Raw genomic sequence first — 44,361 nt, forward strand, 5'->3', positions numbered from 1 at the left:
TTCCTGGCCTACTACAACGCCCGCAGGCCTCACTCGGCACTGGGCTACAAGCCTCCAGCATCCCGGCTCTCCGGGAACAACCTATTGCAACTCAACAGTTAGCTCACATCATCTTCGCGAGTTCGAACATCACCGCCGTACCCAGGGCCTCGCGAATGTTGCCGCGCCCCACCTTGGCCATGGAAAACTCGCCGAAGCCGGACATGTCGAACGAGCTGTCGTCGGGGGAGATTTCCACGAAGGGCAACTCAAACACCTCGCGCAGCACATCGCGCTGGAACGCATCGAACTCCTCGTCCTTCAATTCGGAATCGACCACGATCAGGTTCGGCATGCGGGCCTTGACCGCGTCGCGCGCCTGCCGGAAATCGACCACGCTGTCCGAAGAAATGCCGATTTCCCGCAACGCATCGCGCACGTCTGCGCGAATCTGGAGGCTGGGCGAAATGGTCAGCACGTAGGTGCCCGCCAGCGACTTGAACATCGACGACTGTTCGTCAGACAGATCCACGGCCGAGATACCGTCCACGGCCTGGACCGTGCGGGCAAACAGGGCGGTAAAGGTCACGCCCTCTTCGTTCATCTCGCGTTCGACTTCGATACCCCCAGCGGCCGCGGCAATCTGCTGGATCAGCATCCAGCTGGAGTTGTCGGGCGACGCGGCACTGGACGGCGGCACACCGTCGTTGGACACGCGCATCAGCAGGCGCGTGTGTTGGGGCCACTGGTTGAGATCCAGCCGCACGTCGACCCGGCTGCCGAAAGGCAGCCCCCAGTCGAGCACGGCGTTCACAAAGGTGTGCGCCACCGTCGGATCGATCAGAACCTCCAGCGGCTTGAGCTTGCGCCGCAGGGCGATACCCAGAATCGACAGCTCCTGCTTGCGCTCCTGCAACACCCCTTCGACCAGTTGCGCCATGTCCACCTTCTCGTGCGACTGGCGAATGCGACCACTGTAGAAACGGACGATCTGCTGGGCGGTGATGCCCGCCTGCTTCACGCGCTCGGCCGGCACCGACAGAACGCGGTGTTCCAGTTTGGAAATGCGCTCCTTCGCCAGCAGCAGATCGGCTTGGTGCTGCAGGGCACTGACACTCTCGGTCAGCTGGTTGGCCAGGCTGGCCAGCAACTGCGGCCAGTGCTCATCCAGGGACCAGGATTCCTTGGCGTTGCCGGCGGCGGCGGAACTGCCGGTGCTGTTCTTGTTGGACGTGGACATGATGAGGGCAACCCTGGAGGAAAAGAAAAATGGTCAGTGGCCGGCCCGGCCGTCGGCACGCGAAGACGCGCACCGAGAACTCCTCCGGTGCGCGCTCACCCAGACATGGCCGGCATTCTGAGAACCCGAGTTCAACACAACTCACTCTGGTTATCAACAAATGGAAACACCCGGTACACCGTCTGACAACGATAGTTTTAAGGCGAAGATTACCCGATCACAGCCCAAAACGGGCGCGACTGCGGCCCATTTGCCACAATCGGGCCATGCAGATCCCCGCCCCCTACCCCCTTTCCCGCCCGCGCCGGCTGCGCCGTGACGCCTTCACCCGCGACCTGGTCCGCGAACACCGCCTCAGCCCTGCGGATTTCATCTACCCCGTCTTCGTGCTGGACGGCCATCAGCGGCGCGAAGCCGTCGCGTCCATGCCTGGCGTGGAACGCCTGAGCCTGGACCTGCTGCTGCCGGTGGCCGAGGAGTGTGTGGCGCTGGGCATTCCCTACATGGCGCTGTTCCCGGTGATCGATCCGTCGCTCAAAACACCCGATGGCGCTGAAGCAGCCAACCCGGAAGGCCTGATCCCGCGGGTCGTGCGCGCCCTCAAGCAGCACGTTCCCGGGCTGGGCATCATGACCGACGTGGCCCTGGACCCGTACACCAGCCACGGCCAGGACGGCGTGCTGGACGAGAACCACTACATCGTCAACGACGCCACCGTGGCCATCCTGGTGAAGCAGGCGCTCACTCAGGCCGGAGCAGGTGTGGACATGGTGGCCCCGAGCGACATGATGGACGGCCGCATCGGCGCGATCCGACAGGCACTGGAAGCCGCCGGCCTGGTGCACACGCGCATCATGGCCTACAGCGCCAAGTACGCCAGTGCGTTCTACGGCCCGTTCCGCGACGCGGTCGGCTCGGCCGCCAACCTGGGCAAGGCCGACAAAAAGGTCTATCAGATGGACCCCGGCAACAGCGACGAAGCGCTGCGCGAGGTCGCGCTGGACATCGCCGAAGGCGCGGACACCGTCATGGTCAAACCCGGCATGCCGTACCTGGACATCGTGCGCCGTGTGAAAGACGACTTCCACATGCCGACCTTCGTCTACCAGGTCAGCGGCGAATACGCCATGCTCAAGGCCGCGGCCCAAAACGGCTGGCTGGACCACGACGCGGTGATGATGGAAAGCCTGCTCGCTTTCAAGCGGGCCGGCGCGGACGGGATCCTGACCTACTTCGCCCGCGACGCCGCCCGGCTGCTGCGCGGCTGAAGTCTCCACCATGCGGGTCTTCAGCATCCAGCCGGGATCCGTCACGGAAACCGGCGCCCTGCCCGAACGGCTGCCGGAGCGCGGCTATGTGTGGATTGCCTGCGGCCGGCGTGAATTCGAGCTGGAGCAGGCGCACGTACAAACCACGCTGCAGGTCTTGGGCGGCGTGACCCTGGTGGATCTGCACGTCTCCGACCTGCTCAACAACCAGTTGCCTTCGCACTTCGACTACACCTCGCAGTACGACATCCTGGTGTTCCGCCGCCTGGCCGCCGGCCACAGCGAAACCGACCTCGCACACCCGGGCCAGCCGCTGACCCAGCCGACCCGGCGCAGCGGCCCGCCTGTGCTGCGGCGCATCGACACCAGCCCCGTGGGCTTCGCGGTCTTCGACCGCGTGCTGCTGACGGTGCACCCGGCCGGCTGCACGGTGCTGGAGCATTACGCCACCCGCCTGCTGGCCGCCGCCAGCGCCGCCTCGCGCGCCGCCGGCGTGCAGATGCCCGTCGGGCCGGCCGACCTGATGCTGCGCATCGTCAACCAGATGGTGGACGGCTATCTGGACCTGCGCCGCGAACTCACGCGCCAGCTCGACCACTGGCAAAGCGAGCTGCTCAGCCCCAGCGCCCGTTTCACCAACTGGGGATCGCTGCTGGACGCACGCATCTCCCTGCACCAGCTGGACGAAATCTGCGAAGACCAGCGAGCGGCCATCCAGGACTGGATCGAGGCCCTGGCCAACTGGGACGTGATCGAAGGCCAGAGCGACCACTTTGGCGGCCAGCGCGGGCTGGAACTGCTCAAGGTGCGCAGCCGTGACGTGCTGGAGCACATCGAGCGGGTGGTGCACCACGTGCGCCGCCTGGAGCAGAACGCCGAGACGGCGGTGCAGATGCACTTTTCGGCCCAGAGCAACCGCACCAACGACATCATGCGGGTGCTGACGGTACTGACCGCCATCTTCCTGCCGCTGAACCTGATCGCCGGCATCTTCGGCATGAACTTCGAATTCATCCCGTGGCTGCACGCCAGGGACGGCTTCTGGTGGGCGATGGGCACCATGGGCCTGATCGCCACGGTGCTCACCGGCCTGTTCTGGCGCAAGCGTTATCTGGTGCGCAACGCCAGCCGCTAGACCCGCCGGGCCTCAGCCCAGGTGACGGGCCAGGAACGCCAGCGTGCGCTCGCGCGCCAGCTTCGCCGCCGGGGCGTCGTAGGAGCCCCGCTGGTCGCAGTTGAAGCCGTGGTTGGCCGCGTAGACGTGTACCTCAACACCCGGCTGCGCGCGCTGGAACGCCTGCACGGTGTCGAGCGGGATCCAGTGGTCCTGGTCACCAAAGTGCGCCATCACGGGCACCTGCGGCACGCGGGCCGCCTCGGCTTCGGTGGTCATGCCCCCGCCATAGAACGGCACCGCCGCCGACAGCCCCGGCAGCAGGCAGGCCGAACGCCAGGTGAGCAGGCCGCCCCAGCAGTAACCCAGCACGCCCACCTTGCCGGCCGAAGCCGCGTGGGCGATGGCGGCCTGGATATCGGCCAGCACGCCCGGCGCGGGCAAGGACTCGACCGCCGTCTTGAGCTCGAAGCCGGCCTTCATGTCGGCCTCGGCGTAACCGAGTTCGACGCCGGCCTGGACGCGGTGGAAGGTGGACGGCGCGACGACGAAATAGCCCTCGGCAGCGTAACCGTCGGCCACCGAACGGATGTGGCTGTTGACCCCGAAGATTTCCTGCAGCACGACCAGACCGCCTTTGGGCGTGCCTGAAGGGGCAGCGGTGTAGGCCGGGAAGGTAAAGCCGTCGGCGGCGGTCAGATCGATGAAAGCACCCATGAGGTCTCCTGGTTCAAACAAAAAAACGGGGGGCCGACCTCGTCCGGTCGGCGACGTACACGCCCGAGCGGCTTCGGTTAAGGTCGGCAGCAACGACGGTGGGCCCGTTGGCCAGCCACCGATTATTTGCAGGAGTGCCTTCATGGACAAGATGCAGGGTCATGTGCTGCTGGTCACCGGCGGCAGCCGGGGCATCGGTGCGGCCACCGCCCGCCTGGCCGCACAACGGGGCTGGGCGGTGGCGGTCAACTACACCGCCAACTCGCTGGCCGCCGACGAGGTGGTGCGTGCCATCCGCGCCGAGGGCGGCAACGCCATCACGGTGCAGGCCGACGTGGCCGACGAGGCGCAGGTGCTGCGCATGTTCGACAAGGTGGACGCCAAGCTCGGGCGCCTGACCGGTCTGGTCAACAACGCCGGCGTGGTCGACGTGAGCGCACGGGTCGACGAGATGAGCGTGGCGCGCTGGCGTCGCATGTTCGACATCAACGTGATCGGCAGCATGCTGTGCGCCCGCGAAGCGGTGCGCCGCATGAGCACGCGCCACGGCGGCGAGGGTGGGGCCATCGTCAACCTCTCCAGCGCGGCCTCGCGCCTGGGCTCGGCCGGCCAGTACGTGGACTACGCCGCGGCCAAAGGTGCCATCGACACCTTCACCCTCGGCCTGGCGCGCGAAGTGGCGGCCGAAGGCATCCGCGTCAATGCGGTGCGCCCCGGCCTGATCGAAACCGGCATCCACGCCTCGGGCGGCCTGCCCCACCGCGTGAACGACCTCAAGCACCAGGTGCCCATGCAGCGCGGCGGCACCGCCGAAGAGGTCGCCGAAGCCATTCTCTGGCTGCTGTCACCAGCCGCCAGTTACACCACCATGAGTCTGCTCGACGTTTCCGGAGGACGCTGATGACCGCTACCACGCCCGAACAAAGCCCCCACATCAAGCTCTGGTGGGAAGACCTCGAAGTGGGCCAGACCCGCGACCTGGGCAGCCTCTCGCCCACGCGCGAAGAGATCATCGCCTTCGCCAGCCAGTTCGACCCCCAGCCCTTCCACCTGAGCGAAGAGGGCGGCAAGGCTTCGGTATTCGGGGCACTCAGCGCCAGCGGCTGGCACACCTGCGCCATGGCCATGCGGCTGATGGTGACGAACTTCCTGCACGAGTCGTCCAGCCTGGGCTCGCCCGGCCTGGAGAGCCTGAAGTGGACCAAGCCGGTCTACCCCGGCGATGTGCTGCGCCTGCAATCGACCATCACCGAAAAGCGGCCCATGAGCAAGCGCCCCGACGTCGGCCTGGTGCGCACGCTCTGGGAGATGTTCAACCAGCATGGCGACAAGGTGCTGCACATGGACGGCTACGGCATGTTCCGCCGGCGGACCGTGGCCCCGCCAGCCGACGTTGCGCCGCGCGCATGAACTTCCGCTGTTCCCGCGCACGCGGGGGCCCTGCGACCGCACAATAGCGGCATGGACTTCAAGCCACTGATCACCCTGCTGGCCATCGTCAACCCGCTGGCGATCGTGCCTTTTTTCATTCATTACACGCAGGGTTTCAGTGCCGCGCAGCGGCGGCGCACGATCCTGATTTCCTCGTTCAGCGCGTTTGCGGTGATCGCCACCTGCGCGCTCGTCGGTCTGCAGGTGCTGGCGTTCTTCGGCATTTCCCTGGCCAGCTTCCAGGTCGGGGGCGGCATGCTGCTGCTGACTTCCGCGCTGTCCATGCTGAACGCGCAGCCGGCCGAGGCCAAGACCACCCAGCGCGAGGTGGAGGACGCGGCGGCACGCGACTCCATCGCCGTGGTGCCGCTGACCATTCCGCTGCTGACCGGGCCCGCCACCATGTCCACGGTGGTGATCCACGCCGACCAGGCCAAGACGCTGCTGCAGCACGCGGCGCTGGTGGGTTATGGCGTGGTGGTCGCCCTGGCCACCGCGCTGTGTTTTGCGCTGGCGCGCCCGATCTCGCGCGCGCTGGGTCAGACGGGCATCAACGTCATGACACGGCTGATGGGGCTGATCCTGGCGGCCCTGGCGGTGGAAGTGATGGCCGACGGCCTGGTCAAGCTGTTCCCGGCGCTGAGCTGAAGCGCCGCACGGCCCCCTCCGTCAACTTTGGGCTTGGCCGGTCAGGGCCGACGGGCCGCTGTTTTCCGCCGCGTGGCGGGTCAGCACGTCGCAGGTCAAGCGGATGTGGGCCTCCAGCGCCAGCGCGGCACGCGCCTCCTGGCGCGCCAGCGCAGCCTTGTAGATCGCCTCGTGCTCGGCATGCACGTCGCGCTCGAAGAAACGGGCTGCGCCCATGCGGATCGCCACCTGGCGGTAGCGCTCGCCGTGCCGGTAAAGCACGCCCAACAGGTGGTGGGTCCACTCGGAATCGTGGGCCGAGATCAGCACCTCGTGAAAGCGCTTGTTGAACCCTTCCCACAGCACCGGGTCCATGTCGCGGCCGGCGCGTTCGGCGTGACTGAGGGCATCGAATGCGGCCGCCAGGCGCTGCTCCCAGGCCGCGTCACCGCGTCGGATGCTCTGGCGCAAGGCCTCGGTTTCGAGCATCACGCGCGTGTCGGTGAGATCGCGCAGATCGTTGAGCGAAATCGGGCTGACGCGGTAGCCGCGCTGTCCTTCGGCCGTCACCAGCGCGTCCGACAGCAGCAGGGCCAGTGCCTCGCGCAAGGTGCCGGCGCCCACCCCGTAGACGTCCTTGAGGTGCTCGACCCGCAGCCGCTCGCCCGGGCGCAGGTGCCCCCGGATGATGTCCTGGCGCAGGGCCCGGTAAGCCCGTTCGACCAGCGTGCGGGGTGCCTCGGCATCGGGGCCCGGGGCGGCATGTTCGGCCAAGGCGACGACAGCGCTCATGCATCCTCCTGCAGGGGGTGGCGCTTGAGCCGGTAGGCCAGTTGGGCGCGGGTGATGCCGAGCAGCCGCGCCGCGCCCGACAGATTGCCCCCGCTGCGCTCGACCGCGAGGTTCAGCACCATCGTTTCCAGTTCACCGATCGGTGTACCGCTCTCCAGAATGCGTGCGCACAGGGCTTGCTCTTCGTCCGTGCTGCGCCGCGCCAGACGACCGCGCGGGTCGAGCCCGTCGTGCGAGGGCGCGGGCTGGTTCGGAAACAGGTGCTCGACTTCGACGAAGCCGCCCTGTGGCGCCAGGATCACGCCGCGCTCGATCAGGTTCTCCAGTTCGCGCACGTTGCCCGGCCAGTCGTGGTGCAGCAGAGCCTGCAGTGCGCGGTCACCGAACCCGGCCACGCGTTTGTGGTGCAGCGCCGTGAAGCGCGACAGCAGGTGGCGCGCCAGGGCCTCGATGTCCCCCGCGCGTTCGCGCAGCGGCGGGATGCAGATCGGGTAGACGTTCAGGCGGTACAGCAGGTCACGCCGGAACAGCCCCCGCTCCACGGCCCCCTGCAGATCGACGTTGGTGGCGGCCACCAGCCGCACATTGACCCGGCGGCCCGTTTCGCCGCCCAGGCGCTCGATCTCACCGTCCTGCAGCACGCGCAGCAGCTTGGCCTGCGCGGGCAGCGGCAGGTCACCCACTTCGTCGAGGAACAGGGTGCCGCCATCGGCCCGCTCGAAGCGCCCGGCACGGGCGTTGTGCGCACCGGTGAAGGCGCCCTTCTCGACACCGAACAGCTCGGCCTCGATCAGCTCGGCGGGCAAAGCGGCACAGTTCACCGCCACGAACGGCCCGGACGCGCGCTCCGAATGCGCGTGCAGCGCGCGCGCAAAACGCTCCTTGCCCACCCCGGTCTCGCCGGTCAGCAGCACCGTGACCTGGGTGCCTGCCGCGCGCTGCATCAGGTCGTGCGCGCCGCGAAACGCCGCCGACTGCCCGATCAGCATGCCGCCCGACTCGCTGGGTACCAGCGAGGTCTTCAGCGCCTCCACCTGCTGGCTCAGCGCGTCGATGGTGTCGAGCAGCGAGTCGTCCTCGAAGTAATGGCGGTGCGCCTCGCCATCGGGCCAGGCGTCGATGGGCTTGCCCTCGATCAGGCAGTGGTCGTCGCCACAGGCTGCGCAGCGGATTTCCTTGAACAGGATCAGCCGGCCCATGAACGCACTGGTGTAGCCGCTGGCGTAACCGAGCAGGGTCCAGCAGGCCGGCTCGTCGACGACGCCGTAGGTCATACGGTGGGCGTGGGCCTCCCAGGAGTCGTCCCAGCGGAACTGGCCCTCGAATTCGCCCGCTTCGATGTCGGCCTTGAGGTTCACCGGCGTCACGCGCGCCGCGCCTTCGAGCATGTGCAATTGCGGCCCGACCATGAACATGTCTTCCAGTCCCTGGCTGCCGCGAATCTGGCGCGCAAAGCCCGCGTCGTGCAGTCCGCAGGCATAGCCCATGCGCGTCAGCAGCCGCCGCGCATGCTCTTTGCCGACCGAGCGGATCAGGTCCTGGCGCAGCGCCGACAAGGCCGCCGTGTGCAGCAGCAGCATGCGCCGCTCACCCAGCCAGATGGCGCCGCTGTCGGCTTCGAAATGCAACAGGCGGCGCAGGTCGCTGTCGCTGGGATAGGTCAGGGCATCGTTCAAGCGTGTTGTCTCCGGAAGCCCCCGGGGCATGCCGGGGTGGCAGGGGGCTGACGCCCCTCTAATCTCGATATTTTCAGGACAAGCCCCTCGCCACGCAAGCATGGCCCGCGGGCACACCGCAGCCCACTTCATCAAATGATCAAAGCCGGCCCGGGAGCGTTTGATCATTTGAAGACGCTGCATTGCAGCAATGTGGATATCTCTGCGCCGGGCGCCCGCGAAACCGCCCGAATGGGCCGCAAACCTTCAGGGTATTCCCTCGAATATCGAGATTTTTGGGGTGTCTGTGGCCCCACTGGCACACCGCGTGCAAACACCCCGGCCCAACCGGATCTGCCGCCATGCCCACAGACACCCTCACCCCCACCCTGCCCGCCGTCGACACCTCGCTGCGCTTCGTGCGTGTGCTCGAACGCCTGCCCGGTGGCCTGGTGAGTTTCGAGTTCGCCATCGGCTGGCCCGAGCTGGCGGTGGAACTGCTGCTGCCCACCGCGGCCTTCGACACCTTCTGCCAGGCCCACCAGGTCCAGCGGCTCGACGAGGCCTGAGCGCCCTTTTCCCCCACACAACCACACGGAGACACACAACGATGAACATCGACCTGCAGGCGCGCGAGATCACTCCCCTGCGCAACACCTATGCGCACGTGGCGCAGTACATCGGCGGCGACAAGGTGGCCTCGCGCTACCAGGAAGCCACGCTGGGCGCACAGACCATGGCCAACTTCCACTACCGGCCCACCTGGGATCCGCAGCACGAGCTGTTCGACGCCTCGCGCAGCGCCATCCGGCTGGCCGACTGGTACGTGCTCAAGGACCCGCGCCAGTTCTACTACGCCACCTGGACCATGACCCGCGCGCGCCAGCAGGACGCCATGGAATCCAACTTCGCCTTTGTGGAAAGCAAAGGCATGGCCTCGCTGATGAGCGATGCGCTGCGCGAAAAGGTGCTGCGCGTGCTGCTGCCGCTGCGCCACGCGGCCTGGGGCGCGAACATGAACAACGCATCCATCTGCGCCTACGGCTACGGCACCGCCTTCACCGCACCGGCCATGTTCCACGCCATGGACAACCTGGGCGTGGCCCAGTACCTCACCCGCCTGGGCCTCACCCTGGCCGAACCCGACGCGCTGGATGAAGCCAAGCAGGCCTGGCTCGACGCCCCCACCTGGCAGGTGCTGCGCCGCTGCGTGGAAGACAGCTTCATCGTGCAGGACCCGTTCGAGCTGTTCGTGGCGCAAAACCTGGCGCTCGACGGCCAGCTCTACCCGCTGATCTACGGCAGCTTCGTGGACGACGAGGTGGCCCTGCAAGGCGGCACCGCCGTGGCGATGCTCACCGCCTTCATGCCCGAGTGGCACGACGAGACCGCGCGCTGGATCGACGCCGTGATCAAGACCGCCGCCGCCGAGTCGGACGACAACCGCCGCCACCTCTCGCAGTGGGTGCGGGCCTGGGGCGAACGTGCGCAGGCCGCGCTGGAACCCGTGGCGCAGCTGGCCCTGGGCGAGCGCGGCCAGGCCGCGCTGGAAGAAGCCCGCCAGGCCATGAACGCCCGCGCCACCAAGGCCGGGCTGGACCTCAACGCCTGACCCGAAACGACGACCACCCCGAGGAACCCCCGCCATGTCCAACGTATTCATCGCCTTCCAGGCCAACGAGGAAGCGCGACCCGTGGTCGAAGCCATCGTGGCCGACAACCCCGACGCGCAGATCGTGCACTCGCCCGGCCTGATCAAGATCGACGCCCCCGGCCAGCTCACCATCCGCCGCGAAACCATCGAAGCGCAAACCGGCCGCCCCTACGACCTGCAGCAGCTGCACGTCAACCTCGTGACCCTCTCGGGCCACATCGACGAAGACGACGACCAGCTCACGCTCAGCTGGAGGCATTGAGAGATCACCCCCCTGCGCCGCTGCGCGGCTTCCCCCTCTCTGGCGCCTTCGGCTGGGAGGGGGGACGCTCCCTGTGGCCCGGCGAAGCCGGTTCCACGGGAGCCCTGGCCCGAAGCCGTGCACACCGTGTTGGCACTTTGAAACGATTAGGAGACACCGATATGGACACCCGCGTCACCAAGAAAAAACTCGGCCTGAAAGAGCGCTACGCCGCCATGACCCGCGGCCTGGGCTGGGAGACCACCTACCAGCCGATGGACAAGGTCTTCCCGTACGACAAGTACGAAGGCATCAAGATCCACGACTGGGACCAGTGGCAGGACCCCTTCCGCCTGACCATGGACGCCTACTGGAAGTACCAGGGCGAGAAGGAGAAGAAGCTCTACGCGGTGATCGAGGCGTTCGCGCAGAACAACGGCCAGCTCGGCGTGAGCGACGCGCGCTACATCAACGCGCTCAAGCTCTTCATCCAGGGTGTGACGCCGCTGGAGTACTACGCGCACCGCGGCTTCGCGCACGTGGGCCGTCAGTTCACCGGTGAAGGCGCGCGGGTCGCCGCGCAGATGCAGAGCATCGACGAGCTGCGCCACTACCAGACCGAAACGCACGCCATCAGCCACTACAACAAGTACTTCAACGGCATGCACCACGCGAACCACTGGTTCGACCGCGTGTGGTACCTCTCGGTGCCGAAGTCGTTCTTTGAAGACGCCATCACCGGCGGTCCGTTCGAGTTCCTGGTGGCGGTGAGCTTCTCGTTCGAATACGTACTGACCAACCTGCTGTTCGTGCCCTTCATGTCGGGCGCGGCGCACAACGGCGACATGTCCACCGTCACCTTCGGCTTCTCGGCGCAGAGCGACGAGTCGCGCCACATGACGCTGGGCATCGAGTGCATCAAGTTCCTGCTGGAACAGGACCCGGGCAACGTGGCGATCGTGCAGAAGTGGATCGACAAGTGGTTCTGGCGCGGCTACCGCCTGCTCACCCTCGTGGCCATGATGCAGGACTACATGCTGCCCAAGCGCGTGATGAGCTGGAAGGAAGCCTGGGAGATGTACGCCGAGCAGAACGGTGGCGCGCTGTTCAAGGACCTGGCGCGCTACGGCATCCGCGAGCCCGCCGGCTGGAAGCAGGCCTGCGAAGGCAAGGACCACATCAGCCACCAGGCCTGGAACACCTTCTACAACTACAACGCCGCCGCACCCTTCCACACCTGGGTACCCAGCGCCGAAGAGATGGACTGGCTCTCCGAGAAATACCCCGAGAGCTTCGACAAGTACTACCGCCCGCGCCTGGAATTCCTGCGCGAGCAGCAGCAGGCCGGCAACCGCTTCTACAACAAGACGCTGCCGATGCTGTGCACCACCTGCCAGATCCCGATGCTGTTCACCGAAGAAGGTGACCCTTCCAAGATCTGCTACCGCGAGAGCGACTACTTCGGCAACAAGTACCACTTCTGCTCCGACCACTGCAAGCACATCTTCGACGACGAACCCGAGAAGTACGTGCAGAGCTGGCTGCCGGTGCACCAGATCTACCAAGGCCATTGCTTCAAGCCCGGCACCGACCCCACGAAGGAAGGGTTCGACCCCCTGCTGGCGGTGCTCGATTACTACGAGATGGACGTGGGCCGGGACAACTTCGATTTCGAAGGATCGGAAGACCAGAAGAACTTTGCCGCCTGGAAAGGAGCCGCGAAATGAGCGTTGTTGCCCTCACCGACTACGACTTCCCGATGAAGGACGTGCGCGAGAACTTCCCCGCGCCCCTGCTCTACATCGGCTGGGAAGACCACCTGCTGTTTTGCGCGCCCTTTTGCCTGCCGCTGCCGCCCGACACGCCCTTTGGCGCGCTGGCCACGGCCGTGCTGCCGGGCATCTACGGCTACCACCCCGACTTCGCCCAGATCGACTGGAGCAAGGCCGAGTGGAGCAAATCCGGCCAGCCGTGGCAGCCCGATCCGGCCAAGTCGCTGGCCGAGAACGGTCTGCAGCACAAGGACGTGATCCGCTTTCGCACGCCGGGCCTGACCGGCATCCAAGGCAGTTTCAGCTGATCGTTCCATGAGCTACCAACTGACCATCGAGCCGCTGGGCGCGACCATCGAGGTCGAAGAAGGCCAGACGGTGCTGGACGCGGCGCTGCGCCAGGGCATCTACCTGCCGCACGCCTGCGGCCACGGCCTGTGCGGCTCGTGCAAGGTGCAGGTGTGCGAGGGCGAGGTGGACCACGGCGCGGCCAACCCGTTTGCGCTGATGGAGGTGGAGCGCGAAGAAGGCAAGACGCTGGCCTGCTGCTGCACACTGAGCTGCGACACCACCATCGAAGCCGACATCGAAGACGAGCCCGATGCCGAGGTGATCCCGGTGCGCGACTTCGCCGCCACCATCGAACGCATCGAGGACCTCACGCCCACCATCAAGGCCTTTCATCTGAAGCTGGACAAGGTGATCCACTTCCAGGCGGGCCAGTACGTGCAGCTGGAGATCCCGGGCCTGGGCGAAAGCCGCGCCTTTTCCATCGCCAACACACCGGTCGACGTGGCCGCCACGCAGTGCATCGAACTCAACGTGCGCCGCGTGCCCGGCGGCCAGGGCACCACCTGGCTGCACGAGCAGGCACAGGTGGGCGATCGCGTGCGCCTGGCCGGGCCTTATGGGCGCTTCTTCGTGCGCAAATCGTCGAGCCTGCCCATGGTCTTCATGGCCGGCGGCTCGGGATTGTCGAGCCCGCGCTCGATGATCGGCGAGCTGCTGGCCGCTGGCTGCACCACGCCCATCACGCTGATCTACGGCCAGCGCACGCAGGCCGAGCTGTACTACGACGCGGAATTTCGCGCGCTCGCCGAGCAGCACCCGAACTTCCACTACGTGCCGGCGCTGTCGGAGCCCGCGGGCGATGCCGACTGGTCCGGTGCGCGCGGCTTCGTGCACGAAGCGGCCAAGGCGCATTTCAACGGCAACTTCGCCGGCCAGAAAGCCTACCTGTGCGGGCCGCCGGCCATGATCGAAGCCTGCATCGCCACCCTGATGCAGGGGCGCCTGTTCGAGCGCGACATCTACACCGAGAAATTCCTCTCGGCCGCCGATGCGCAGAACGCGCGCAGCCCGCTGTTCAAACGGGTCTGACCCCCTGTCTGGCCAAACGGGCATGCTCGTGCACCACCTCCAGAAACATGCGCAGCACCGGCGACGGGTCCGCCCGCCGGTAGAGGCAGCTGAGCTCCAGGTCCCGGAGGCTGCGGCTTCTGAACGGCACGAACACCACGCCCGGCAGGCGCAGGCTGCTGGCCGATCGCGTGGTGATGGTCAGACCGAAACCGCTGGCCACCAGGGCCACCGCCGTCACCACGTCTTCCACCTCCTGTTCCACCGCCAGCGCGGCCCCTTCCTGCCGGAAGGCCTCGGCCACTTCCTGCGCCAGGCCGTGCAGCGGCACGTTGGGGTAGAGGATCATGGGCTCGCCATCGAGGTCGGCCACACCGATGACCTTGCGGCCGGCCAGCCGGTGCGACGCCAGCATGGCCACCACCAGGGGCTCGCGCAGCACGGTCTCGACCGCCAGGTCGGGCTCCGGGGGCACCAGCCGGTTGAAGCCGACACTGATGCGGCGCTCGCGCAGCGCCTGCAACTGCTCGGCCTTGGTCAGGTTGTGCAGCACGATGCGCACCTGCGGCCGCTGCTGGTGAAAGTGCGCCAGCAGGCGCGGGATCACATCGAGCACGCCGGACCCGAACAGCCCCACATCGAGCTGGCCGGTGAGCCCCTGTGCGGCGCGGCGCGTGCGTTCGGTGGCGCGCTGGGCCATGCGCAACAGGTTGGGCACCTCGTCCAGCAGGGTCTGGCCGGCCTCGGTCAGCTCCACCCCTGCGGGCGTGCGCAGAAACAGCGGCGCCCCCATTTCTTCTTCCAGCGCCTTGATCTGGCGCGACAGCGGCGGCTGCGCCATGTGCAGCCGCTCGGCCGCCCGCGTGAAGTTGCGCTCTTCCGCCACCGCCAGAAACTGGCGCATGTCTTTCAGGTCCATGGGGTCTCGCTCTCCGGCTTGCAATACCCAATCAGTATAGACATGGCGATATTTGGTATTGGACGGTATGAAACAACTTCCCTATCTTCGACAGCGGTGACTGCTGCGAATACCCAGAACTGAACGAGACATGTCCCTTTTCGACTCCCGCCCCAAGTTCGCCGTGCACGTCGCCCAGACGGACGAGACCTATCCCTGTGCCGGCAACGAAAGCCTGCTGACGGGCATGGTCCGGCTCGGCCGCAAGGGCATTCCGGTGGGCTGCGTCAACGGCGGCTGCGGGGTCTGCAAGGTGCGCATCCTCGGCGGCGAGATCAAAGCCCTGGGCCCGATCAGCCGGGCCCACGTGACGATGGACGAAGAAGACCGGGGCTACACCCTGGCCTGCCGGGTGGCCCCCCAGACCCCCGTGCAACTCGAAGTGGCGGGCAAATTGAACAAGCCGTTTTCAAAAGGGCGGGCGGAATCTGCGACCGCCGCCCCTTCCTCTCAACAGCAGTAACCAACCCCAAGGAGACACAACATGGGTGTAATGCGCATCGGGCACGCCAGCCTGAAAGTGATGGACATCGACGCGGCCGTCCGGCACTACGAGAACGTGCTGGGCATGAAGACCACCATGAAGGACAAGGCGGGCAACGTCTACCTCAAGTGCTGGGACGAATGGGACAAGTACTCGGTCATCCTGACCCCGTCGGACCAGGCCGGCATGAACCACCTGGCCTACAAGGTCGAAAAGGAAGCCGACCTTGAAGCGCTGCAGCAGAAGATCGAGGCCTGGGGCGTGAAGACCACCATGCTCGACGAAGGCACCCTGCCCTCGACCGGCCGCATGCTGCAGTTCAAGCTGCCCAGCGGGCACGAAATGCGCCTGTATGCCAGCAAGGAGTTTGTCGGCACCGACGTGGGCAGCACCAATCCCGACCCCTGGCCCGACGGCCTCAAGGGCGCGGGCGCCCACTGGCTGGACCACTGCCTGCTGATGTGCGAGATGAATCCCGAGGCCGGCATCAACACCGTGGCCGACAACACCCGCTTCATGACCGAGGCGCTGGACTTCTTCCTGACCGAGCAGGTGCTGGTCGGACCCGAAGGCAACATGCAGGCGGCGACCTGGATGGCCCGCACCACCACGCCGCACGACATCGCCTTCGTCGGTGGGCCGCGCAGCGGCCTGCACCACATCGCCTTCTTCCTGGACTCGTGGCACGACGTTCTCAAGGCCGCCGACGTGATGGCCAAGACCAAGACGCGCATCGACGTGGCCCCCACCCGCCACGGCATCACGCGCGGCGAAACCATCTACTTCTTCGATCCCAGCGGCAACCGCAACGAGACCTTCGCCGGCCTGGGCTATCTGGCCCAGCGCGACCGGCCGGTGACGACCTGGACCGAAGACCAGCTGGGCAGCGGGATCTTCTATCACACGGGCGATCTGGTGCCGTCTTTCACCGAGGTGTACACGTGATCACCCCCCTGCGCCGCTGACGCGGCGCCCCCCTCTCTGGCGCGCCCTCAGGGCGCTGGGAGGTGGGACGGCACCTGTGGCCTGGCGGAGCCAGTTCCACGGTGCCCCCGGTTGAAAACCCTTCGCGCCCACAACGCGCTTGTTCTTCATTCATGAAACCTGCTCTTTCTGTTCCTTCTTCCGTGATCACCACCTCGGCCGCTTCGCTGGCCTGTCAGGCGGCGGTGGCGCACGCGGGGGCATTGGGCATTCGCATCAATGTGGCCGTGACCGATGCCTCGGGCACGCTGGCCGCTTTTCTGCGCATGCCCAATGCCTTCCTGCATTCGATCGACATCGCGATCGACAAGGCCTACACCGCCGCGAGCTTCGGCTTTCCCACCTCGCAATGGGGCGGCGTCATCGGTGACGACGAGCTGCTGCGCATCGGCCTGAACCAGCGCCAGCGCCTGGTGCTGTTCGGCGGCGGCCTGCCGGTCGTGACCGACGGCCAGCGCATTGGCGGTATCGGTGTTTCCGGCGGCTCGGCAGAGCAGGACGAAGCCTGCGCCCGCGCCGGCCTGCAGGCCCTGGGGCTCGATTGATTTTTCATTTCATCCACACACCATGAAACAGTTCCTGAACTTCATCAACGGCGATTTCGTCGCCACCGCCAAGACCTTCGAAAACCGCAACCCGGCCACCAACGAGGTCGTGGGTCTGGTGCACGAAGCCGGTCAGGCCGAGGTCGACGCCGCCGTGGCCGCCGGCCGGGCCGCGCTCAAGGGCGAGTGGGGCACGATGAGCGTGGTCAGGCGCGCCGAACTGCTGCACGCCGTGGCCGACGAGATCAACCGCCGCTTCGACGACTTCCTCGCCGCCGAGCTGGCCGACACCGGCAAGCCGCGTTCACTGGCCTCGCACATCGACATCCCGCGCGGCGCGGCCAACTTCAAGGTCTTTGCCGACATCGTCAAGAACGTACCGACCGAGAGCTTCCAGATGACCACGCCCGACGGTGGCACGGCCATCAGCTACGGCGTGCGCACGCCCCTGGGTGTGGTCGGCGTGATCTGCCCCTGGAACCTGCCGCTGCTGCTGATGACCTGGAAGGTCGGCCCGGCCCTGGCCTGCGGCAACACCGTGATCGTCAAGCCCTCGGAAGAAACCCCCGCCACCGCGACCCTGCTGGGCGAGGTGATGAACGCGGTCGGCGTGCCCAAGGGCGTGTACCAGGTGCTGCACGGCTTCGGCCCCGGCTCGGCCGGCGAGTTCATCACCAAGCACCCCGGCGTCAACGGCATCACCTTCACCGGCGAAACCCGCACGGGTGAAGCCATCATGGCCGCCGCCGCCAAGGGTGTACGCCCGGTGTCGTTCGAACTCGGCGGCAAGAACGCCGGCATCGTGTTCGCCGACGCCGACTTCGACAAGGCCATCGCCGGCATCACCCGCAGCGCCTTCGAGAACTGCGGCCAGGTCTGCCTGGGCACCGAGCGCGTGTACGTGCAGCGCCCGATCTTCGACAAGTTCGTCGCGGCCCTGAAAGCCAAGGCCGAAGGCCTGAAGATCGGCGGCCCCGACATGCCCGGCGTGGGCATCGGCCCGCTGATCTCGGCGGAGCACAAGCAGAAGGTCATGGGCTACTACGCCAAGGCCAAGGCCGAGGGTGCGACCGTGATCACCGGCGGCGGCGAACCGGCCATGACGGGTGAGTACGCCAACGGCCACTTCGTGCAACCGACCATCTGGACCGGCCTGCCCGAAAGCGCCAGCGTGATCCGCGAAGAAATCTTCGGCCCCTGCTGCCACATCGCGCCCTTCGACACCGAAGAGGAAGCAATTGCCCTGGCCAACGCCACCGACTACGGCCTGGCCACCACCGTCTGGACGCAGGACCTGGGCAAGGCCCACCGCATGGCCGCGGCCATCGAGGTCGGCCTGTGCTGGATCAACAGCTGGTTCCTGCGCGACCTGCGCACCGCCTTCGGCGGCAGCAAGGCCTCGGGCATCGGCCGCGAAGGCGGCGTGCACTCGCTGGAGTTCTACACGGAACTCCGCAACGTGATGGTGAAACTGTGATCTCCCCCCTGCGCCGCTGCGCGGCTTTCCCCCTCTGTGGCGCGTCTTCGACGCTTCGAGGGGGGACGCAGCCTGTGGCCCGGCAAAGCCGGTTCCACGGCTACCCTGGACACAGGCACGCACTCCGGAGACCGGGCCTCTCCGCCTTGCGCCTCGCGTGCCCACAGCGCGGGAATCGGGGTGGCCGGCGCAGTGAAGTAAAGGCGGAGGTTGGCGCAACGCGCCAACCGGGGGACATGAACGGAGCCGGTCACCCCGGTTCCCGCGCCGCCCCGCCAACGAAGACACGCCACAACGGCCCGCAAAAGAGTCCGAAAGAAAGCAGCCATCCATGAACGCCCCTCACAACCCCGAAGTCGCCCGCAGCGTCCGCACGGGCGCGTTCAACACCAACGTGCACGACCTCGGCAGCTCCAAGCCAGGACAGCCTCCGGTGCTGTTCATCCACGGCTCCGGTCCGGGTGTGAGCGCCTGGGCCAACTGGCGTCTCGCGATGCCCGTCATCGCCCAGGAACGCCGCGTGATCGCGCCCGACATGGTGGGATTCGGCTACACCGACCGACCGGCCGGCATCGCCTACAACATGGACACCTGGGTTCAGCAGGCGCTGGACCTGATGGACGCGCTGGGCGTGGCGCAAGCCGACGTGGTCGGCAACAGCTTCGGTGGCGCGCTCTCGCTGGCGCTGGCCATCCGCGCGCCGCAGCGCGTGCGGCGCCTGGTGCTCATGGGTTCGGTCGGTGTGCCGTTCCCGATCACACCGGGGCTTGATGCGGTCTGGGGCTACGAGCCCTCGCTGGCCACCATGAAGCAGTTGCTGGACATCTTCGCGCACAGCCGCGCGCTGGTGACCGACGAGCTGGCCGAGTTGCGCTACCAGGCCAGCATCCGCCCCGGGTTCCAGGAGTCGTTTTCGGCCATGTTCCCGGCCCCGCGCCAGCGCTGGGTCGACGCCATGGCCAGCCCCGAAGCCGCCATCCGCGCGCTGCCGCACGAGACCCTGATCGTGCACGGTCGCGAGGACCAGGTGATCCCGCTGCAGAACTCGCTGACCCTGAGCCAGTGGATCCCCCACAGCCAGTTGCACGTGTTCGGCCACTGCGGCCACTGGACGCAGATCGAACACGCCGCGCGCTTCGCGCAACTGGTCGCCAACTTCCTGCAAGAAGCCGACAACACCCCTACCCAAGCCTGACACCATGATCTCCATCGAAACCCTGGGCGACGAGCTCTACACCGCATTGCGCGACCGGCAGGTCGTCGAACCGCTGTCCAACCGCTTCCCCGACATCAGCATCGAGCAGGCCTACCGCATCCAGGAACGCATGCTGCAGCGCCGCCTGCAGGACGGCGAGCGCATCGTCGGCAAGAAGATCGGCGTGACCTCGGCCGCCGTGATGAACATGCTCGGCGTGCACCAGCCCGACTTCGGCTACCTGACCGACGCGATGATCGTCAACCAGGGCGAGGCGATCGACATCTCGACCCTGATCCAGCCCAAGGCCGAGGGCGAGATCGCCTTCCTGCTCAAGCGCGACCTCATGGGCCCCGGCGTGGGCGTGGCCGACGTGCTGGCCGCCACCGAATGCGTGATGCCCTGCTTCGAGATCGTCGACTCGCGCATCCGCGACTGGAAGATCAAGATCACCGACACCGTGGCCGACAACGCCTCCTGCGGCGTGTTCGTGCTCGGCGACCGCGCGGTCAGCCCGCTGGCGCTGGACCTGCAGACCTGCGGCATGGTGCTGGAGAAAAACGGCGAGGTGATCGCCACCGGCGCGGGCGCTGCCGCACTGGGCTCGCCATTGAACGCCGTGGCCTGGCTGGCCAACACCATGGGCAGCCTGGGCATTCCGCTCAAGGCCGGCGAGGTCGTGCTCTCGGGCGCGCTGGCCGCCATGTTCCCGGCCGCCAAGGGCGACTGCTTCCGCGTGACCATCGGCGGGCTGGGCGAGTGCTCGGTGCGCTTCCACTGAACCCATTCCGCACGCACCATGAAACTCGACAAAGCCACCATCGACGCCCTGGCCGAGCACCTGGAGAACTGCCAGCTTCAGGCCCGCGACACCGCCAAGATCACCGACGACCACCCGGCGATGGATTGGGAAGACGCCTACGCGATCCAGGCCGCCCTCCTCGCGCGCAAACAATCGCGCGGCCTCAGGCTCGCGGGCCTCAAGGCCGGCCTGACCTCGTTCGCCAAGATGAAGCAGATGGGTGTGAGCTCGCCCGTGTTCGGCTGGATGACCGAAGACTACGCGGTGCCGCACGGCGGTGAGGTGAAAACCAGCGAACTCATCCACCCCAAGGTGGAGCCCGAGATCGCCTTCGTGCTCAAGAAGCCGCTCAGCGGCCCGGGCTGCCACATCGGCACCGTGCTGGCCGCGACCGACTTCGTGCTGCCCGGCATCGAGGTGATTGACAGCCGCTACCGCGACTTCAAGTTCGATCTCAAGAGCGTGATCGCCGACAACACCTCGGCTTCGCGCTTCGTGGTCGGCGGCCAGCCCATGAAGGTGGATGGCCAGGACCTGCGCACCGTCGGCATCGTGATGGAGAAGAACGGCCAGCCCGTGGCCTTCGGCGCCGGCGCCGCCGTGCTCGGCCATCCGGCCACCGCGATCGCCATGCTGGCCAACCACCTGGGCGCGCGCGGCGAAGAAATTCCCGCCGGCACGCTGATCCTGTCCGGCGGCATCACCGAGGCGGTGTCTGTCGCTGCGGGCGACTCTGTGACCCTGAAGGTGCAGGGCATGGGCAGCACCGGACTGCGCTTCATCTGAACCCCGAGGAGAACCGCCATGCCATTTGCCCAGATTTACATGATCGAAGGCCGCACCGAAGACATGAAGCGCGCCGTGATCGAGAAGGTCAGCGCCGCGCTGGTCGAAGCCACCAACGCGCCCAAGGAAACGGTGCGCGTCTGGATCACCGAAGTGCCCAACACCAACTGGGGCATCGCCGGCGTCACCGCCAAAGACCTGGGGCGATAAAGAAACACCCCGCGCGCCGCTTCGCGTCACCCCCCTTGAAAGGGGTGCGGCACCAGAGGCCCGGCAAAGCCGGTTCCTCGGTGCCCCTGGACAACGTCCCTCTCCATACAGGTAGCCATCAAATGACTCAGCGAAAGATCAAATGCGCCCTCATCGGGCCCGGCAACATCGGCACCGACCTGCTGGCCAAGCTGCAACGCAGCCCGGTGCTCGAACCGGTGTGGATGGTCGGTATCGACCCGAATTCCGACGGCCTCAAGCGCGCCCGCGAGATGGGCATCAAGACCACTGCCGAGGGCGTGGACGGCCTGATCCCGCACATGAAGGCCGACGGTGTGCAGATCGTTTTCGACGCCACCAGCGCCTACGTGCACGCCGAGAACTCGCGCAAGGTCAATGAACAGGGCGCGATGATGATCGACCTCACGCCCGCAGCCATCGGCCCCTACTGCGTGCCGCCCGTGAACCTCAAGCAGCACGTCGGCCAGCGCGAGATGAACGTGAACATGGTCACCTGCGGCGGCCAGGCCACGATTCCGATGGTGTATGCCGTGTCGCGGGTTCAGCCCGTGGCCTATGGCGAAATCGTCGCCACGGTGTCGTCCAAATCGGTCGGCCCCGGCACGCGCAAGAACATCGACGAATTCACCCGCACCACGGCCGGTGCGGTCGAGAAGGTGGGCGGCGCGAAGCAGGGCAAGGCCATCATCGTGATCAACCCGGCCGAGCCGCCGCTGATCATGCGCGACACGGTGCACTGCCTGGTCGAAGGCACGCCCGACGAGGCCGCGATCACGAAATCGGTGCACGACATGATCAAGGAAGTGCAGAAGTACGTGCCGGGCTACCAGCTGGTCAACGGCCCCGTCTTCGACGGCCAGCGCGTCTCGATCTTCCTGGAGGTCGAAGGCCTGGGCGACTACCTGCCCAAGTACGCCGGCAACCTGGACATCATGACCGCCGCCGCCGCGCGCACCGCCGAGATGTTTGCCGAAGAAATCCTGGCCGGCAAGCTCACGCTCGAAGCCGTGGCCGCCTGAAGGAGAAACCCACCATGAGCCCCAAAAAGATCACCCTGCACGACATGACCTTGCGCGACGGGATGCACCCCAAGCGCCACCTGATGACGCTCGACCAGATGAAGAGCATCGCCTGCGGCCTGGACGCCGCCGGTGTGCCGCTGATCGAGGTCACGCACGGCGACGGTCTGGGCGGCTCCAGCGTCAACTACGGCTTCCCGGCCCACAGCGACGAGGAATACCTCGGCACCGTGATCCCGCTGATGAAGCAGGCCAAGGTCTCGGCCCTGCTGCTGCCCGGCATCGGCACCGTCGACCACCTGAAAATGGCGCACGGCCTGGGCGTGCACACCATCCGCGTGGCCACGCACTGCACCGAGGCCGACGTCAGCGAGCAGCACATCACCTACGCGCGCAAGCTCGACATGGACACCGTCGGCTTCCTGATGATGGCCCACATGAACAGCCCCGAGGGCCTGGTCACACAGGCCAAGCTGATGGAGAGCTACGGCGCCAACTGCATCTACATCACCGACTCGGCCGGCTACATGCTGCCCGGTGACGTGAAGGCCCGCCTGACGGCGGTGCGCGACGCGCTCAAGCCCGAAACCGAGCTGGGCTTCCACGGCCACCACAACCTGGCGATGGGCGTGGCCAACTCGGTCGCTGCCATCGAGTGCGGCGCCAACCGCATCGACGCCGCCGCCGCCGGCCTGGGCGCGGGCGCGGGCAACACGCCGATGGAAGTGCTGGTCGCGGTGCTCGACCGCATGGGCGTGCAGACCGGTGTGGACGTCTGGCAGATCCAGGACGTGGCCGAAGACCTGGTCACGCCGATCATGGACTTCCCGATCCGCATCGACCGCGACGCGCTCACGCTGGGCTACGCCGGCGTGTACGGCAGTTTCCTGCTGTTCGCCAAGCGCGCGGCGGTCAAGTACGGCCTGTCGGCGCGCGACATCCTGGTCGAACTCGGCCGCAAGAAGATGGTCGGTGGCCAGGAAGACATGATCGAAGACACCGCGATCACCATGGCCCGCGCACGCGACGCCCAGACCCAGAAAAAAGCCGCCTGAAAACACCCCAAGAAGAGACAAAACCCATGATCGATCGCCGACAGTTCATCGCCGCCACCGCCGCCACGGGCTTCACCCTCGCGCCCGCCACCGGCTGGTCGCAGGACGCCTACCCCAACCGCCCGGTCAAGCTGGTCGTGCCCTTCCCGCCCGGCGGGCCGACCGACATCATGGGGCGCACCGCGGCCAAGGCCATGGGCGACGTGCTGGTCCAGTCCTTCGTGGTCGAGAACAAGGCCGGCGCGGGCGGCAACATCGGCACCGACGCGGTGGCCAAGGCCGCGCCAGACGGCCACACCATCGGCCTGTCGGCCATCAGCAGCCTGGCCATCGCGCCCCATCTGTACGACAAGCTGCCGTTCCAGGTCGAGAAGGACTTCGCGCCCATTTCGCTCGTCGGCACCACACCCTGCGTGGTCGTCGTGCACCCCAGCGCGCCCTTCACCGACCTCAAGGGCCTGGTCGCCTATGCCAAGGCCAACCCGGGCAAGCTCGGCTACGCGACCTCGGGCATCGGCACCAGCAACCACCTGGCCGCCGAGCTGCTGCAGTCGGTCGCCGGCATCGAGCTCCTGAACGTGCCCTACAAGGGCTCCAGCCAGATCGTGCCTGACCTGCTCTCGGGCACCGTGATCATGAGCATGGAAAGCTCGCTGGCCACCACGTTGCAGCACATCCGCAGCGGCAAGCTCAAGGCCCTGGCCGTCACCTCGCCGGCGCGCGCCAAGGCCCTGCCGGACGTGCCCACGGTGGCCGAGTCCGGCTACCCCGGCTTCGCCGTGGAGACCTGGTTCGGCCTGATCGCCCCCGCCGCCACCCCACCCGCCGTGGTGCAGAAACTGCACGACGCCTGGGCCAAGGGCGCCAAGACTGCCGAGGCCCAGGCCGCGTTCGACAACATCTCGGGCAACCTGCGCGTCACCACGCCGCAGGAGTTCGCCGCCTTCATCAAGGCCGAGAACCAGCGCTGGGGCGAACTGATCCGCAAGCTGAACATCAAGGCGGGTTGATGGCACCCGGAGCCGGCGACCCGCTCCAGAACGCCCCGCACCCAGATCGCCGGGGCGTTGACACATCTGCCGTGGCGCAGGCGGCCGAGCGCATATGGGCCGCTCGCCGGGCCGGGCGCACGCTGGACGCCGAAGCCACCATCGGCTCGCCCGACCTCGCCACCGCCTACGCCATCCAGCGCGCACTGGTCGCCCTGCGTCTGGCCGCCGGCGAACGGGTCATCGGCTGGAAGCTCGGCTACACCTCGGCGGTGATGCGCCGGCAGATGGGCATCGACCGGCCCAACATCGGGCCGCTGACCGACCGCATGCGCCTCGCACCAGGCGACGCGGTGGCCGAGCACCTGGTGCAACCGCGCGTCGAGCCCGAGATCGGCCTGCGTCTGGGCACCGCGCTCGACGCCCGGCAAGGCCCGGTCGACCGCCACACCGTGGCCGCCGCCGTGGAAGGCGCCTACGCCTGCCTCGAAGTCGTGCACTCGACCTGGGCCGGTTACCGCTTCAACCTCGAACAGAACACCGCCGACAACTCATCGGCCGGCCAGGTCTTGATCGGCCCGCGGCTCCCGCTCGCCGACCTGATGGCGCTCGACACGGTGGCGGTTCGGCTGTCCGACGGGTCCACGGCGCTGGGCCAGGGCAAGGGCGCCGACGCCGACGGCCACCCGCTGGACGCGGTGGCACGCCTGGCGCGCGAGCTGGCGGCTTTCGACCAGCGGCTGGAGGCCGGCGATCTCGTGATCACCGGCGGGCTCACGGCCGCATGCCCGCTGGCAACAGGCGGGCGGCTGTCCGCCACGTTTTCGTTTGCGGACGCGTGGTCGGTGCAGGTGTCTGTTGCCCGCCGCTGAGATGGCTGCGCGCGCACAGCGCGTCACCGGGCGGTACGGCTTTCATCAAACAGTTCCGCGATGACCCGGCGCAGCCAGATCACGCTCGGGTCGCGGTGCACGCGCGCATGCCACTGCAGCGTGATGGGCATCTCCGGGCTGGCCACGGGCAGCGGCCGCGCCACCAGTTGCTTGCGCCCGACCTGGATGGCGCTCACCAGGCGGCTCGGCAAGGTCAGCAGCAGGTCGGACTCGCTCAGCACCGAGGTCAGCCCCAGCGCATGTGCCGCCGTGAAGGTGACATCGCGCTGGCGGTTCTGCGTTTTCAGCACCTTGTCCAGCACCTGTTTGAGCGACTGGTAGGTCACGCCGCCGGGCCGGTAGTCCACGTGTTTGGCGTTCAGGTAGGCACTGCGCGTCAGCCGCCGTTGCGACAGCGGGTGGTCCTCCCGCATCAGCACCAGGAACACCTCCTTGAACAGCACCTGCCGGTGAAAGTCGAGGCCGAAGGCGGGCCAGTTGCCGAACACCAGGTCGATGGCGCCACCTTCCATGCCACGGCGTCCGTCCTCGGGGCTGGCGTCCACGGTTTCGAAGCGCACGTTCGGCGCCAACGGCGCCACCCGGGCCAGCAGTTCTGGCATCAACACCATCTGGGCCAGATCACTGGCCATGATACGGAACAGGCGCGTGGACTGCGCCGGATCGAACGCGGTCTCGGTCGCCAATGCGGACTGAATGTCTGCCATGCCCGGCCCGATCAGGTCGATCAGGTCCTGCGCCCGCGCGGTGGCCTGCATGCCGTCAGCACACCGCACAAACAAGGGATCTGCAAAGACCGTGCGCAGCCGGCGCAAGGCGTTGCTGACGCCCGACTGTGTCATGCCCAGCTCGTCCGCCGCACGCGACACATTGCGCGTGGCGTGCACCGCGCACAGCACGCGCAAGAGGTTCAGGTCCACGTCGGTTTTCATCCTCGGTATTTTCAGGGCAAATACCCAGGATCACCCCAGGTGTTAGGTCATCAACCCCTTGCGTCGGTAGATTCACCGGGCCAACAACAGGAGACAAGATGATCAACCTCAGAGACATTCTCTACGTGCGCCTGGGCACGCGCGATCTGGAGGGTGCGCAAAAATTCTGCACCGAGATCGTGGGCCTGCAGGCCGTGGAACGGACCGCCGACCGGCTCTACCTCAAGAGCAGCGCCAGCCACCACGCGGTCTGCTACTTCCAGGGCGAACCGGGCGACCACACCGTGGCCTTCGACATCAAGGACTGGAGCCAGCTCGGTGCCGCGCTCGCGCAACTGCAGTCGGCCGGCGTGCCCTGCGGGCAAGGCACCGCCGAAGAAGCGGCCGACCGGCATGTGGAGGCCTTCATCTGGTTCAACGACCCCACGGGCAACCGCATCGAAATCGTCGCCCGGCCGCACGACGCGGGCAAGCGCTACTTCCCCTCGCGCGATGCCGGGATCACCGGCCTCGGCCATGTGGGCCTGTGCACCACCGACCCGGCGCGCGACCAGGCGTTCTGGCTGCAGCACTTCAACGCCATGGTCAGCGACTGGATCGGGCCCTGCCCACTGCTGCGCGTCAACCCGCGGCACCACCAGATGGCGCTGTTCGCGTCGCAGCGCAAAGGCATCCAGCACATCAACTTCCAGGTCGCCGAGATCGACGACATCATGAAGTCGTGGTACTTCCTCCAGAGTCAGGACATCCGCATCGTCTTCGGCCCCGGCCGCCACCCCACATCGGGCGGCAACTTCGTCTACTTCGAAGGCCACGACGAGGTGATCTTCGAGTACTCCAACAGCGACCGGCACATCGTCGGCGACCTGGAGAACTACCGCCCCCGCCAGTTTCCGCTGCATCCCACGTCGTTCTGCATGTGGGGCTCCAAGCCCGACATTGCGGAGTTCCGCGACTGATGGCCGCGCCGCAAACCACCGAGCTGACCGTGCGCCGCATGGCGCGCGCGCTGGGCAACAACGGTCTGTCCGGGCCGTTCGGCCACTGCAGCGTGCGGCTCGACACCGACCACTTGCTGGTGTGCGCCGCCCGCCCCATGGCCATGGTCGGCGTGGGTGAAGCCGGCACGGTGGTGCCGGTGAAAGGCGCGCTGCCGGCCGGTGTGTTGGGCGAGGTGCGGTTGCACCAGCAGATCTACCGGCGCCGGCCCGACGTGCAGGCCATCTGCCGCTTCATACCGCCGCAGATCACCGCGCTGGCCGCGCTGGGCCGCGTGCCGCGTGCGCGCCACGGTTTTGGCAGCTACTTCCAGGCCAACGTTCCCCTGTGGCCAGACGCCGCGCTGGTGCGCAACGACACCGCGGCCGAACAGGTGGCCGCTTTGCTCGGGCCGCACCCGGCCCTGGTCCTGAACGTGAACGGCGCCGTCACCGTGGCCGAAACGCCCGAACGCGCCGTGGCCCTGGCCTGGTTTCTGGAAGACGCCGCGCGCGTGGAGCTGGCCGCCCTGTCGAGCGGCCTGGCCGACACCGCGCCCGTGCTGGGCACCGAGGTGGCCGCCCAACGCGCGACCTGGGACGGCCGCATTGCCGAGCGGGTGTGGGAATACCTGCTGCGCAACGACCCCGAGCCCCTTCCCCCCTGATTCCCCTGGTCTCGATTCCCTTTCACAACAAGTTCTGACAACACCGGAGACAACCATGAACCCACGCATCCCCCCAACCTTGCGCCTGCTGGGCGCGCTGGCCACCGCCGCCCTGCTGGGCACGGCCGCACAGGCCGAAGAGATCACCCTCAAGGTCCACCACTTCCTGCCGGCGGGCGCGCCCATCCAGGCCAAGGTGCTGGAGCCCTGGTGCGCCAAGATCGCCAAGGAATCGGGCGACCAGATCAAGTGCAAGATCTTCCCGTCCATGCAACTGGGCGGGACGGCGCCACAGCTGTACGACCAGGTCAAGGACGGCATGGTCGACGTGATCTGGACCATTCCCGGCTACACGCCCGGGCGCTTCCTGGTGACCGAAATCTTTGAACTGCCGTTCATGATGACCACGCCCGAGGCCACCAGCCGCGCGCTGTGGGAGTTCCAGACCCGCTACAACGCGGCCGAATACCGCGAAGTGAAGCCGCTGGCCTTTCACATGAACGGCCCGGGCAACTTCTACACGCGCAGCAAACCCATCCAGAGCCTGGCCGACTTCAAAGGCTTGAAGATGCGCGGTGCCACGCGCCAGACCACCAAGATGCTGGCGGCCCTGGGCGCCACCCCGGTGGGCATGCCCCTGCCCGCCGTGACCGAAGCGCTGTCCAAAGGCGTGATCGACGGTGCGCTGACGCCCTACGAAGTGGTGCAGGCCACCAAGATGCACGAGCTGACCAAGTTCACCACCGAAAGCGACCCCAAGTCCAACGCGGTGTATGCGCAGGTGTTTGTGCTGGCCATGAACAAGGCCCGCTACGAAAGCCTGCCTGCCGACCTGAAGAAGGTGATCGACGCCAACAGCGGCGCGGCGTTTTCCGCCTGGGTCGGCAAGATGATTCACGAAGCCGACGTGCCCGGCCGCAAGCTGGTGCAACAGGCCGGCAACCCGATCTACACGCTCTCGGCCAGCGAACTGCAGACCTGGAAAAAGGCCACCGACCGGCTGGACGACGAACTGGTGACCGAGATCGGCAAGCGCGGGCTGGACGGTGCGGCGCTGCTCAAGTCGGCGAAGGAGCTGATTGAGAAAGCCCAGAACCCGTGAAGATCGGCGGCGGCCGGAAGCAGGCGGTCAGGCTCCGGCTGCTCCGCTACCGCGCTGTCGCAGCGCTTCATACAACCCGGCCGGCCCCAACAGGATGGACTTCAAGCCGGAGCGCACTCGCTCGGAGTCAAGCGCCTGTTTGCTCATCGCGTTGTGGGCGGTGAGCGCGTCCATGATGGCGTTGAGCAGTTCGCTGTCCAGGTCGGGAGAATTGGCGAACTGGCCCTTGGAGTTGTTCATGGCCTGCTGCACCAGCTGGTCCGATTCCAGCAGCTTGCCCTTGAGCACGTTGTTCACGTAGACCAGTTTGTCGTCGTCGGTCAGTTCGCCGTCGAACAGGTCGTTGACCTTCTGAACGATCTCGGACAGCAGCGCCTTCTGCTTGTCCTGCACCTGTCCGCCGCCCGGCTCGGTCAGGGGCTGCAGCTTGTATTCGGCGTCACCCTCCCCCAGCGCCAGCGTGCGCCGGCCCTGGTCCTTGAGCTTGTGGTGCGTCAGCACCACCTTGCTCAGGTCCACCCCCTCGCGCTCGCGGCCGAATTCCAGCAGCGGCAGCAGGTGCTTGAAGAAGATGGCCCGCTTTTCGATGGCCGTGTTGCCGTAGTCGAACAACTGGCTCAGGAAGGCGTAGACCCGCACGAAGGTCCCCAGGTCGCGCTTGAACAGCAGCAGCGCGTCCAGCTCGTCCTTGGCCGCCTTCGCCTCGGGGCCGTCTGCCGCTTTGGCTTCGGCAGCGGCCAGCGCCTGCTGGGCCGCCTTGTAGCGCTTGAGCAGCCGGTCCGCCACCGGTTCGATAGCGGCCAGCAGCATGGCCTGGCTGGCCTTGGGGTTGAGCACCACCAGCGCCACCCGCTCCACCTCGAAGTCGTCGTAGTGGCCGCTGCCGTCCAGCTTGGCGCGCAGTTCGTACACCAGGTGCGGGTCGGTCACACCGGCCAGTGCGGCCGTCTCGTAATAGGTCTGGAACGCTGCCAGCACCTCGTCCGGGTCGTTGACGAAGTCGAGGATGTAGGTGGTGTCCTTCAAGCCGTGCGGGCCGTTGTAGGCCCGGTTCAGGCGGCTGAGCGTCTGCACCGCCTGGATGCCGGCCAGCCGCTTGTCCACGTACATGCCGCACAGCAGCGGCTGGTCAAACCCGGTCTGGAATTTGTTGGCCACCAGCAGGATCTGGTATTCGTCGGTGGCAAACGCGTCGCGGATGTCCCGCCCCTTGAGGTTGGGGTTGAGCGTCTTGGACGTTTCGGCCACCGGCTCGGGCAGCGAAGCGGGATCGTTCACCTCACCCGAATACGCCACCAGCGAACCCAGGGTGTAGCCGTTCTCCTGGATGTAGGCGTCCAGCGCCAGCTTCCAGCGCACCGCCTCCAGGCGGCTGCCCACCACCACCATGGCCTTGGCTTTGGCGTTCAGCAGCGGCTGCACGTTCTCGCGGAAGTGCTCCACCACGATGGCCACCTTCTGGCTGATGTTGTAGGGGTGCAGGCGCACCCAGCGCATCAGGCCTTTCATGGCTTCGCTGCGCTCCACCTCGGTCTCGTCCCACTCGCGCCCTTCGTTCGCCAGCTTGAATGCCAGCTTGTAGGGCGTGTAGTTCTTGAGCACGTCGAGGATGAAGCCCTCCTCGATCGCCTGGCGCATGGAATAGACGTGGAACGCGCCCGGCAGGTTTTCTGGGCCAGCGGGCAGCTCGGGCTTGGACCGGCGGCCAAAGAGTTCCAGCGTCTTGGCCTTGGGCGTGGCGGTGAAGGCCACGTAGGTGATGCCGCTGACGTTGGCGGTCGCCGCCATCTGTGCGGCCAGCAGGTCTTCGGTGTCGATCTCGCCACCATCGGCCAGCGCCTGCTGCGCTTCGGCGCTGAGCACCTGCTTGAGCTTGGACGCCGCGTTGCCCGCCTGCGAGCTGTGCGCCTCGTCGGCGATGACCGCAAAGCGTTTGCCCTGTGTTGCCGCCAGGTCCTGCACCGCTTGCAGCGCAAACGGGAAGGTCTGGATCGTGCAGACCACGATCTTCTTGCTGCCCGACAGCGCCTCGGCCAGCTCGGCGCTCTTGCTGCCGCCTTCGCCCTTGATGGTGGTCACGACGCCGGCCGTGCGCTCGAAGTCGAAGATGGCCTCTTGCAACTGCGTGTCCAGCACCGTGCGGTCGCTGACCACCAACACGGTGTCGAACACCTTCTGGTTGTTGGCGTCGTGCAGGTCGGCCAGAAAGTGCGCCGTCCAGGCAATCGAATTGGTCTTGCCGCTGCCCGCGCTGTGGTGGATCAGGTACTTCTGCCCCGCCCCTTCGGCCAGCACCGCTTGCACCAGCTTGCGGGCGGCGTCGAGCTGGTGGTAGCGCGGGAACAGCACGCTGGTGATGCGCTTCTTGGCGTCCCGCTTGGTGATCAGGTAACGGCCGATGATCTCCAGCCAACTGTCGCGCTGCCACACCCGCTCCCACAGGTAGCCAGTGCGGTGGCCCTGGCCGTTGGGCGGGTTGCCGGCGCCGCCCCGGTCGCCCAGGTTGAAGGGCAGGAAGTTCGTCTTCGGCCCCTCCAGGCGGGTGGCCATCATCACCGTGCGGTTGCTCACCGCAAAGTGCACCAGTGCACCGCGAGGGAAGTCCAGCAGCGGTTCGGCAAACGGCTTGCCCTTGGGCCTGGGCAGGCGGTCAAAGCGGTATTGGTCCACCGCCGCGTTGATGTCCTGCGTGAAGTCGGTCTTGAGTTCGGCCGTGGCCACCGGAATGCCGTTGAGGAACAGCACCAGGTCGATGATGTCGTCGTGGTTGGTGCGGCACTGGCGCACCACGCGCAGGCGGTTGGCCGCGTAGCGCGCCTGCAGCTCGGGGTTCATGGCCAGCGCTGGCTTGAACTGCGCGAGCTTCAAAGGCGCCTTCAGCCCCAGCAGCTCCAGCCCCACGCGCAGCACCTCCAGCGTGCCACGCTCGTCCAGCGCCTTGCGCAGCCGGTCCAGCAGCATGGCTTCGGCCGCGGGACCGTGGTTCTTCTGCAGCGTCTCCCAGGCCTGGGGCTGGGTGGCCTGCACCCAGGCCAGCACGTCGGCCGGGAACAGCGCTCGGACGGTGTCGTAGCCCTTGGCGTCACCCTCGCTGCCGGGCGGGCCGTACAACCAACCATGGGCGGCCAGGTGTTCGCAAATGTCGTTCTCGAACTCGATTTCGTTGTGCAGTGCCATGCCCAACCCAGTGTTCAGCGCTTGCGTGTGGCGCGTGCCGGGGTGGCCTTGGCGTCCTGCTGGTCCAGGTGGTCCAAGATCGCCAGCGCCTGCGCGGCGTCGCCGCTGGCGGCCAGGGTGCGAAAACGCGTTTCCATGTCGAACGCCGCAATGGTTTGTGTACTCATTTGATCTTTCGCCGATGCTCCCGCATCAGGAACAACAAGGCCTTCTTCTTCACAAGCTGTCGGCTTGGGCGTTGCCATGGCGGGCTCCATCACGCCAGCGCCAGCATCAACTGCCCGACCGGTGCAGCAGAAGGCTTGACCTTGATTTCAATGTCATAGCCCAGGCGATTGAGGCAGTCCATCAGCTTGCGCTCCGACAGATTGCTGAAGTCGCCGCGCATCATGGCCGACACCTTGGGCTGCGGAACACCCATGCGCTCGGCCGCCGCCTTTTGCGTCAACCCCTGGCGCCGCATGGCTTTGGTGATTTCAATCACCAGGCCCGACTTGATCTTGAGCTTGTCGGCCTCGGGCAGGCCCAGGTCGGCAAAGACGTTGCCCGACCCCATCTCCACCTCGATCCCGTCCACCGTGCGAACGGCGCTTTTCTTGCCCATGTCACAACTCCTTGGCGAGTGCCTCGGCCACTTTCAGCCGGGCACGAATGATGTCCATGTCTTCCTTCGGCGTCTCGATGCCGCGCTTGCTCTTTTTGCTGAAGCAATGCAACACAAACACCGCCTGAGCGAACTTGACGGTGTAGACGGCCCGGTAGGTGCCGTCCTGGTCGTCCTCCACCAGCTCCAACACACCCGCACCGCCAAAACCTTTGAGCACCTTGGCCGCATCGTGTTTGTCGCCGCGCTGGGCAAAGTCCAGCGCATGGCCGAAAAACTTGCGCACCTCCAGCGGCAGGGCCAACAAGTCCTTTTTGCTGCTGCCGATCCAGGCCAGCGGTTTGTGTGTGCCGGGCATGTTTGATGTTACCTGAAAAGGTATATTTTGGATCAGTCCGTTGCGGCAGCGGCGCGTACGTCGATCTGACCGGTGACGGCGGCGGAGATCAGGGCAGTGCGGCGTTCGCGCAATAGTTCAATGGATAGAACGGCCTCGCCAACCAATTGGTCCAGTTGTGCAACTGACATGACAGCAGCTTGAAGCAGTTCTTGCTGCTCGGCCATGGGCGGTAGCGCCAAGCACAACTCTAGGATGGTCGATTGCGAAATGTTGAGCATGGAGCTGCTGGCACCGGTTGCCGCCAGCTCGATCTGCCCTCGCACTTGTTCCGTGCCAAGGAACAGTGACAAGAAGGTGGGAAGGCAGCGACCAGCATCGACGCGAAGCCGATACAGCTTGTCGCAGAGCATCAGATTGTGATGGTCAGCAGATGCCACTGCGGCGCTGCCGACCAGCTCACGCGTGTTCGCTCTAGAGATGAGCAAATCACCAGCGCTGATGCCCAGTTCAGGCAATGGTGTCAGGTCCGGTGGCAGTGCTTTGTTCTCTTCGGGGGTGAAGATGCCGCCATTGACGCAGCCAACCTTCAAAACGCCCCATTCGGATTCAGACCCAACAGGGAAGCTCTCGCACTGCGGACTCCACCCTTGCTCAAATGTCTGCACAAGGTGCTTGACGCGAGCCACTTCCCAATGCGCCGGCACCTTGCCCAGCCACTCCACGCCCGAGTCCTTCATCGGCACCGACGGGTCAAGCCCCTTGGTCACGGCGTGGGAGATGACGGCCTGGCGCTTTTCCTTGAGCAGTTCGATGAGCCGTTCCTGCTCGGCCACCAGCGCGTCGATCTTGGTGACCTCTTTGCTCAAAAACTCCGTTATCACCGCCTGCTCCACCACTGGCGGCAACAAAACAGGCAACTCCATGACGTTGGTTGATGAGATCGAAGCCAAGTTCGTGCTCTGCTTCGAGCGGACCATGAAGAAGAACTGCGCATAGGTCGAACCGGTCAAAAGGTTCAGCCATCCAGGGCTCACGCCGTGAGGCCGAACGGCGAACACATGGTTCTGATGAATGCATGGTTCAATGCTGCCGTCCCACACGTGGCCACGCCCCAGCTTGTCGAAGTCACCGCCCTCATTCATCAAGACGTCACCCGCTTGTAGCCGGTACCGGGGCAAGTCTTCCAAGGGGATCTCGATGGTGGCCACGTCATCGAGCGCCAAATAGCCGTCCTGCACGTTGGCCACTCGCAGGTAAGGAACCTCCAGAGTTTCCTTGCCCACGTTGTCTTTGCCTTTGGCCACGCCTGTTTGCACATTGGCCACGAACTTCAGGCGGGTCAGCGCCCAGTGCTCGGGCAATTCTCCAAGCCCATCCACCCCACTGTCCTTGTACGCCGGATACCGCGGAAAGCTCATGCCGACAGCCCCTGGATCATGGCGAGGATGCGGTCGGTGGTCTGCTTGAGGTCGGCGTCAATCTCCGCCAGCGGGCGCGGCGGTTTGAAGACGTAGAAGTGGCGGTTGAACGGGATTTCGTAACCCACCTTGGTCTTCTCGGGGTCGATCCAGGCGTCGGGCGCGTGGGGCAGCACTTCGCGCTTGAAGTAGGTTTCCACGTCGTCGCTCAGCGGCACGTTTTCGGTGTCGCGCAGGGCGCTGTCGGGCTGGGGCTTGCCCTTCTGCTTGCCTTTGGCGCCCAGCACGGGCTGGCCGTGTTCATCCTTCAGAGGGCGTTCCACCGTGATGGTGGTGTAGCCGAAGGCTTCGTTGGGGAAGATGCGGCTGACGGGTTTGCCGTCTTCTTCGGCCTCCACGAACTGGCCGAAGAGCTGGGTGATGCGCTCGATGTGGGCGTCGCCCAGTTCCTTGCGTTTGCTGCCCAGGCTCTTGCGCATCTTCTGCCACCAGGCGCTGGCGTCGATGAGCTGCACCTTGCCTTTGCGGGCCGCGGGTTTGCGGTTGCTGACGATCCAGATGTAGGTGCTGATGCCGGTGTTGTAGAACATGTCGGTGGGCAGGCCGACGATGGCTTCCAGCAGGTCGTTCTCCAGCACGTAGCGGCGGATCTCGCTCTCGCCACTGCCGGCGCCGCCGGTGAACAGCGGTGAGCCGTTGAGCACGATGCCGAAGCGGCTGCCGCCCTCGGCGGCCGGTCGCATCTTGCTCAGCAGGTGCAGCAGGAAGAGCATGGAGCCGTCGGACACGCGCGGCAGGCCGGGGCCGAAGCGGCCGTTGTAGCCCTGCTGCTCGTGTTCCTTGCGCACTTCCTTTTCGACCTTCTTCCACTCCACACCAAAGGGCGGGTTGGCCAGCATGTAGTCGAACTTTTTGTGGGCGTGGCCGTCGTCGCTGAGGGTGTTGCCGAAAGCGATGTTGGCGACGTCCTGCCCTTTGATGAGCATGTCGGCCTTGCAGATGGCGTAGGACTCGGGGTTGAGTTCCTGGCCGAAGACGGTGAGACGCGCCTGCGGGTTGTGCTCGGCCAGGTATTCGCCCGCCACGCTGAGCATGCCGCCCGTGCCCGCAGTGGGGTCGTAAATGGTGCGCACCACGCCGGGCTTGCTCAGCACGTCGTCGTCTTCAATGAAGATGAGGTTGACCATGAGGCGGATGACCTCGCGCGGGGTGAAGTGCTCACCGGCGGTCTCGTTGCTGATTTCGGCGAACTTGCGGATCAGTTCCTCGAACACCAGGCCCATCTGCATGTTGCTGACGGCTTCGGGGTGCAGGTCGATCTGGGCGAACTTTTCGGCGACCTGGTAGAGCAGACCGGCCCGGGTCAGGCGCTCGATCTGGGTCTGGAATTCGAAGCGCTCGAAGATGTCGCGCACTTCGGGGCTGAAGCCCTGGATGTAGGTGGTGAGGTTCAGGCCCACATAGTCGGGGTCGCCGAGCAGCTTCTTCAGGTCCATGGGGCTCTGGTTGAAGAAGTGCGCCCCGGCCTTGTGGCGCAGAAAGGGTTCTGGGTTGACGCCTTGTTGGGTCTTGGCGGCCAGTTCGGCCAGGACTGCGGCCTTGGTGGGCTCCAGCACGCAGTCCAGGCGACGCAGGACGGTGAAGGGGAGGATGACTTTGCCGTAATCGTGTTGGCGATAGTCGCCACGCAAGAGATCGGCGACGGACCAGATGAAGGCGGAGAGGGCTTGTTGGTTCATGAGCGTTGGGGCAATGGCCCGGATGCGCACGAATCTACCAAACAGACCTTTTTGCCCAAGGCGAGAAGTGGCCCAAAGCACCTGCCGGAAGGCATGGGTGATCCGCTGACACGTGCACAAGATCGTGCCCCAAATACTGTTTATATATACAGTTTTGCAGTACCATCCCGCACACCCCCATCACCCAAGGACGCCCCACCATGCTCGACCACATGACGTTTCGCGTGACCAACATCGCCCAGGCCAAGGCCTTCTACAGCGCAGCCCTGGCACCGCTGGGTTACAGCATTTGTTTTGAAGGCCATTACGGCGCCAACATGTTTGGCATGGCCTACCCGGACGCCACCCAGCCCGACGGTAAGAAGGCCGACGTCTGGTTCATCGACGGGCCTTCGCCGTACGGTGGCCCCGCTGCCACCTCGGGCTGCCACCTGGCCTGGCACGCCGCCAACCGCGCGCAGGTGGATGCCTTCTACCAGGCGGCCCTGGCAGCCGGCGGCAAGGACAACGGTGCGCCCGGCCTGCGCCCCGACTACCACCCCCACTACTACGGCGCCTTTGTGATCGACCCCGAGGGCAACAACATCGAAGCGGTCTGCCACCTGCCCGAGTGACCGCGCCCTTGAAGATCGGCCTCAGCCCCCGGCTTCACGCCGCTTGATGCGGTACTCCACCTGGCCGCGCCGCAGTTGCAGCAGCCGCGCCACCGCCGACACGTTGCCGCCGCAGCGATCGATGGCGCGGTCGATCAGCATGGCCTCGATGTCGGTGAACGCGGCCTGCTGGTCCAGCAGCCGATCCACCAGGCTGGGCAGGTCGCCCGCCGAATCGCCGCCAGGCTCCGGGAAGCCGGGCGCGGCGTGGCCATGCCCGGCGGCGCGCACCAGATCGCCCGCCGGCCCCAGGCCCCAGGTGGTGCCGCGCAAGGTCTCGCCGCCGGCAAAGAGGTGCTGCACGTCGATGCTGCCGCCCGCTTCCGCGAGGATGACGCCGCGTTCGATCATGTTTTCCAGCTCGCGCACATTGCCCGGCCAGTCGTAGTCCCACAGCGCGGCATAGGCCTGCGGGCTCAGGCCCTTCACGTCCTTGCCGCAGCGGCGCACGCTGCGCTCCAGAAACAGTGCCACCAGCAGCGGGATGTCTTCCAGCCGCTCGCGCAGCGGCGGGATCTCGATCGGAAACACATTGAGGCGGAAGAACAGGTCGGTGCGAAAGCGCCCTTCGCTGACTTCCTTGCGCAGGTCGACGTTGGCGGCGGCGACGATGCGCACGTCGGCCCGCCGCACTTCGGTACCACCCACCCGTTCGAACTCCCGCTCCTGGATCGCGCGCAGCACCTTGCCCTGTGCGGGCAGGCTCAGGCTGGCGATTTCGTCGAGAAACAGCGTGCCGCCATCGGCGCGCTCGAAGCGCCCGGGCCGCGCGCGGTCGGCGCCGGTATACGCCCCGCGCTCGACCCCGAACAGTTCGGCCTCGACCAGGTTGGCGGGAATGGCGGCGCAGTTGATGGTGATCATCGGCCCCGCGGCGCGCGGGCTGATGGAGTGCAGCGCCCGCGCAAAACATTCCTTGCCCACGCCGCTCTCTCCTCGGAAGAGCACCGTCGAGTGGGTGGGCGCCACGCGGCGCACCAGATGGGCCACGGCGCGAAACCCCGCCGAGGTGCCGACGAAGCCACCCAGGTTGTCGCCAGGGTCGGCCGGCACGCCCACTGGCACGGCTGACGGCTGTCCCGCCGTCGCGGCGGTGGAGGGTGCGGTGGCGCCGGGCACCGACCACGAACGGCGGCGCCCCACGCGGTCCACAAAGGTGTCGACCTGCAGGTAGTCGGTGTCGTCTTCGCCGTCCTGCAGCGCTTCGGATTGCCATTCCACCAAGGGCCGGCCAATGACGCGGCAGCGCGCATGCCCCATGGCCACGCACTCCACTTCGCGCCAGTGGATGGGCATGCCGGTCACGGCGGTGCAATAGCCATCGGCGTAGCCCACCATGGTCCAGCAGGCCGGTGAACCGCTCACGCCGCAATGCGCCAGGTGGGCCTGCGCCTCCCAGCTCGCGCTCCAGTAGTAGTCGCCCCAGAACTGGCCCTGCGCGATGTCGACCTGCATCGCATCGACCGGCTGGTTGCGCACAAAGCCTTCCATCTCGCGCAAGCGCGGCCCCAGCGCCAACGCGTCGGCGGGGTCGGCACGGCCCAGTTGTTCGCGCACCCGCTGCCCGTCGTCGAAGCCCTGCTGGTAGCCCAGCCGCATCATGAGCGCGCGCGTTTTCGCGGTGCCGAGGCTGACGATGAGTTCGCGCCGCAGCTCGGCGAACGACTCGGCCTGCATGAGCAGCATGCGCTGGTCGAACAGCTGGATGTGCCCCGCGTCGGGCGAGAAATGCAGGTGACCCGCCAGCAGTTTGGCGGGGTCGATGGCAGCGGTCTGGAGCATGGTGGCGTGGGGTGTCGAAAAGGTCGGCAACCGTTCTTGAGCGCCGCATCGGTTTCAGCAATTCCCGAAATCGGCGTCAGCCGGTGTTTCCGCAAATCCTGAAGACCGGCCCTCTCCCACGCCATCATGGTTTACCCCCGCTTCGCCGAAAACCGTTGCGCGACAAGGGCTTGCCGATGGCCTCCACGCCGTTCGCGCGATGGCACAAGGTTTGCACAGCAAGGCCACAAAGGCCGCGCCCAACGGGTGGTGCAGCGGCCATCACAACGACGGAGACAACATGACCAACCCGACAGCCGACGCAGCGAGCGGCCTGCTGCGCGTGCGCGTGTCGCACCGCGAGGTGCAGGCCGAGGACGTGGTGGCGCTCACCCTGGTGCCCACCGACGAAGCCCCCGATGCGTTGCCCGCCTTCGACGCCGGCGCCCACATCGACCTGCACCTGCCCAACGGCCTGGTGCGCCAGTATTCGCTGTGCAACGCGCCGCACGAGCGCGGCCGCTACCTCGTCGCCGTGCTGCGCGAGCCCGCCGGGCGCGGCGGCTCGGCCTGCGTGCACGAGGCCCTGCACGTCGGCACCGAGTTGCCCATCAGTCGGCCCCGCAACGCTTTTGCACTGGCCCCCTGCCCGCACACCTTGCTGCTGGCCGGTGGCATCGGCCTCACGCCGCTGCTGGCCATGGCCGAACAGCTCTGGGCAGAGCAGCGGTCTTTTGAACTGCGCGTCTGCACCCGCTCCGCCGCGCGGCTGCCGTTCCGCCAGCGTTTGCAGACAGCCCCGTGGTCCGCACACGTGCACCTGCACCACGACGACGGGCCGCCCGCGCAAAAGCTCGATGCGCACTCGCTGCTCAGTCACTCACCGCCCGGCACCCAGGTCTGGGTGTGCGGCCCGGCGGGCTTCATCGGCCATGTGCGTGAGCGTGCGCAGGCACTGGGCTGGCCGGCCAACCGCGTGCACGCCGAACACTTTGCCGCGGCGCCCGGTTATGCGGCGGGCGCGCAGGCGGCAGACGGGGCGTTCACCGTCGAGTGGCAGCCCACGGGCCAGCGGGTGCCGGTGCCGCCGGGCACCAGCGTGGCGCAGGCGCTGGAGGCCGCCGGCATTGCGCTGACGCTGTCGTGCGAACAGGGCATCTGCGGCAGTTGCAGCGTGCGGCTGGTGGCCGGCGAGCCCGACCACCGCGACCAGTTCTACACCGCTGCGGAACACGTCGACCCCGGCCACTTCACGCCCTGCTGTTCGCGCTCGCACAGCCCGCTGCTGGTGCTGGCGCACCACTGAAACCGCATCCCCCTTTCCCCCACCCGGCCGGCAACGGCCTTCATTCCCGCAAGCACAAACAGGAGACAACATGGACGCCCCCACCCGAACCACCACCCCGATCCCCATCTACACCCATCCCAGCGGCAACCCCGTGGGCAAGCCGGACACGCCGTACCTGCTGAACTGCTGGTACGTCGCCGCCATGTCGCGCGAGCTGGGCGCCGAAGCCATGCTCACGCGCCAGTTGCTCGACACCTCGATGCTGATGTACCGCAAGGCCGACGGCGCGCCCGTGGCCATGCACGACCGCTGCCCGCACCGCTTCGTGCCCCTCTCGATGGGCGAGCGCCACGGCGACGACGTGGTGTGCAAGTACCACGCACTGCGCTTCGACTGCAGCGGCCAATGCACGCACAACCCGCACGGCACCGGGCGCATTCCCGCTGCCGCCAAGGTCCGCACCTTCCCACTGCTGGAGAAGCACGGCTTCGTCTGGATCTGGATGGGCGACGAGCCGGCCGACGCGGCAAAGCTGCCCGACTTTTCCGAACTCGACAACGGCCCGGCCACCGGCGTGGCGCACACCTACATGCCGATGAAGGCGAACTACGAGCTGATCATCGACAACGTGATGGACCTGAGCCACATCGACCACGTGCACGGCGAAATCATCACCACGCGCGGCCAGCTCTCGCCGCTGATCCCACCAGTGAAGGAAGACAACGACACCGTCAACGTGCGCTGGGAGTGGCGCCAGACCCCGGCCATGATGATCTTCGCCAACTTCCTGCCCGACCCGGCGGCCGAGGCGCGCGGTTTCTTCGACATCACCTGGAGCGCGCCGGCCAACATCCAACTGAGCGTGGGGGCGATCCAGGGCGAGGGCGCGCTCGACCTGAACGACACCGTGGGGCAGTACGACCTGCACACCTGCACCCCCGCCAGCGCCACCGAAACCCACTACTTCTTTGCCACACGGCGCAACCACATCGTGGACGACGGCGAGTACAACCAGATGAAGATCGAGGCCATGCACAACGCCTTCGTCACCGAAGACGGCCCCATCATCGAAGCCGTGCAGAAAGAGATGAACACCAACGATTTCTTCTCGCTCAACCCGGTGCTGATGAGCAACGACGCGGCGCCCGTGCGGGTGCGGCGCCTGCTGGCACGGCTGATTGCGCAGCAGAGTCGGGGCTGATGGCCCGGGGGGGCCAGCGGTGGCGAAGCCTTGGGGTGCGGCATCCTGGCTGCATCGTTCTGCGCGTCCTGAATAGGTGTTTTCGTTGTTTTGGCAATGTTATTGCCGACGATTCCATTGTCATTACAACGATTTCACCCATGACCTTCCCATGCCCAGCGCGCCCCCTGCCCCCGCAGCACCTCGCCTGCCCGCGCCCCCCCGTGGTGGTGGGCAGCGCGCTGCAAGACCTCGGCGTGCTGCTCACCCTGGCCCGCAAGCAGCGTGGGCTGACGCAGGAACAGCTGGGTCATCTGGCCGATGTCTCCACGTCCACCGTGCGCGCGCTGGAAGCCGGTGCCGAGGGCGTGGCCATGGCCAACTTCTTCAAAGTGCGGCAGGCCCTGGGCCTCTTGGGTCAGGTAGATCAATTGCTCGATCCGCGCCAAGACCCCGAAACCCTGGCCTACGCCGAACGCCAGCTGAGGGCGCCCCGATGACGGCGACGGTGGTCACGCCGGTCAGGGTCTGCGGCTGGACGCCACGCGCGGCGACCCGGAGCGCTCGTACCTGGCCCTGGCCAACCGCCTGCGCATCTGGACCCGCCACACGGCGACCGACCGCACAGCCGACCACGCCGAACGCCTGCACGCGCAACTGGCCGAGCTGTGGAAGCGCATGGCCTTCAACGCCCTGGTCGGCAACACCGACGACCACGCCCGCAATACCGGGCTGCTCTACGACAACATGGTCTGGGGCCTCTCACCCGCCTTCGACATCACCCCCCACCTGATCAGCCCGCTCCACCCGATCGAAGAAGGCCCCCTGCTGCTGCTCGCCACCGGCACCGACGGCCGCTCCGGCACCGGCCTCGCGCGGCTTGCCAACGCCGCGCACCGCATGGGCCTGGACCGCGACGAAGCCATGCAATGGCTGACCGACACCGCCGCGCTGATTGCGCAGCGGTGGGAGGCCCTGCTGCGCGAAGCGGCTGCGCCCATCACCGCCGACCCGGCGCGCATGGACCGGCTGGTGGACGGTGTGCGGGCTTCGTTTGTTTATGCGGAGTGGGTGTCGACGGCAACGACGGGGCGTTGAGTACCGCCTCTGTCAAGCTGGTTTGGTTGATAGGCGGGTTTGCAGCGATTTCGGTCATCCAAGCCACACCTTCGTACGGCCGGTTTTGCTTAAGCTACTGACATCCAGACAACACCAGTGGATAACCTATGGCAAAAACCTGCATCATCTGCGGTGACCCAGCCGGCTCGGGCGAGCACACCTTTCCTGCCGCATTTGGCGGGCGGCGAACTAACAAAGGCATTTACTGTACTAAGCACAACAACGAGTTTAGTCGGCATGTCGCGGCTCTGTTGGAGAGCATGGACATCATCAACGCGAAGCTAGGAGTCATCCCAGATCGCCATGATGAGGTTCGTCCTGCCCCGGCTCTCGCCCAAGACGGCGAACGATTTTTCATCTCGCAGGGTTCGGCAACCATCGCGCCCCCGCTCAGTCTTGATCAGACTCCCGAGCTTGTCGGGCGGGAGGCGACACTGCGTTTTGCCAACATGGAGCAAGCCCGGCAATGGGTGGTGCAGCAGGAAAAGGATGGCTACAAGGTCATGCTGGGGAAACCCGGCGAAGTGAAAACAGAGTTCGTAGCCCGCCCATTGAACGCGGCACGCATGTTCGGCGGCGAACCTTATATGCGTGGTGTCGTGTACCTTGCTGTGACCTTTCTTGCTCACGCATTTCCTGACCTGGCCCGCTCGCAGTCGTTTGCTGCCGCGCGTGACGTGATCGAGAACGATGGGCCCGTGGATGACCGCGTCTGGTGGCAGCCGCCCGAGGTTGCGGCACAGCGCTCGTCAAACCCATTCAGCATGGGGCACTCCGTGGTGATCGCGCCGGACCGGGATGGTCGGAGAGTGGTCGCACTGATCTCGTTTTATGACGCGATCCACCTTGGCGTCGACCTGGGCGAACTTACTGGCGCGGATGGCCTGGTCGAGCGCTTCACGACGCATATCGATCCTATGGCCCGACGCCCACCCAATGACATTGTGGAATCGAGGGAGCATGGACAGTTCCTGGTGCTCAGTACAAGGGAAGTGGCCAAGGAATACCTCCGTCTTCTCGCCACCGGAAAAGTGCCCAATCCTTTGGGGCCAGTCCTGAAAGCGGCCGATGAGGCGGAGCGTAAGGATGCCGCGAAGGACTTGCTGCCGCAACTGCTGACTGTGGCCAATTTGACGGGGTATGAGCGCGAAGGCCTTCTCAATGAGGTCTTAGCGACTCAGCAGCAGCGCATTCTCAATTTGATGGTCGAATTCGTAACGGGATTGCTGCGGGAAGTGAATTTTCCCGCGCCAGTGCCCGAGATCTTCGGTGCATTCATTGCGCTGGACGAGAATGCTCCACGAGGTATCAGTTTTCTCAGCGAGGCCGCGCTGAGCTACGCGACCCATGCACTTGGCGCGAGGATTGAGGAGCACTTGGCGAGCGGGACTCTGGACGTTCCTTCTCTGGCTGAACTGCTTGGAGGGAGCGAAGGCTTCGGGATCGTTGCGGGCGCCTTGAACGAACTCTTCCTGCAGACATTGCCTAGGGGTTGATGTAGGGACGCCTGTAAAAGGAGGCCCCAGCCTCCACCTGCAGCGTCAGTCATCGAACTCCTGCTCACTCTGGACATCGGTTAGAACGCATCTTGCAGTCACCTCAAACACCCGAAAGTGAAGCGGCCCCATTCAGGGCGGGCGTCGTTCAACGGCTGGTGTTGGCCGTTGCTGCCGCTCAAGCACTGGACCGTGAAGGATTCAGATCAGCCTTGAGGCGTCCTTCGGATATTCAAGTTCGGCCTTGCAGAGAGAGCCGTCTTTCGATCCCCGGCAGCCAAAGGCGGCTTTCTGCAACGGACCGGCCCACACGCCCGAATGGTCGGGAAGCAGCTTTGCTGCTCATGTCGTGCATACGCTCTAAACATGCTGGTGGGCAAGTACACGCTCTTGTTCGGCGAAAATCTTTTTCGCAACGAGTAGATCTGGGCGGAGGAGAAGCCCAAGGTCAGCAAACTATCAATTTGGGAGTGGGCTTCGTGAGAATCAGAAAAATATCGATCAGGAACTTTCGCGGGGTAAAAGTCCTTGACTGGAGCCTTCTGAACCGCCCCGGATTTTGAGGAGGCTCCAATCTTTGAGAGGATGGAGCCATGAGGAAGTCAGTGAAGTTTTCGCCCGAGGTGCGCGAGCGCGCGGT

Annotated in this window: 46 protein-coding genes; 33 read left to right on the plus strand and 13 right to left on the minus strand. The window is 66.2% G+C overall.

Annotated features, from left to right (window positions below; translation table 11 throughout):
- A partial coding sequence (locus QQK43_RS15455) for an integrase core domain-containing protein (RefSeq protein WP_284308486.1) occupies nucleotides 1–102 on the plus strand: 102 nt, incomplete at its 5' end.
- A gap of 1 nt (nucleotide 103) precedes the next feature.
- On the opposite strand, the gene QQK43_RS15460 is transcribed toward QQK43_RS15455, so the two are convergent.
- Complete coding sequence (locus QQK43_RS15460) at nucleotides 104–1,219, minus strand: hypothetical protein (RefSeq protein WP_234264701.1); 1,116 nt, start codon at nucleotides 1,217–1,219, stop codon at nucleotides 104–106.
- Nucleotides 1,220–1,485: 266 nt separating this feature from the next.
- Here QQK43_RS15460 and hemB point away from each other — a divergent pair, with 266 nt between their 5' ends.
- Both hemB and QQK43_RS15470 read left to right on the plus strand, forming a co-directional pair.
- Nucleotides 1,486–2,487 carry a porphobilinogen synthase gene (gene hemB / locus QQK43_RS15465; RefSeq protein ID WP_284308451.1) on the plus strand — a complete coding sequence of 334 codons (1,002 nt, stop codon included), beginning with the start codon at nucleotides 1,486–1,488 and terminating at the stop codon, nucleotides 2,485–2,487.
- A 10-nt stretch (nucleotides 2,488–2,497) separates the two neighbouring features.
- Nucleotides 2,498–3,622 (plus strand): magnesium transporter CorA family protein, encoded by a 1,125-nt coding sequence (locus QQK43_RS15470; RefSeq protein ID WP_284308452.1) that lies wholly within the window; start codon nucleotides 2,498–2,500, stop codon nucleotides 3,620–3,622.
- Between the two features lie 12 nt (nucleotides 3,623–3,634).
- On the opposite strand, the gene QQK43_RS15475 is transcribed toward QQK43_RS15470, so the two are convergent.
- Nucleotides 3,635–4,318, minus strand: a complete 684-nt coding sequence (locus QQK43_RS15475) for a dienelactone hydrolase family protein (RefSeq protein WP_284308453.1) — start codon at nucleotides 4,316–4,318, stop codon at nucleotides 3,635–3,637.
- A gap of 142 nt (nucleotides 4,319–4,460) precedes the next feature.
- On the opposite strand from QQK43_RS15475, the gene QQK43_RS15480 reads away from it, so the two are divergent.
- From QQK43_RS15480 to QQK43_RS15490, 3 genes are read left to right on the plus strand one after another with little or no spacing between them, the layout of a single operon-like run.
- On the plus strand, nucleotides 4,461–5,219 hold the full coding sequence (locus tag QQK43_RS15480) for an SDR family oxidoreductase (protein WP_284308454.1): 759 nt from the start codon (nucleotides 4,461–4,463) through the stop codon (nucleotides 5,217–5,219).
- Complete coding sequence (locus QQK43_RS15485; RefSeq protein ID WP_234264696.1) at nucleotides 5,219–5,728, plus strand: MaoC family dehydratase; 510 nt, start codon at nucleotides 5,219–5,221, stop codon at nucleotides 5,726–5,728. The genes QQK43_RS15480 and QQK43_RS15485 overlap by 1 nt, the downstream gene beginning before the upstream one ends.
- 51 nt (nucleotides 5,729–5,779) lie before the next feature.
- On the plus strand, nucleotides 5,780–6,397 hold the full coding sequence (locus QQK43_RS15490; RefSeq protein ID WP_234264695.1) for a MarC family protein: 618 nt from the start codon (nucleotides 5,780–5,782) through the stop codon (nucleotides 6,395–6,397).
- 21 nt (nucleotides 6,398–6,418) lie between these two features.
- Here QQK43_RS15490 and QQK43_RS15495 read toward each other — a convergent pair whose 3' ends face one another.
- Nucleotides 6,419–7,168, minus strand: a complete 750-nt coding sequence (locus tag QQK43_RS15495; protein WP_284308455.1) for a GntR family transcriptional regulator — start codon at nucleotides 7,166–7,168, stop codon at nucleotides 6,419–6,421.
- Complete coding sequence (locus QQK43_RS15500) at nucleotides 7,165–8,844, minus strand: sigma-54-dependent Fis family transcriptional regulator (protein ID WP_284308456.1); 1,680 nt, start codon at nucleotides 8,842–8,844, stop codon at nucleotides 7,165–7,167. Before QQK43_RS15500 ends, QQK43_RS15495 begins: the two co-directional genes overlap by 4 nt.
- A 341-nt stretch (nucleotides 8,845–9,185) precedes the next feature.
- Here QQK43_RS15500 and QQK43_RS15505 point away from each other — a divergent pair, with 341 nt between their 5' ends.
- From QQK43_RS15505 to QQK43_RS15530, 6 genes are all read left to right on the plus strand, one after another.
- Nucleotides 9,186–9,392, plus strand: coding sequence for a phenol hydroxylase subunit (locus tag QQK43_RS15505; RefSeq protein WP_234264692.1), 207 nt, complete (start codon nucleotides 9,186–9,188; stop codon nucleotides 9,390–9,392).
- A gap of 41 nt (nucleotides 9,393–9,433) precedes the next feature.
- Entirely contained in the window at nucleotides 9,434–10,435 is a 1,002-nt protein-coding gene (locus QQK43_RS15510) for an aromatic/alkene monooxygenase hydroxylase subunit beta (RefSeq protein WP_284308457.1), read from the plus strand.
- Between the two features lie 34 nt (nucleotides 10,436–10,469).
- Nucleotides 10,470–10,739, plus strand: a complete 270-nt coding sequence (locus QQK43_RS15515) for an MmoB/DmpM family protein (RefSeq protein WP_234264690.1) — start codon at nucleotides 10,470–10,472, stop codon at nucleotides 10,737–10,739.
- Nucleotides 10,740–10,900: 161 nt separating this feature from the next.
- Nucleotides 10,901–12,445 carry an aromatic/alkene/methane monooxygenase hydroxylase/oxygenase subunit alpha gene (locus QQK43_RS15520; RefSeq protein ID WP_284308458.1) on the plus strand — a complete coding sequence of 515 codons (1,545 nt, stop codon included), beginning with the start codon at nucleotides 10,901–10,903 and terminating at the stop codon, nucleotides 12,443–12,445.
- Nucleotides 12,442–12,798 (plus strand): phenol hydroxylase subunit P4, encoded by a 357-nt coding sequence (locus QQK43_RS15525; protein ID WP_234264688.1) that lies wholly within the window; start codon nucleotides 12,442–12,444, stop codon nucleotides 12,796–12,798. Before QQK43_RS15520 ends, QQK43_RS15525 begins: the two co-directional genes overlap by 4 nt.
- Nucleotides 12,799–12,805: 7 nt before the next feature.
- Nucleotides 12,806–13,870 carry an NADH:ubiquinone reductase (Na(+)-transporting) subunit F gene (locus QQK43_RS15530; RefSeq protein ID WP_284308459.1) on the plus strand — a complete coding sequence of 355 codons (1,065 nt, stop codon included), beginning with the start codon at nucleotides 12,806–12,808 and terminating at the stop codon, nucleotides 13,868–13,870.
- Here the strand turns inward: QQK43_RS15530 and QQK43_RS15535 are convergent.
- Nucleotides 13,857–14,768, minus strand: coding sequence for a LysR family transcriptional regulator (locus QQK43_RS15535; RefSeq protein WP_234264686.1), 912 nt, complete (start codon nucleotides 14,766–14,768; stop codon nucleotides 13,857–13,859). The genes QQK43_RS15530 and QQK43_RS15535 overlap by 14 nt on opposite strands.
- Before the next feature lie 130 nt (nucleotides 14,769–14,898).
- Here QQK43_RS15535 and QQK43_RS15540 point away from each other — a divergent pair, with 130 nt between their 5' ends.
- The 12 genes from QQK43_RS15540 (at nucleotide 14,899) to QQK43_RS15595 (ending at nucleotide 25,246) form a co-directional block, all read left to right on the plus strand.
- Complete coding sequence (locus QQK43_RS15540; RefSeq protein WP_284308460.1) at nucleotides 14,899–15,270, plus strand: 2Fe-2S iron-sulfur cluster binding domain-containing protein; 372 nt, start codon at nucleotides 14,899–14,901, stop codon at nucleotides 15,268–15,270.
- Between the two features lie 21 nt (nucleotides 15,271–15,291).
- Entirely contained in the window at nucleotides 15,292–16,236 is a 945-nt protein-coding gene (locus QQK43_RS15545) for a catechol 2,3-dioxygenase (RefSeq protein WP_234264684.1), read from the plus strand.
- A 152-nt stretch (nucleotides 16,237–16,388) separates the two neighbouring features.
- Nucleotides 16,389–16,820 carry a GlcG/HbpS family heme-binding protein gene (locus QQK43_RS15550; RefSeq protein WP_284308461.1) on the plus strand — a complete coding sequence of 144 codons (432 nt, stop codon included), beginning with the start codon at nucleotides 16,389–16,391 and terminating at the stop codon, nucleotides 16,818–16,820.
- Between the two features lie 22 nt (nucleotides 16,821–16,842).
- Nucleotides 16,843–18,297 carry a 2-hydroxymuconic semialdehyde dehydrogenase gene (locus QQK43_RS15555; RefSeq protein WP_284308462.1) on the plus strand — a complete coding sequence of 485 codons (1,455 nt, stop codon included), beginning with the start codon at nucleotides 16,843–16,845 and terminating at the stop codon, nucleotides 18,295–18,297.
- Nucleotides 18,298–18,628: 331 nt separating this feature from the next.
- Nucleotides 18,629–19,492 carry an alpha/beta fold hydrolase gene (locus QQK43_RS15560; protein WP_284308463.1) on the plus strand — a complete coding sequence of 288 codons (864 nt, stop codon included), beginning with the start codon at nucleotides 18,629–18,631 and terminating at the stop codon, nucleotides 19,490–19,492.
- Between the two features lie 4 nt (nucleotides 19,493–19,496).
- Nucleotides 19,497–20,273, plus strand: a complete 777-nt coding sequence (gene dmpE / locus QQK43_RS15565; RefSeq protein ID WP_234264680.1) for a 2-oxopent-4-enoate hydratase — start codon at nucleotides 19,497–19,499, stop codon at nucleotides 20,271–20,273.
- A gap of 18 nt (nucleotides 20,274–20,291) precedes the next feature.
- Complete coding sequence (gene dmpH, locus QQK43_RS15570) at nucleotides 20,292–21,080, plus strand: 2-oxo-3-hexenedioate decarboxylase (RefSeq protein WP_284308464.1); 789 nt, start codon at nucleotides 20,292–20,294, stop codon at nucleotides 21,078–21,080.
- Nucleotides 21,081–21,098: 18 nt separating this feature from the next.
- Complete coding sequence (gene thmT / locus QQK43_RS15575) at nucleotides 21,099–21,290, plus strand: 2-hydroxymuconate tautomerase (protein WP_234264678.1); 192 nt, start codon at nucleotides 21,099–21,101, stop codon at nucleotides 21,288–21,290.
- Nucleotides 21,291–21,412: 122 nt separating this feature from the next.
- Nucleotides 21,413–22,330 (plus strand): acetaldehyde dehydrogenase (acetylating), encoded by a 918-nt coding sequence (locus tag QQK43_RS15580; protein ID WP_284308466.1) that lies wholly within the window; start codon nucleotides 21,413–21,415, stop codon nucleotides 22,328–22,330.
- Between the two features lie 14 nt (nucleotides 22,331–22,344).
- Nucleotides 22,345–23,385, plus strand: coding sequence for a 4-hydroxy-2-oxovalerate aldolase (gene dmpG, locus QQK43_RS15585; protein WP_284308467.1), 1,041 nt, complete (start codon nucleotides 22,345–22,347; stop codon nucleotides 23,383–23,385).
- A gap of 29 nt (nucleotides 23,386–23,414) precedes the next feature.
- On the plus strand, nucleotides 23,415–24,395 hold the full coding sequence (locus QQK43_RS15590; RefSeq protein WP_348533541.1) for a Bug family tripartite tricarboxylate transporter substrate binding protein: 981 nt from the start codon (nucleotides 23,415–23,417) through the stop codon (nucleotides 24,393–24,395).
- A gap of 71 nt (nucleotides 24,396–24,466) precedes the next feature.
- Complete coding sequence (locus QQK43_RS15595) at nucleotides 24,467–25,246, plus strand: 2-keto-4-pentenoate hydratase (protein ID WP_284308469.1); 780 nt, start codon at nucleotides 24,467–24,469, stop codon at nucleotides 25,244–25,246.
- A 23-nt stretch (nucleotides 25,247–25,269) separates the two neighbouring features.
- On the opposite strand, the gene QQK43_RS15600 is transcribed toward QQK43_RS15595, so the two are convergent.
- Complete coding sequence (locus tag QQK43_RS15600) at nucleotides 25,270–26,199, minus strand: LysR family transcriptional regulator (protein WP_234264673.1); 930 nt, start codon at nucleotides 26,197–26,199, stop codon at nucleotides 25,270–25,272.
- A gap of 98 nt (nucleotides 26,200–26,297) precedes the next feature.
- On the opposite strand from QQK43_RS15600, the gene QQK43_RS15605 reads away from it, so the two are divergent.
- From QQK43_RS15605 to QQK43_RS15615, 3 genes are read left to right on the plus strand one after another with little or no spacing between them, the layout of a single operon-like run.
- Nucleotides 26,298–27,158: a VOC family protein gene (locus QQK43_RS15605; protein ID WP_284308470.1), complete on the plus strand. Its 861-nt coding sequence runs from the start codon at nucleotides 26,298–26,300 to the stop codon at nucleotides 27,156–27,158.
- Entirely contained in the window at nucleotides 27,158–27,844 is a 687-nt protein-coding gene (locus tag QQK43_RS15610) for a class II aldolase/adducin family protein (protein ID WP_284308471.1), read from the plus strand. Before QQK43_RS15605 ends, QQK43_RS15610 begins: the two co-directional genes overlap by 1 nt.
- 55 nt (nucleotides 27,845–27,899) lie before the next feature.
- The gene (locus QQK43_RS15615; RefSeq protein WP_284308472.1) at nucleotides 27,900–28,946 is read left to right on the plus strand and encodes a TRAP transporter substrate-binding protein; all 1,047 of its coding nucleotides are present in this window, start codon (nucleotides 27,900–27,902) and stop codon (nucleotides 28,944–28,946) included.
- 27 nt (nucleotides 28,947–28,973) lie between these two features.
- Here QQK43_RS15615 and QQK43_RS15620 read toward each other — a convergent pair whose 3' ends face one another.
- From QQK43_RS15620 to QQK43_RS15645, 6 genes are read right to left on the minus strand one after another with little or no spacing between them, the layout of a single operon-like run.
- On the minus strand, nucleotides 28,974–32,123 hold the full coding sequence (locus QQK43_RS15620; RefSeq protein WP_284308473.1) for a type I restriction endonuclease subunit R: 3,150 nt from the start codon (nucleotides 32,121–32,123) through the stop codon (nucleotides 28,974–28,976).
- A gap of 14 nt (nucleotides 32,124–32,137) precedes the next feature.
- On the minus strand, nucleotides 32,138–32,368 hold the full coding sequence (locus tag QQK43_RS15625) for a hypothetical protein (protein WP_284308474.1): 231 nt from the start codon (nucleotides 32,366–32,368) through the stop codon (nucleotides 32,138–32,140).
- Between the two features lie 11 nt (nucleotides 32,369–32,379).
- On the minus strand, nucleotides 32,380–32,727 hold the full coding sequence (locus QQK43_RS15630; RefSeq protein WP_284308475.1) for a helix-turn-helix domain-containing protein: 348 nt from the start codon (nucleotides 32,725–32,727) through the stop codon (nucleotides 32,380–32,382).
- 1 nt (nucleotide 32,728) lies between these two features.
- Complete coding sequence (locus tag QQK43_RS15635; protein ID WP_284308476.1) at nucleotides 32,729–33,085, minus strand: type II toxin-antitoxin system RelE/ParE family toxin; 357 nt, start codon at nucleotides 33,083–33,085, stop codon at nucleotides 32,729–32,731.
- Nucleotides 33,086–33,117: 32 nt separating this feature from the next.
- Complete coding sequence (locus QQK43_RS15640) at nucleotides 33,118–34,485, minus strand: restriction endonuclease subunit S domain-containing protein (RefSeq protein ID WP_284308477.1); 1,368 nt, start codon at nucleotides 34,483–34,485, stop codon at nucleotides 33,118–33,120.
- Nucleotides 34,482–36,224, minus strand: coding sequence for a type I restriction-modification system subunit M (locus tag QQK43_RS15645; RefSeq protein ID WP_284308478.1), 1,743 nt, complete (start codon nucleotides 36,222–36,224; stop codon nucleotides 34,482–34,484). Before QQK43_RS15645 ends, QQK43_RS15640 begins: the two co-directional genes overlap by 4 nt.
- 200 nt (nucleotides 36,225–36,424) lie before the next feature.
- Here QQK43_RS15645 and QQK43_RS15650 point away from each other — a divergent pair, with 200 nt between their 5' ends.
- Nucleotides 36,425–36,838 (plus strand): VOC family protein, encoded by a 414-nt coding sequence (locus QQK43_RS15650; protein WP_284308479.1) that lies wholly within the window; start codon nucleotides 36,425–36,427, stop codon nucleotides 36,836–36,838.
- Nucleotides 36,839–36,859: 21 nt separating this feature from the next.
- On the opposite strand, the gene QQK43_RS15655 is transcribed toward QQK43_RS15650, so the two are convergent.
- Nucleotides 36,860–38,659 (minus strand): sigma-54-dependent Fis family transcriptional regulator, encoded by a 1,800-nt coding sequence (locus tag QQK43_RS15655; RefSeq protein ID WP_284308480.1) that lies wholly within the window; start codon nucleotides 38,657–38,659, stop codon nucleotides 36,860–36,862.
- A gap of 280 nt (nucleotides 38,660–38,939) precedes the next feature.
- On the opposite strand from QQK43_RS15655, the gene QQK43_RS15660 reads away from it, so the two are divergent.
- The 5 genes from QQK43_RS15660 to QQK43_RS15680 all read left to right on the plus strand — a co-directional run bounded on the left by QQK43_RS15660 (nucleotide 38,940) and on the right by QQK43_RS15680 (nucleotide 43,721).
- Complete coding sequence (locus QQK43_RS15660) at nucleotides 38,940–39,944, plus strand: PDR/VanB family oxidoreductase (protein WP_284308481.1); 1,005 nt, start codon at nucleotides 38,940–38,942, stop codon at nucleotides 39,942–39,944.
- Between the two features lie 70 nt (nucleotides 39,945–40,014).
- Entirely contained in the window at nucleotides 40,015–41,127 is a 1,113-nt protein-coding gene (locus tag QQK43_RS15665) for a Rieske 2Fe-2S domain-containing protein (RefSeq protein ID WP_284308482.1), read from the plus strand.
- Between the two features lie 140 nt (nucleotides 41,128–41,267).
- Nucleotides 41,268–41,606 (plus strand): helix-turn-helix domain-containing protein, encoded by a 339-nt coding sequence (locus QQK43_RS15670; RefSeq protein ID WP_284308483.1) that lies wholly within the window; start codon nucleotides 41,268–41,270, stop codon nucleotides 41,604–41,606.
- Between the two features lie 145 nt (nucleotides 41,607–41,751).
- Nucleotides 41,752–42,204: a HipA domain-containing protein gene (locus tag QQK43_RS15675; protein ID WP_370465290.1), complete on the plus strand. Its 453-nt coding sequence runs from the start codon at nucleotides 41,752–41,754 to the stop codon at nucleotides 42,202–42,204.
- A 281-nt stretch (nucleotides 42,205–42,485) separates the two neighbouring features.
- Complete coding sequence (locus QQK43_RS15680; RefSeq protein ID WP_284308485.1) at nucleotides 42,486–43,721, plus strand: hypothetical protein; 1,236 nt, start codon at nucleotides 42,486–42,488, stop codon at nucleotides 43,719–43,721.
- Nucleotides 43,722–44,361 lie beyond the last annotated feature (640 nt).

The organism is Hydrogenophaga electricum, assembly GCF_030160815.1.
GTDB lineage: Bacteria > Pseudomonadota > Gammaproteobacteria > Burkholderiales > Burkholderiaceae_C > Hydrogenophaga > Hydrogenophaga electricum.

Excerpts from the sequence above, each read along its gene's own strand:
- QQK43_RS15530 (WP_284308459.1), top strand. The coding sequence starts at position 12,806 with ATGAGCTACCAACTGACCATCGAGCCGCTGGGCGCGACCATCGAGGTC.
- dmpE (WP_234264680.1), top strand. The coding sequence starts at position 19,497 with ATGATCTCCATCGAAACCCTGGGCGACGAGCTCTACACCGCATTGCGC.
- QQK43_RS15560 (WP_284308463.1), top strand. The coding sequence starts at position 18,629 with ATGAACGCCCCTCACAACCCCGAAGTCGCCCGCAGCGTCCGCACGGGC.
- thmT (WP_234264678.1), top strand. The coding sequence starts at position 21,099 with ATGCCATTTGCCCAGATTTACATGATCGAAGGCCGCACCGAAGACATG.
- hemB (WP_284308451.1), top strand. The coding sequence starts at position 1,486 with ATGCAGATCCCCGCCCCCTACCCCCTTTCCCGCCCGCGCCGGCTGCGC.
- QQK43_RS15555 (WP_284308462.1), top strand. The coding sequence starts at position 16,843 with ATGAAACAGTTCCTGAACTTCATCAACGGCGATTTCGTCGCCACCGCC.
- QQK43_RS15680 (WP_284308485.1), top strand. The coding sequence starts at position 42,486 with ATGGACATCATCAACGCGAAGCTAGGAGTCATCCCAGATCGCCATGAT.
- QQK43_RS15665 (WP_284308482.1), top strand. The coding sequence starts at position 40,015 with ATGGACGCCCCCACCCGAACCACCACCCCGATCCCCATCTACACCCAT.
- QQK43_RS15605 (WP_284308470.1), top strand. The coding sequence starts at position 26,298 with ATGATCAACCTCAGAGACATTCTCTACGTGCGCCTGGGCACGCGCGAT.
- QQK43_RS15580 (WP_284308466.1), top strand. The coding sequence starts at position 21,413 with ATGACTCAGCGAAAGATCAAATGCGCCCTCATCGGGCCCGGCAACATC.
- QQK43_RS15615 (WP_284308472.1), top strand. The coding sequence starts at position 27,900 with ATGAACCCACGCATCCCCCCAACCTTGCGCCTGCTGGGCGCGCTGGCC.
- QQK43_RS15630 (WP_284308475.1), bottom strand. The coding sequence starts at position 32,727 with ATGGGCAAGAAAAGCGCCGTTCGCACGGTGGACGGGATCGAGGTGGAG.
- QQK43_RS15525 (WP_234264688.1), top strand. The coding sequence starts at position 12,442 with ATGAGCGTTGTTGCCCTCACCGACTACGACTTCCCGATGAAGGACGTG.
- QQK43_RS15475 (WP_284308453.1), bottom strand. The coding sequence starts at position 4,318 with ATGGGTGCTTTCATCGATCTGACCGCCGCCGACGGCTTTACCTTCCCG.
- QQK43_RS15640 (WP_284308477.1), bottom strand. The coding sequence starts at position 34,485 with ATGAGCTTTCCGCGGTATCCGGCGTACAAGGACAGTGGGGTGGATGGG.
- QQK43_RS15510 (WP_284308457.1), top strand. The coding sequence starts at position 9,434 with ATGAACATCGACCTGCAGGCGCGCGAGATCACTCCCCTGCGCAACACC.
- QQK43_RS15620 (WP_284308473.1), bottom strand. The coding sequence starts at position 32,123 with ATGGCACTGCACAACGAAATCGAGTTCGAGAACGACATTTGCGAACAC.
- QQK43_RS15505 (WP_234264692.1), top strand. The coding sequence starts at position 9,186 with ATGCCCACAGACACCCTCACCCCCACCCTGCCCGCCGTCGACACCTCG.
- QQK43_RS15660 (WP_284308481.1), top strand. The coding sequence starts at position 38,940 with ATGACCAACCCGACAGCCGACGCAGCGAGCGGCCTGCTGCGCGTGCGC.
- QQK43_RS15540 (WP_284308460.1), top strand. The coding sequence starts at position 14,899 with ATGTCCCTTTTCGACTCCCGCCCCAAGTTCGCCGTGCACGTCGCCCAG.
- QQK43_RS15515 (WP_234264690.1), top strand. The coding sequence starts at position 10,470 with ATGTCCAACGTATTCATCGCCTTCCAGGCCAACGAGGAAGCGCGACCC.
- QQK43_RS15610 (WP_284308471.1), top strand. The coding sequence starts at position 27,158 with ATGGCCGCGCCGCAAACCACCGAGCTGACCGTGCGCCGCATGGCGCGC.
- QQK43_RS15670 (WP_284308483.1), top strand. The coding sequence starts at position 41,268 with ATGACCTTCCCATGCCCAGCGCGCCCCCTGCCCCCGCAGCACCTCGCC.
- QQK43_RS15520 (WP_284308458.1), top strand. The coding sequence starts at position 10,901 with ATGGACACCCGCGTCACCAAGAAAAAACTCGGCCTGAAAGAGCGCTAC.
- QQK43_RS15650 (WP_284308479.1), top strand. The coding sequence starts at position 36,425 with ATGCTCGACCACATGACGTTTCGCGTGACCAACATCGCCCAGGCCAAG.
- dmpG (WP_284308467.1), top strand. The coding sequence starts at position 22,345 with ATGAGCCCCAAAAAGATCACCCTGCACGACATGACCTTGCGCGACGGG.
- QQK43_RS15655 (WP_284308480.1), bottom strand. The coding sequence starts at position 38,659 with ATGCTCCAGACCGCTGCCATCGACCCCGCCAAACTGCTGGCGGGTCAC.
- QQK43_RS15535 (WP_234264686.1), bottom strand. The coding sequence starts at position 14,768 with ATGGACCTGAAAGACATGCGCCAGTTTCTGGCGGTGGCGGAAGAGCGC.
- QQK43_RS15480 (WP_284308454.1), top strand. The coding sequence starts at position 4,461 with ATGGACAAGATGCAGGGTCATGTGCTGCTGGTCACCGGCGGCAGCCGG.
- QQK43_RS15470 (WP_284308452.1), top strand. The coding sequence starts at position 2,498 with ATGCGGGTCTTCAGCATCCAGCCGGGATCCGTCACGGAAACCGGCGCC.
- QQK43_RS15600 (WP_234264673.1), bottom strand. The coding sequence starts at position 26,199 with ATGAAAACCGACGTGGACCTGAACCTCTTGCGCGTGCTGTGCGCGGTG.
- QQK43_RS15495 (WP_284308455.1), bottom strand. The coding sequence starts at position 7,168 with ATGAGCGCTGTCGTCGCCTTGGCCGAACATGCCGCCCCGGGCCCCGAT.
- QQK43_RS15490 (WP_234264695.1), top strand. The coding sequence starts at position 5,780 with ATGGACTTCAAGCCACTGATCACCCTGCTGGCCATCGTCAACCCGCTG.
- QQK43_RS15645 (WP_284308478.1), bottom strand. The coding sequence starts at position 36,224 with ATGAACCAACAAGCCCTCTCCGCCTTCATCTGGTCCGTCGCCGATCTC.
- QQK43_RS15460 (WP_234264701.1), bottom strand. The coding sequence starts at position 1,219 with ATGTCCACGTCCAACAAGAACAGCACCGGCAGTTCCGCCGCCGCCGGC.
- QQK43_RS15625 (WP_284308474.1), bottom strand. The coding sequence starts at position 32,368 with ATGGCAACGCCCAAGCCGACAGCTTGTGAAGAAGAAGGCCTTGTTGTT.
- QQK43_RS15635 (WP_284308476.1), bottom strand. The coding sequence starts at position 33,085 with ATGCCCGGCACACACAAACCGCTGGCCTGGATCGGCAGCAGCAAAAAG.
- QQK43_RS15550 (WP_284308461.1), top strand. The coding sequence starts at position 16,389 with ATGAAACCTGCTCTTTCTGTTCCTTCTTCCGTGATCACCACCTCGGCC.
- QQK43_RS15545 (WP_234264684.1), top strand. The coding sequence starts at position 15,292 with ATGGGTGTAATGCGCATCGGGCACGCCAGCCTGAAAGTGATGGACATC.
- dmpH (WP_284308464.1), top strand. The coding sequence starts at position 20,292 with ATGAAACTCGACAAAGCCACCATCGACGCCCTGGCCGAGCACCTGGAG.
- QQK43_RS15485 (WP_234264696.1), top strand. The coding sequence starts at position 5,219 with ATGACCGCTACCACGCCCGAACAAAGCCCCCACATCAAGCTCTGGTGG.